Genomic DNA, 57671 nt, shown 5'->3' with positions numbered 1-57671 from the left:
CAGACGCCGTTACAGGGCAAGGTCAAACTGGATGGTATTGACCTGACCCTGATTGATCCTTCAGATGTACGTCGTGATATGGGCTTGCTGAACCAGAATTCGCAGCTATTTTATGGTTCGATTCGTGAAAATCTCAGCTTGGGTGCGCCCTTGGCCACCGATCAGCAAATTCTGGAAGCGCTGCAAATCACGGGTGCATTCGCTTTTGTGCAGGAGAAAAAAGAAGGTCTGGATCATATCATTCTGGAAGGTGGTGTTGGCTTTTCTGGCGGTCAGCGTCAGGCGCTGTTATTAACACGGTTATTGATCCGTCAACCGAAAATTCTACTGCTAGATGAACCTACTGCTGCGATTGATGATGTGTCAGAAAAGCAGTTGATTGATCATCTTAAAAGTTATTTGAGCCATCGTACCATGGTGGTTGCGACGCATCGCCGTGCGGTACTGGAGCTGGTGGATCGTATTATTGTGGTGAATGATGGGAAAATTGTCATGGATGGTCCACGAGATCAGATCCTGAATCAGTCACAGGGTGGTAATAAGCGGGTTGTTGGAGCAAGTGCATGAGTGAACTCAAAGAACTAAAACGTTCAAGCAAAGTCAGCTTTCAGGAACCACCTTTACCTAAATCGAGTGTCATTATCTGGATTGTCGGCATTGGTTTATTGGTATTGCTGATCTGGGCCTGGTTATTTAGCTTGGAAGAAGTCTCTACCGGTACGGGTAAAGTGATTCCATCTTCTAAAGAGCAGGTGGTTCAGTCTTTAGAAGGCGGTATTTTGACCACACTCAATGTTAGAGAAGGTGAAATTGTAGAGCGCGGCCAAGTGTTGGCTCAGCTTGACCCGACCCGTTTTGAATCCAATGTCGGTGAATCTGAATCCTTACTGATTTCATCACGTGCGACCTCAGCTCGCTTACGCGCGGAAGTGAGCGGTACGCCATTGGTATTTCCCGAAGAAGTCTTGAAATACCCAAAACTGGTGAAAGAAGAAACGGCACTGTATCAGTCACGTCGTGCCAATCTGGAGGAATCCGTGGCCGGTCTAGAACAGGCCTTGGTACTGGTACAGCAAGAGCTGGAAATGACAGCACCACTGGTGGCTAAAGGGGCAGCCAGTGAGGTTGAAGTACTGCGCTTAAAACGTGAAGCCAACGACCTGCGTAATCAAATGAATGATATTCGTAATCAATATTATGTGAGCGCGCGGGAAGAGCTGTCCAAAGCCAATACCGATGTGGAAACTCAGCAGCAGGTGGTACGCGGCAAGTCAGATACCTTGAGCCGGACTATTTTTAAATCACCGGTACGCGGTATCGTAAAAGAAATTGATGTGATGACGCTGGGCGGCGTGATTCCACAAAATGGCAAGTTGATGACCATCGTGCCACTCGACGAAAAACTACTGGTTGAAGCGCGGATTTCACCACGTGATATTGCCTTTATTCGTCCAGATCAGGAGGCACTGGTTAAAATTACAGCATATGATTATTCAATCTATGGTGGGTTGAATGGTAAAGTTGCGATGATTTCACCAGACACCATCCGTGATGAAGTCAAGCAGGATCAGTTCTATTACCGGGTCTATATTCGCACGGAGAGTGACAAACTGAATAATAATGCGGGTCAGGAGTTTAATATCACCCCAGGTATGGTGGCCACGGTAGACATTCGCACCGGTTCAAAAACTGTCATGGATTATCTGATCAAGCCATTCAACAAGGCCAAAGAAGCCTTGCGGGAACGCTAATCTTTTCAGGCCATTGAGTCAAACAATCGAGTCAAATCGGGCCTCTCCATGGAGAGGCTTTTTATTTGTTGGAGTAAAGCAGGTATACTGCCAGGGTTCGATTTTAAAGCCTGAAGTTATGCCATATACGCTTGCCAGCCTGGTCAGTTTTGAGGAAGACATCAAAAAAAGCCGATTTCAGGCATTTGCGACCCCTGTGGAAAATGAACAGCAGGTCAAAGATTTTCTGGACGCTTATCGTGATCCAAGTACCACACATCAATGCTGGGCCTGGAAAATTGGCCATCAGGTGCGCTTTAATGATGATGGTGAACCTTCAGGCACCGCGGGGCGCCCGATTCTCGCCACCATTGAAGGTAATGAATTGACTAATGTACTGGTGCTGGTCAATCGCTGGTATGGCGGGATTAAACTCGGCACCGGAGGTTTGGTTCGTGCCTATGGCGGCTGCGCTGGACAATGCTTGCTGCTGGCAGACAAAATTGAACTGATTGAAAAGAAAAAAGTGCAATTTTCCTGTCAATTTAATGAATGGGCCATTTTTCAGTATGAACTGAATCAGCAGCAAATCGATTATCAGGAAGACTATAGTGCCGAAGGCGTTCAGGTTCAGGCACAGTTGCAGAAGCATCAGATTGAAGCTTTTGCTTTAAAAATTCAGGATGTGACTCGTGGCCGTGAACAGCTCAAAATCATAGAAGAAGCGACAGATGACTGAAGCAGATCCATTACTGAAATATCGTGAGCAGCATAAACATCGCCTGAACTATATGCCTTGGCTATACTGGTCCTTAAAGCCGAAAAACCGTGGCTGGGCAGAAGCTTGGCAAAAAGAATATCAGGCTTATCTGATGGAAATGGAAACCGTCGAGATTGGTGAAAACTGTTTTATTTCACCACTGGCACATATTTTTGCGGAACCGGGACGCAAGATCGTCATTGGCGATAATACCTTTATCGCCGCAGATTGCACCCTGCATGGCCCACTGGACATTGGCAATGAAGTGGCGATCAATCATCACTGTATTCTGGATGGTGGCCGGGTGGGGATTAAACTGCATGATCAGGTGCGTATCGCAGCGTATTGTCATCTGTATGCATTTGATCACGGTATGCAGCTAGAACAGCCAATTTATCAGCAAGCGGTACGCTCACAAGGCATCGAAATTGGCCGGGATGTCTGGCTCGGCGCACATGTCGGTATTAAAGATGGCGTTAAAATCGCAGATCAGGCCATTGTCGGAATGGACAGTATGGTCACCAAAGATGTCGAAGCACGGGCTATCGTTGCTGGGAATCCTGCAAGCTTTATTCGATACCGCAAATAAAGCTTTACACTCAGTAGATCTCTTTCATCAATCAAAAAATGATGGTTCTATTGATATTTAAATCCACGAGATATTAAAAGCCCTTTCTCTCTTTCGGATGAGAAGCAGTGCGTCGCAAGGGCATGAGCGGATTTTATAAAGACCTCTTTCTTGTGCAACAGTATTGCTGACTTCCTAACAGCAAGAGGGAATTTCGCTGGTATAAATTAGAAAATGATTTTAAACGCATTTTAATGATCTGAATTTAAGTGTTTGGCCTAATGGCTGAATTATTCTTCTAATTATCGGTCAATCATATAAAAGTTAACATATTTCAATTCAAGCCTTACAGATTTTGCTGCACATTTTATAAAGCTTATGCTAAGTTAAAAATAACAAAGAAATTTTTATCATAAATAGAGAGGCTAAACATGAAACGTGTCATCGCCTGCATCGACTCTTCACCATGTATAAACGCGCTGGCAGACGCGGCTGCATGGATTGCCAAACAGACTGGACGTGAACTGGTTTTGTTACAGGTCTTGGATTATTACCCGGCCAGTTATCATCTGGGCGAAATCAGTGGGGTAATCGGGTTTGAAAGCAATGCCATGTTGCTGAAGGAATTGGCCGAGCTTGAACAAAAACAAAGCGAAATTGCCTTGGATTATAGCAATAATCTGCTGCAACATATTTCCGAGCGGATTTTAGCCGAACATGGTATTCAAACCACACATATTCAGGAAAAAGGGGATTTTTTGGAGCAAAGTTTCCAGATTCTTGAGCCGGATGATATCGCATTAATTGGATTGCTCGGTGAGCGCTCAGCTGAAAAGAATAAACCGATCGGCACCAATGTCGAGAATTTTATTCGTGGTGCCAATTGTACGGTCATGACGGTTGGGGAGCAGTTTAAACCGCCAACACGATTTATTTTTGCCTATGAATATTCTCCGACCTGTATCAAAATGATGAGACGGATTGCGGAAAGTGATCTGCTGCGTTTATTACAATGTCACCTGTTATATATTGGCGATCATGCCGAAATTTTAACTGAGCCGCTGCAATATCTGACTCAAGCGGGTCTAGATGTAGTGCCGCAATATCGCTATGGCGATGTCGCCGAGAATATTTTGACCTATCAACAGGAGATGGGTATTCAACTGATTGTTCTGGGCGCATTTAGTCACAGCAAAATCCATCAGTTTTTCCTCGGTAGTATTGCCACCACAATTTTCCGTAATTCCAAGGTGCCTTTACTGGTTGCAAAGTGAGGATTGCCTAAAAAGCAAACAAAATGAAAATTTCAACGTAAATTGTTACAGCTTGATTTAAAAATGATCAGAGTTATCCTCATATATTGTGGATAACTCTGTGGTTAATGTTTTTAAGTTAATGTTATATATAATAAATATGGCGCTGGGTAATTTTTGTTCTTCTGATTTTATTTGACAATCGCAAGTGCAAAACCATCATGTCCTTTACTGCCTACAGTCTGTAAAGCGGTACAAGACAAGATACGTGGATGATTTTGCAGCGCTTTAAACATGGCACGGATGCCTTCAATACTTGGCTTGTGATTGTCCGGATTGATAATCTCGCCTGCACGGATTACATTGTCCAGAAAAATAAGTGTACCTGAATGCGACAGGTTTAAACTGAGTTCCAGATATTCCGGATAACTCTGTTTGTCTGCATCAATGAAGATAAAATCAAAAGCCTCGGTCTCTGCGGGTAGAGCTTTGAGTACATCTGCTGCACGACCACATTTCAGTTCAACAGTTTGCTTGAGCTGGGCACGGTTAATATTTTCCTGACCCATTGCCGCGTGGGTATCACGTCCTTCAATTGTGAGGATATAGCCATCATCGGGCAAAGCACGTGCCAACCACATGGTGCTGTATGCGGCAAATGTTCCGAGTTCCAGTACACGTTTACATTGATTCATCTGGATCAGCATCTGCAACAACATGCCTTGATTTGCTGCTACAGCCAGATGGTCTGGCAGACCATGCGCAGCAGTATTTTCCAGCGTCTGGTTCAGGATGGGATCTTCAGGAATTAAATGTGACTCAATGTAGTTGTCAATGTCTGTCCACATGTGTTGCATAGTTTTAGCACCATCAATTGCGATGGGTGCATTTTAAACTTTTCGCGGCATAGCGCAATTTATTGTGCTATAGCTGCTGTTTTTTTAGGCTATATAAAGTCTTAAATGAACTTTGTATAGCCGTTGTCATGACTTAGTAATTACACATTGAAGAATTTCGCCCCAGACTTGGCCCCCAGGTACGGTAACCTTGGGTATCGATGTGGATCTGACCAGAAGCATACATGCCGAGTCCCATATTCAGACTTTGACCATGTTGCGCCCAGAACTGGCACAATTTGAACTTGGTATTTTCAATATAACTATAGTCTTGCGCTTGCGGATATTCTGGGCCAATACGAAAATCGATGGCAGAATTATACAGATGGCGTGAAGAATTGGCGCCACCGGCACACTGGTTTAAAGGCAGGTCACGATAGACGGAAGTGACTTCAAAATCAGTCAGGACATTGGCGGCTACTAAATATTTAAATACACGCAAGGTTGGAACCTGATTGGCCCATAATTCACGGCTTGGAATCATGTACTGTGAACGACCACATTTGGCCCAGTCCCGCGCGGTACGCATTAATTCAAAACTGGGAATAATATTGCCTACGCCATTGCGTTCCAGAAACACTTCGTACTCACGTACACGTGATAAATTATCCAGCGCAGAGACCCAGTGGGTATACAGATAAGGTACAGTTTTGGGTTGGACTTTGCGGTCGTATTGAACACGTTCTTGGGGAATATAAATCCGCTTTCCATCGGGCACGGTCTGTCCCGGTGGTTTTGGGGTCGTGGTACAACCCACAAAAACGAGAGGGATTACACACAGACTCAATAATCCCTTTGCAAAATTCTTCATTTATAGAAATCAGATATTTATAAATAGCGCCATTTTAGACTAAATATACGGAGAAATTTGGAGAATATTGCAATAAAATGTGTGGATTGAGTATAAAAAAGATCAGCATGTGCTGATCTTTTTTAACTGAAATTAATTACTTTTCAAGATATTGTAATTTGTCAGCTTTACCATTCCATTCTTCACGATCTGCTGGCTGGTCACCAATTTGTGTGATATTTGGCCATTTTTGCGACAGGTCAGCATTCAATTCAATAAATACTTCTTGGCCTTCTGGTAATTCATCTTCAGAGAAAATTGCATTCGCCGGACATTCAGGTTCGCATAAGGCACAATCGATGCACTCGTCCGGGTTAATCACCAGGAAGTTAGGACCTTCATAGAAACAGTCTACAGGGCAAACTTCAACACAGTCTTGATATTTACATTTAATACAATTTTCAGTGACAACGAAGGTCATGGCGACAGCTACCTAAAAAATATGGTTCTATTTACGAATACTGTATTTTAGGCAAAAACAGGGGGAACTAACAATTCCTTTTATTGATATTTGTTATATATAGGGCTGTTAAATTTGAAAAAAGCCGGAATAGGGCTAAATTCAAGTATAAATCAGTGCTAGACCCCATACGGGATGAGGTCTATGGCTCAGAGAATTACCCCGGCTGTTTGAGTAAATCTTTTAGTGCATATAATTGTGCTAAGGCTTCGCGTGGACTCAGGTTGTCTACATCGATGTCCTCAAGTAATTCGAGAGCTGGAGATTCTTTCTCAATTTCGACAATACGTTCCACTGGCTCTACAATTTCCGGCAGTGCAAATAGATCATGTTGTAGACTCTTTGGTTTGACCAGTTGTTGCTTTTCCAGAATCTTTAAGCGGTTTTGTGCTTCTTTAATGACTGATGCCGGAATACCGGCAAGTTTCGCCACCTGTAAGCCATGACTCTGGCTGGCAGGGCCATGTTGTACCTTATGTAACAAAATCAGATTGCCATTCAGTTCTTTAGCCGTGACATGGTAGTTATCAATGCCGCTTTCTTTATCGAGTTCGGTCAGCTCAAAATAATGGGTTGCGAATAGACACAGGCATTGAATGCGTTTGCTCAGATCCAGCACACAGGCCCAGGCCAGAGACAGGCCATCATAGGTACTGGTGCCACGACCGACTTCATCCATCAGTACCAGCGACTGACTGGTGGCATGATGCAGAATTTGCGAAGTCTCGGTCATTTCCACCATAAAGGTCGATTTGCCAGTTGATAAATCATCGGCAGAACCAATACGGGTGAAAACCCGGTCAATAGGCCCTAAAGTCGCAGCTTGTGCAGGTACATAAGCCCCGCAATACGCCAGCAAGACGATCAATGCGGTCTGGCGCATAAAGGTCGATTTACCGCCCATATTGGGTCCGGTAATAATCGCCATGCGATGGGAAAAGTCCAGTCGCGTATCGTTCGGTGTAAAAGCAGTTTTGCTTAAAGCTTCCACCACCGGATGACGGCCAGCAGTGATACTTACACCGACTTCAGGGCTGAATTTTGGACGTGACCAGTTGCGTAAACGTGCTTGATGGGCAAAGTTTGCCACCAGATCAATCTGGGCAATGGCACTGCTCATCATCTGTAAATTGCCGATATCCTGACGTAATTCATCCAGCAGCATTTCAAACAGCATTTTTTCACGCGCCAGAGCACGGGATTCACTGGATAAAACCTTATCTTCAAAGGCTTTCAGTTCAGGTGTGATATAGCGTTCAGCATTTTTCAGAGTCTGACGGCGGATATAGTGCTCGGGTGCCTGTTCGGCCTGAGCACGTGAGAGTTCAATATAATAACCACTCACTCGGTTATAACCAATTTTCAGTCCCGGAATTCCGCTGGCTTCACGTTCTTTAATTTCCAGATCAATCAGGAACTGGCTGGCGTGATCACGAATCTGACGTAATTCATCCAGTTCACTATCAAAGCCTTCGGCAATCACATTCCCATCACGCAGCAATACCGGCGGATTTTCTACGATGGCAGACATCAAGCGTTGATGCAGGCCATGGAAATCTCCGAGTTCTTCATTTAGCTGGATTAATAGCTCAGACTGTTGTTGACTGACAATCGGCTGTAGGGCATGGCGTAAAAATGGAATTTGCGCACAGGCCTGACGTAGTTGTACCAGATCCCGCGGTCGGGCACTGCCCAAAGCAATTCGGCTCAGGACACGTTCAATATCGCTAATTTCCTTAAGTACCAAACGTACAGGTGCTTCATGGAAACCTTGTAGCAGGGCCTGGATGGCATCTAAACGTTCATCCAGCAAGGCAGTGTCACGCAAAGGCTGCATCAGGGTGCGACTCAGCAAGCGTCCACCCATAGCCGTCTGGCAATCATTAATTAACTGAAACAGTGAAGTACCATGCTCAAATAAAGGCTCAATCAGTTCCAGATTGCGACGTGTCACTGGATCTAGGGCGATAAAGTCGGAACTCTGTTCTAGCTGAATCGAACGAATATGTGGTAAAGCGGTTTTCTGGGTTTCTTTGGCATAGTGAATCAGTGCCGCAGCGGCAGCTTTTGCCAACGGCAAATGATCAATCCCGAAACCGGAAAGTGTGCTGACGGCAAACTGGTCGCACAAGGTCTTTTGCGCATTGTTCAGGTTAAAGTCCACATTGGGACGCTTCGTCACGGAAATATCAAGTTGCTGCTTGAGTTGCTCGGTCAGCATCGGATCAGCGGTATTTTCATCCAGCAAAATTTCGCTTGGCATTAAACGCGCCAGTTCAATCATGAGCTGGTTGAGATCATAATCCTGCTGCTGTACTTTAAACAGGCCGGCGCTGAGATCGAGCAGTGCAATCCCGATCTGATTTTGCTGAATACATAAAGCCACCAGATTAGAGCTTTGATGTGCACCGAGCATGGCATCATCGGTCAGGGTGCCCGGGGTGATAATCCTTACCACGCCGCGCTCCATGGGAGCCTTACCACGAGTACTTGTGCTCTCGCCCTCACCAATCTGTTCACAGATCACCACCGTTTCGCCTTTTTTGACCAGACGGGCCAGATAGCCTTCGGCTGCATGGTAAGGCACACCTGCCATCGGGATCGGCTGACCATTGGCTTTACCGCGATGGGTCAGGGTAATGCCTAAAATTTTGGCTGCCTTGTGTGCATCTTCAAAGAACAGTTCATAAAAATCACCCATACGATAAAACATCAATGAGTGTGGATGCTGCACTTTCACCGACATGTATTGCTGCATCATGGGCGTTAAGGTAGAAAGATCAGCCATAATTTCCGAACTGGTCATTAAAAATAAATCCTTTCAACAAGAGAGAAATGCAAATACTGATAAGCAGCGTATGCACAAAAAATTAAAGCACATCTAAACAGATCTATAAAAATATTTTATCGAGGATCTGCTCAGGAGCATAGTGAATGAGGTCGCTTATCTTAGGGTGCTTTAAATCAAGATTGAAACAAGTCTATCAAATTTAATTTTTAGAAAGAAATGAAATTCCAGATGAATGTTTAAGTCATGCGACAGATCTGTCGGTCTGAGTTTTTATTCAGCATGATTTCCAATTTTAAAAAACAAACCACTGGATGTGAACATGCAGTGGTTGATTTAAATTAAGGGAATTGTTTATTCGGGATCATAAAGACCAAGGTCAGACAGGTGTAATCTGAGAATCCGGCGCAATTCCAATACGGCCTCAGGGGTTTCCTGAATGGAATGGCCACCTTTGATCACTTTACTGGATACTGCACCTTGCAAATAAGCACTTTCGTAGGAAACAATGCCATCACTCATCAGCTGAGGTTCTGTAGTATCTACGGTATTACCGATGATGGAGTGAAATTTGAAGCCGGTATAGGGCTGAATGTTTTTAGTCAGCGCATTGAATTTCGAATTTTCACTCAAATCACTCGGGCCATTTTGAATCAGGTCATGTCCCAGTTCTTTGACAAATTCTTTTAATCCGATTTCGCCTTGTAAAGTATCAGCAAAGGCACCTAAAAATGCACCTGGAACCCGAATAATTTTACGCGCCAGTTTGGTATGCCAGCGATTGGCATATTCTGTGCCACGATGCGGTGTGGCCAAGAAAATCGCCCGACTAAAATTTGGAATCGGCTGCATTTGCAGGCGTGCTTGAAACAGCGGTTTATCCTTAAACTGTTCAATACGGGTATTTTGTACCAGTTTAAAAGCATCTTGGCTGATATCGGCATTGCTGACCATCAAACGGGCAATCACGCCGCCCATACTATGTCCGACCAGTACGGCATCTTTTTTAGCTGCGGCATTGTTCGCGACCTGGGCAAATCCTTGCTGAACCAGTGCATTGATTTGAAAACGGCTTTCCAGAATCGGCATGTTGGTGGAATAAAACACCTGCCAGACCTGAAAGTTTTCTCTTAGAACCGGATCCCCCATAATATCGTTGGTCATACGAATCCAGGCTTCGGGGCTGCTGGCCAGACCATGGACCAATACCAGGATCTTCTTGTTCGGATTATAAGGTTCCAGCATATACAGGTGGGGCATGCTCAGACTATCATCCCGATCAATCAGGGTCAGATACGCCAGACGCCCCAGATTGTTCTCGGCCAGCCATAAACCATAAGGTGCTGAAAAATTGGCTGCCAGAGCATATTCCTTAGAAGCGACCTTAATTTTTTCATATTTATAGGGATCATAGAGTTTCAGATGAAATTCGGAGGTCGATAAAATCTGTTCAGTACTATTGGCTGATTTAGGTACAGCGGTGATCGTGGTGGCCAGATATCGTGCTGCGTGGATATTGGGATTGATACCATTCGGATATTTGTGATTGAGTGGGTCAGTAATATATTTTTTATCTTTTTCGGATGGTTGCTGCTCCGGTAGAACCACTAAAAACTCTGAACCAAAACCGTCACGACGGGTAATTGAACGCAGCCCAGAGAAGTTCATGTTGTAGGTGGACAGTAGTTGCTCAATGGGCTGGTTTTTCAGCTGCGGAAAATTTTCCAGATCAATACTATATACACTGTTACCCACCTGAATCCGTTGGCCGGAACGCTTGGTTTCATAACGTTCAGCATAGCGTTGAATCAGATGAGCAATCGCCAGGTTGTAAAAATCACGAATCTGAACCTGACGGTTGTCGAAAATACGGTCTTGCGGGGCACGCTCGGTTTTAAACAGGTAGGCATAACTATAACGAATGCTTTTATCCAGCATGCTGAGCTGCTGATCCAGACATTTCTGGATATTCTGTTTTTGCAGCTGTTGCTTTTCCTGAGATTGGGTCTTGCTCAAAACACTGGTGTTGCACTCGGCTGACTTGGCATTCTGTAAAGAATTGGCGAGATACAACTCACTTGCTGTAGAAAGTAATTGTTCATCTAAAATCTGGGGGATATTTTTAAGATCCTTTACACATTCTTCGGGCTGGTCAATACAGATCTGGGCTTCACGCCCCGTCATGGACAACACATTCAGACTGGCTTCGCTCAGTTTGTCGCGCGTCAAAATACTGTCACGCTCATTGCTGAGTGTGACATTAAGCGCCTGTTCCTTAACACTGACCACCTGACAGCCGCTCAGCACGCTGGTGATGACTAAAGTGCACAGTATTAATCTTTTATTTATTTTTTCGTGCATAAAACCTTTCACTGAATTTAAGTTGTAAGTTTGGATAATGGTTTGTATTTTACTAATTTTTTCTCATAAAAATAGACCGCCGTAGCAGTCTATTTGTAATCAGAGAAAGAAGATAAATTTTGATTATGGCGTTTTAGGCGTTGCAGCAGCTGGAGCTTGATTTGCGGTTTGCAGAACTTGCCAAACATTCCAGCGACCTTGTTTCTCAATTTCCTGAATCAGACGGTCTGCCACTTCAGCTTCTTGCGGGTATTTCACTTTATAGTTTGCCAAGGTTTGAGCCGCATTTTTTTTCTGTTCCAGCGCAATATAATTATTGGCTGCAGCAAGATAGGCTTCCTGAACGCCAGCTTTCATGGCTTTGTCCAGATAAGGGATCGCTTCACGTTGACCGCCACCTTCAGACAGGCCAAAGCCGAACCAGAAGTTCACTTCAGGATCATCTTGGTTGATCTTAAGAATCCGTTGTGCATAGGTCAGGGATTTGGTGGTATAGACTGAACCCAGATCCAGATTACGTGCCATGACACTGGCTTTAAATGCACGTACCAGAACATCGAAAGAGGCATTTTCACGTGCAGCTAAAGTATCCAGCTGTTGAGTGACTTCACGCAGTTTGGCTTCAAAGCCACGACGTTCCTGACGATCGCTAAAACGTGGTGGATAATGACGTGCTTTACCTTCCACCATTTGCAGGAAATCATCAATCTCTGTGATGTCGATTTCATTGGTATTTGCCAGAGCCGCATAACGCATTGAACGTGTATTGCTGTCTACAATGGGAATAATCAGTTTATTGACATCCAAGGTTAATTGCTTGGATGGATCATTTGGATGAGTCACGACCATTTTGGTCACGGGTTGAGCCGCAGCTTTTTGCAAATGCACCTCAAACGGAGGTGGTTCATTATAATTGAATGGATTTAATGCATAAAATGGCGGACTTAATTCAGGTTCTACAAAAACCACTTGATCCACAGGTTTCTCAGCAGACTTCTGAGAGACGGTCGAACATGCAGTCATTGTGAATGCTAAACAAGCAAGTGCCAAGGGCTTAAAGGTCATAATATTCATCCATTCGTGTTATTTTTTAAAACAGCTAGTACAAAAATCACATGACCGTCAGTCTATGAAAACTCTAACGATCATGCAAGTAAATGCATGTTACAGAATTGAACGCTCTATTCAGGCTTTAGACTGACTGGTTTGAGCTTCACATTCACGGCGCGCTTCTTCCAGAATCTGTAATTCTTTTTTGCTTAAAGGCTGCCCATCTTGTTGCTGTTTATTAAAGGTCGGATCCAGCAAAGAAAGACGGTTGCACAAGTTGTTCATGCGTTTTTCATTTTGCTGAATACGGTCCAGCAGAATGCGCATACCCTCCAGAATTGGATCAGACTGGTCTTCAGTTGCAGCATAGGGCTGGAAGCCGATACTTTCTGCATAATCACGACGACGGGTTTCTGCATCATCCTTCGGTTTATTTTTGGTAATAAAGCGTGCAGGGTTACCCACAGCCGTCGTGTTTTCAGGAACTGCTTTAGTCACGACCGCATTAGAACCGACCTTGGCATTTTTACCGACAGTAAATGGCCCTAAAATCTTGGCACCAGCGCCAACCACCACGCCATCTTCTAAAGTTGGATGGCGTTTGCCTTTATTCCAGGTCGTTCCACCCAAAGTCACCCCATGATAGAGGGTAACATCATTGCCAATTTCTGCAGTTTCCCCAATTACGACACCCATACCGTGATCAATAAAGAAACGCCGGCCTATCTTGGCGCCCGGATGTATTTCAATACCAGTCGCAAAACGGCTAAATGAAGACAATGCACGTGCAGTTCCCTTACAGTCTTTGTTCCATAGCTCATGTGCCATGCGATGCATGATCAGCGCATGGATGCCAGGGTAAGTGGTTAAGACTTCTAAGGTATTGCGTGCTGCAGGATCGCGCGCAAAGACAGCTTGTATATCTTCTTTGAGCTGTTTTAGCATTAGATTTGATCCTCGTCCTGTGATGATGTATTTGAAGATTTTTTCCAGGTGCCATTATTTAAGGCCTGAACGCGGCTGAAAATACCACGAAGTAAATGATATTCCATACGATCTAATTGTATACGTCCAAAAAGACGACGCAAGCGTAAAGGCAATAATCTTGGATTTTTTGGGTCCATAAATTCAATTTCGGCCAGCATTTTTTCCAAATGCGGATAGAACTGTTCCATCTGCGCATGATTCACCAAAGGCTCATCCCATTCCATTTCAATGCCATCAATGACTTGCATGGTTGCTTTAGCATCACGTGGTTGTTCAATCTGGCTCATGGCTGCCATGCGCATTTCATAGCAGATCACCTGAATGGCTTGAGCCACATTCAGTACGCCGTAATCGGTATTGACTGGAATGGTCAGGTGATAGTTGGCCATTGCCAGTTCTTCATTGGTCAGACCGCGGTCTTCACGGCCAAATAGAATTGCAACTTCTTGCTGCTCTTGTACCACGGCGCTCATGGCTTTTGTCGCAGCAGGGCGCACATCTAACAGCGGCCAGGGAATGGTACGGCTACGTGCGCTGGTACCGAATACAATCTGACAGTCTTTAATGGCATCTTCGAGCGTTTCTACAATCTCGATCTGCTCGATCAGGTCAGTTGCGCCTGCGGCCAGTGCATCAATATCCGGATGCGGATAGGTTTTTGGCGCCACCAGAACCAGCTTGGACAGGCCCATGGTTTTCATGGCGCGTAAAGCACTGCCGATGTTGGCAGGTAAAGTGGTATTGACCATGACAATACGCACATGGGAGAGATGTGCTGAAACAGCAGCATTGTCAATTTGACTCATGAGGATTCCAATTTAAAGGTTTTTTAAAGATCAGGATTTATGAATATTGTGGCTGGGATTCAGCCTGATACAGTTCCAGCGCATCGTCCATGCTCATGCCAGCAGGTGGTGGTGGAACATTGACCGGTTTGGCCTGTTCATAAGAAACAGCTTTGGCGGCTTTGGACTTGACCTGATATTCAATATGCAATGCTTCTTTACCAAAATAATCACGCAATTTAGCCAATAGTTCGTCCAGTGGTGCCACTTTCCAGTTGAGACCCAGATGCAGTTCAGTCATGGCATAAGGATAATCCAGGTACAGAATCACCGGAATATGCGCTGACATGTCGATATTGGTATATGGTGTCAAAATCTGTTGCAAGTCACGACTCAGACTTTTACTGAAATGCTCAGTAGTTAAGGTGATTTTAATGCTGTTGGCACGCTTCTGGCGAATTTCATTCAGGCTAAAGGCTTTAGTGAGACGTCCCATTGGGCGGTCAAAACCTTCACGCTCATAAATTTCACCTTCAATCACCACAACTTTATCCAGCTGGATAATCTCTTTAAAGCGGTTAAAACGTTCATGATTGGCTGAAATTTCAATACGCGCCGTACCATCATCCAGAGTCATCATCATCCGGTTCGGGAAGTTGGCAATATCCACCACCAGTCCTGCAAACACGGTGGTCACGCCACGGCGTGTCGGCGTCAGCTCATTGATCTGACAAGGCACAAAAGCTTTCAGTTCATTGCGATAGACATCAATCGGGTGGCCGGTTAAATACAGACCAAGTGTGTCTTTCTCACCTTTCAGGCGAACTTCATCCGCCCATGGCTTGACCGGTTTAGAGGGTTTGCGCTGAACTTCTTCCACTTCACCAAACAGATCCATGATGCCGGTTTCACGGTTGGAGCGCGCCTGTTCCGCAGCTTGCACCGCTTCAGGCAGTTGTGTCATCAGGTCGGCACGATCAATGCCTAAACAATCCAGCGCACCGGAGCGAATCAATGCTTCCAGGGTACGTTTATTGATTTTTTTCAGGTCAATACGATGACAGAAATCAAACAGGTCACGGAAAGGACCTTCTTGTGTACGCGCGTCAATCACTGATTGCATCGCAGCTTCACCGACACCTTTAATCGCACCCAGACCATAGACAATGGTTTGTTCATCCGTGGCATGGAACTGATACAGCGACATATTCACGGAAGGTGGTAAAACTTCCAGGTTATTCTTGCGACAGTCATCAATCAGGAATACCACGTTGTCGGTGTTCTGCATCTCCGAGGTCAACACCGCAGACAGGAATTCCGCCGGATAATGCGCTTTTAGCCATGCAGTCTGATAGGCAACCAAAGCATAGGCCGCAGCATGTGATTTGTTAAAGCCATAGCCGGCAAACTTTTCCATATAGTCGAAAATATGGTTGGCAGTGGCTTCATCAATGTCTTTTTTCGATGCACCTTCAATAAAGATCTGGCGCTGTTTGACCATCTCTTCCGGTTTTTTCTTACCCATGGCACGACGTAACAAGTCCGCGCCACCGAGGGTATAGCCGGCACAGTACTGTGCAGCCTGCATGACCTGTTCCTGATAGACCATAATCCCGTAGGTGGGTTCTAGTACGCCTTCAAGCAAGGGATGCAGATATTCAAAATCGCCTCCATGCATCCGGTGGATAAAGTCAGGAATCAGATCCATCGGGCCCGGACGGTACAGCGACACGAAGGCAATAATTTCTTCAAATTTGCTTGGGCGTGCCTCTTTCAGCATCTTCTTCATGCCCACGGATTCAAACTGGAATACCGCGGTGGTGTTGGCATTGGCAAAGACCAGATACGCGTCTTTATCTTCAAGCGGGATATAGGCAATGTCTAGAGGCTTGTCAGATTTGATGCGTTTATTAATATTTTTAACTGCATCTTCAATTACGGTCAGGTTACGCAGACCCAAGAAGTCAAACTTTACCAGACCAGCAGATTCAACATCATCTTTATCGAACTGTGCCACGCGTGAAGTACCATCAGCCTCACACATGACGGCAGAGAAATCGGTAATTTTGGTTGGTGAGATGACCACACCGCCGGCATGTTTACCGGTATTTCGGGTAATACCTTCCAGTTTTAGTGCCATTTCCCAGATTTCAGCCGCATCATCATTATCTGGGTTGGATGGATTGGTGACGATATCTTTAAGCTGTGGTTCGGCTTCTAGCGACTCAAGCAAGCTTAAACCCAAAGGCTTGGTCGGGATCATTTTCGAGATACGATCGGCCAGACCATAAGATTTACCCAAGACACGCGCCACATCACGAATCGCACCTTTGGCCGCCATGGTACCGAAGGTGGCAATTTGCGAAACTGCATCACGGCCATAAGTACGCGCCACATAGTCAATCACGCGGTCACGACCTGCGATACAGAAATCGACGTCGAAATCGGGCATCGACACACGTTCCGGGTTCAAGAAACGTTCGAACAGCAGTTCATAACGTAGCGGATCAAGATCGGTGATTTTTAAGCTATAAGCCACCAGTGAGCCTGCACCTGAACCACGCCCCGGGCCTACTGGAACGCCGTTACTTTTCGACCACTGAATAAAGTCCATCACGATCAGAAAGTAGCCCGGAAACCCCATCGAGTTAATGATATTAATCTCGTACTCGATTCGCTCATCATAAGGCTTGCGAACTTCTGGCCAGTGTTCATCACGCTGTTCAGGTGGATACAGGAAATTCAGACGTTCTTCCAGACCTTCTTTGGACAAGTGTGCAAAGAAAGTATCAATGGTATGACCTTCAGGAATCGGATAATCCGGCAGAAAGTATTGACCCAATCGCAATGTGACATTACAGCGTTTGGCAATGTGGTAAGTGTTCTCAATCGCAGAGGGAATATCCGAGAACAGCTCTGCCATTTCCTCTGCAGATTTAAAATATTGTTCAGGTGAATAGGTTTTAGGGCGGCGGTTATCCCCCAGTACATAACCATCGGCAATGCAGACTCGGGCTTCGTGGGCTTCATAATCATTGCGGGTCATGAAGTGCACGTCGTTATGTGCCACTACACCGATATTATATTTTTTGGCCAGTTTCACTGCTTCCAGAATAAAGTCATCTTCATCCGGACGGTTGGTGCGGGTCAGGGCGATATAAACGCGATTGCCGAATTTTTCGACCCATTCTTCCAGCAAGGGTTCCGCTTTTTGCGGATTTGAACTCATCAGCATCTTGCCGACATCGGAATGCATGCCGAGCAGGGCAATCATGTCCTCGGACTGGTTTAAAATCCATTGTTTTTGTACGCAGGGAATGTCTAATTGCTGACCACTGATAAAGCCTTCAGACACCAGTTCAGTCAGGTTACGCCAGCCTTTATTGGTCATCGCCAATAAGGTCATACGATGTTCGGCATCATTCAGGCGAATTTCAGAACCGAGGATCGGCTTGATGCCTTTGCCTAAGCATTTGCCATAGAACTTGACTGCGGCATGCAGGTTAGACAGATCCGTCAGCGCGAGGGCAGGCATCTGTTCTTTTTCGGCAGCTTTGACCAAGTCAGGTATCCGTACGATGGATTCAGTAATCGAAAATTCTGTATGAATACCAAGATGAACAAAGTGCATAGATGAGTCCCTGCTAAAACCATTGAATAGTTTAACATGGGATTTATTGTTTCAGTTTGAAAATGAGGGGAAATGGCTAACTTTTAGATTTTAATTTTGAGTGTACTTAGTCAGTATGAATGTTCTTATTAAAGGCTTATTTACCCCAAAATAAGATATGCGTACTGGCGACAAGGGTGTCGCCGTTGGCTTGTGATACAAGGAAGTATCATCAAGCCAACAGAAGATTTTTGTTACCTTGCATAGCAGTGCTATTCATCTTTCAAAAGCAAAAGAAGAATTTTAAATATTAGTAAGTTTATTCATGACATTATTTGAAAAATAGAATTTCGTTATTTTTACTTCAATTTTAACTTTGTAATATTTGTGCCTTACTTTTGACGGGGCAAAAGTAACAAAACCCCTTTATCTGATGGTACATCCCAGTACCACAGATCAACGGGCGACTTCCTGTCGCCGTGGCACGTATCAAATAGTTGCAGGACTTTACTTTGAAATAATGAGAAAGGGTTCGTAAGTATTAAAAACAATAAAACCCTCTTTTAGAGGGCTTTATTCATACATAAAAACTAGCTTAACGAAGTCGGGACAACCAGTCACCCAGACTTTGTACAATCTGTACCAAAATCAATAACACAATCACCGTCATGATCACCACAGAGGTATCAAAACGCTGATAACCGTAAGAAATGGCCAGATCACCGATACCGCCGGCACCGACAGCACCCGCCATTGCGGTTGCACCAATCAAACTGATGGTGGCAGTGGTCAGGTTCAGAATCAGTGAACTACGCGCTTCAGGTAAGACAAACTTGAAGATAATCTGCATTGGGGTTGCACCCATCGCTTGCGCAGATTCAATAATGCCTTCATTCACTTCCAGTAATGAAGTTTCTACTAAACGTCCAATATAAGGGCCGACATAGATGGTCAGTGGTACAATTGCGGCCCAGGTGCCAATTGAAGTGCCGACCAAAAACTTGGTCAGCGGAATAACGGCAATCAGTAGAATAATAAATGGTAGTGAACGTAGCGCATTGACAATCGGATTGAGACCGTGATAAATCACACGATTTTGCAAGATGCCGTTAGGACGCGTCACCACTAAAGTAATTGCCTGAATAAAACCCCAGATACAGCCAAACAGCATTGCGAAGAACACCATATGAAAGGTTTCTTGCAGCGCTGTCACAAATTGATCCATCGACAGCGAGCTTTTCCAGAACGGCGCAGTAATTGTCGTCAGCCACTGTACAATTAAATCTCTCATGCCTGTACTCCTGCTTGATCTACCTGTACGCCGTTATCTTTCAGATATTGCACTGCAGCGCTAATCTCTGCGGAATCACCCAGGAGCTGAATAAACATCTGACCAATCACCGAACCATTAATTTCGGTCATGTTGGCAAACAGGATATTTAAACTGATATCAAACTGTTTAATCACGGCCTGAATCACCGTTTCCTGTGCCGAGCTACCAAGGAATTTTAAACAATAAATACTGTGATGATTCTGGTTTTCCAGATTATTCAGAATATTGACCGGCAAATGTTGCTGAAGCACGGTTTGAATAAAATTTTTGGTGGTCGGGTGTTGCGGCTGACTGAAGATCTGTAGCGTGCTGCCGGTTTCAATCACATCACCTTTTTCCATCACAGCGACATAATCACAGACGGTTTCAATTACATCCATTTCATGAGTGACCATGACAATGGTAATACCTTGCTCTTGATTGATTTTTTTGAGTAATTGCAGAACTGATTTGGTGGTTTGTGGATCGAGTGCCGAAGTCGCTTCATCACAAAGTAAAATCTTGGGATGGTTGGCAAGGGCACGGGCAATCCCGACGCGCTGTTTTTGACCACCAGACAATTCATCCGGAAAAGCCTGCCGTTTATGTTTCAGGTCAATAAAATCTAATAATTCTTCGAGGCGTTTTTCCCGTTCAGCCTTGCTCCAGCCCAGAAGCTTCATAGGCATTTCGATATTGGCCGCCACGGTTTTGGTTTGCATTAAATTAAAATGCTGGAAAATCATGCCGATATTGGCACGTTCTTGACGCAATGTTTTGGCATCGAGTGCGGTAAAATCTGTTCCATTAATGATAATCTGACCTGAGCTTGGACGCTCAAGTAAATTAATCAGACGGATGAGGGTACTTTTACCGGCACCACTATAACCGATGATGCCAAAAATACTGCCGGTTGGAATCGATAGATTAATCTGATTCAAGGCATGCAAGGTTTGACCCTTAAGCTCATACTGTTTTGAAATATCTTTAAATTCAATCATAGTGTCAAAAACTGCATCACGGATAAAAAAACAGGCAAGAAATCGTCCTTGCCTGTTCTAAAAGACTATTATAGTACTATTTTGATTCAGTTAAATACGTCACCGGCTTGTTTACTGCAACTTTAGTGCCACCAAAATTTTCATCGACATACGCTTGAACTGCTGGCGTATGATACAAGGCACCTACTTTTTGCAGTACAGGATCCGTTTGACGATCTGCTGCAACCGCTAATACGTTTACATTCATTTTTGTGCTTTGATCAATTGGCTCATAGTAAACCGCATCTTTTAATACGTTTAAACCGCCTTCCATTGCCAGCGTATTGCCTAGCACAATCGCATCAACTTCATCTTTTACACGGACTGCAGTTGCCATTTGAATGGGTTTGATCACGATTTTTTTTGCATTTTCAGCCACATCAGCTGTTGTGCCTTTTACATTGTCAAAGCCAGCTTTTAATTTGACCAGACCTGCCGATTGTAAAAGTAATAACGCGCGTGATTCATTTGCACCGTCGTTTGGAATGGCAATGGTTGCACCTGTTTTAAACTCATTCAAAGATTTTACTTTGCTTGAGTAAATTCCCATTGGTTCTAAATAGGTGGTAGACAATGGTGCAATTTTTGCTGTATTGGCATCGTTATACGCAACCATATAGGCATATGACTGGAATGCATTGACATCGATTTCTTTATTGGCAACGGCTGTGTTCATTGACACATAGTCAGTGAAATTTTTCACATCAAGTTTAATGCCGGCTGCTTTGGTTTCAGGTAATGTGGCGATATAGCGCCATACATCTGCATCTGAACCGGTCGATGCCATGGTTACGGTTTGAAGGCCATTCGCATCATTGGCTTGTGCTGCATCATTGGCAGGCGCTTCTTGTTTGCCACACCCAGTCAAAGTTAATACAGAGGCACTCAATAAAACGCCAAGTAATTTTTTCATGAAATTTTCCTAATTTTAATCTTGCCTAGAGTATAAGCATTTTTAAATCGTGTTAAATAAGATTTTTATACGATCTAAGTATGTGTCCTGATCGTTGTTGGTACTGGCCTTAAACTAAAAGATCCAAGCCTACAGCAATCGTTCTGGTGAACGCGATCAAGTCAGAAATGCCACAAACCTGATTGTAAATAATCTATTTTGGAGAGAAAAAATAGATAGTTTATAAGCACATGAAGTCGTTTGAGCATTCTGGGATTGTCGATATCATAGCAATAAAACTATATTCGATATACTGGATAGCAAAGCCTTGTTTAGCTCTTTAATTGAATAAAAAACCAAGTTGTTTTATAAAAATATTAATTAAAACAATATTTTATTTATATTAGGGGTATGGTTTTTAGGGAGTTGTTTAAATAGTGAGCTTTATAAGATTTTATCCAATCTAAATCATAAAAATGGATATATATGATTTATTGATGGAATCAAAGTAGCGTTGCGCTGTTCTAGACATCAGGGTGTTATCTCGATTCAGCTTCTTTGGGAAATAGCACATAACTTCATCATCTGTGCACATTTGGATAAATGGGTCGGTGTCGGAGTCTTTCCATTGGCGGAGGATCAGGCTAGGGGGCTGAATACTTATGGATGGCATCGTGGTATTACACTATTATTGACGAATTAATTATAACAGAGATGTATTTGTGAAGAATTATCAGGATAAGGAAACAGGTCAGATTTATGCTTTTGAAGATGATTATGATCCCTTTCTTTCTGATAATCGTAATACTCCTAAGACACTAACTAAAAATATTAAAACAAGACCAACAGAAACATCAGTTTGGTATGATGGTGGTTGGATTGAGAGAACAGATGTGCCAATTGATTATATAGAGCCTACTTCTAGCGTACCATCATACAATCCTGCTTGGATGGTACATTTAAAACCCTATTCAGCAATAGTGAGTGATAAACAACCACAGTTTCAGTTCTCATTAGATCAAATCAATAACAATTCTTATGATGGAATGCAATTATCTAAAGTAATAGGAATACTTTCTTTAGAGGATAATTTAGATGTATTGATCAGCTATGATGGTGGAATAGCAATACCTCAAAGTGAAAAATTTTCAAAGAGAGTTGATGGTATTACTAAGTTAAATGAAATTCTCTGTCGTTTTTTATTAGGTGGAATTCATACAGAAGTATTGCATCCACATGAGTTAACAGTAGGGACTTTACATGAAAAAACGCACTTATTTTGTTATGCACCATCGCTTTATAATCAATTGAGATTCAATTGGGCATCTATTGCAGATAGGTTTCAGCCATTGATGGTTCCAAGAGTTTTACATTTAAATGATTTGCAAAAAGCTTATATGGATGGGCGAGAAATTCTTGAATCTATACCTACTTTCACGCCATTTTTTCTTTTAAATGGTTATACATCGTTAATCAATCAAAATATTAATGATGCTTTAAATAATCTTTGGATTGTTGTTGAACAACTTACAGAAATTTTATGGAAGCAAATTTATATTAGGCATAAAGATAATTATCCAAGACGAGTGCAAAAGTGTCATGCAAATTACAAAGAAAGTAATTATTTAAAGCATATTGCTACAAAACATAAGCTTTTGAGGTTGGCTAAAGTTATCACAAGGCAAAATTATAAAATACTAGAATGCGCTCGAAAATCTCGTAATAATTTAGCACATAGAGGAAGACAGCCAAATCGTGAAGTAGTTATTACGTTATGGGAACAATTGCCCGAACTTCTAGAGTCTGCTACGGATTATAAAAATATAGGTATGAGAGAAATAAAAATTGGACAAGAAATCAATTGGAATAATTCACATAATAATAATTTTGATGAATGGAAAGAATTAGTATCTCTGATGAAATAAATGTATTAAAAAACCCCGCACTCAGCGGGGTTTTTACTTAATCAAATGAATGGTTAAGCATTTTCACGTGCAATCGCACGGTAACCAATATCTTTACGGTATTGAACACCATCAAAAGTCACTTTTTGACAAAGCTCGAGCGCTTTTGCTTGCGCTTCACCAATGGTATTACCGAGTGCAGTCACACAAAGTACACGACCACCAGCCGTTACGATGTCACCATTCTCAAGTGCTTTCGTACCGGCATGGAATACTTTCGCATCTGCCATTTCTGTGTCTAAACCAGAAATTACATCACCATTGCTAGAAGTTTCTGGGTAGCCTTTAGATGCCAGTACGATACCAACAGTTTTACGTTCATCCCATTCAGCTTCCGCAGGTAAGTTACCCGCAATACCAGCTTCAACCAAATCAACTAAAGATGATTTTAAACGCATCATAATTGGCTGAGTTTCAGGGTCGCCAAAACGGCAGTTGAACTCGATCACTTTTGGTTGACCTTGTTCATCAATCATCAAGCCTGCGTATAAGAAACCAGTATAAACGTGTCCGTCTTTTTTCATACCTTCAACGGTAGGACGCATCACTTCATTCATGGTTTTTTCAAATACATCCGCAGTCACAACAGGCGCAGGCGAGTAAGCACCCATACCACCCGTGTTTGGACCTTGGTCGCCTTCAAAGATACGTTTGTGATCTTGTGAAGTCGCCATAGGTAAGATGTTGTCGCCATCAATCATACAAATGAAAGATGCTTCTTCGCCTGCAAGGAATTCTTCAATTACAACGCGAGAACCTGCATCGCCAAATTTGTTGCCTGCAAGCATGTCATCGATCGCATCAAATGCTTCTTGATTGGTCATGGCAACGATCACACCTTTGCCCGCAGCAAGACCGTCGGCCTTAATGACGATCGGCGCACCATTTTTTTCAACAAATGCTTTCGCAGCATCTACTTCTGTAAATACATCGTAAAACGCAGTTGGAATGTTGTGGCGTTTTAAGAAATGTTTCGCGAAAGCTTTAGAGCCTTCAAGCTGCGCAGCAAATTGAGTTGGACCCCAAATTTTTACACCCGCTTCACGGCAAGCATCAACGACACCGTTTACCAATGGAGCTTCTGGGCCGACAATGACAAGCTCAACGGCATTGTTTTTTGCGAAATCGATAATCGCAGCATTGTCTAAAATACTTAAATTTACGTTTTCACATTTATTTTCAGTGGCTGTACCTGCGTTGCCCGGAGCAACAAAGACTTTTGCAACTTTATCGTCTTGTGCGATTTTCCATGCAAGTGCATGTTCACGACCGCCATTACCCAAAACTAAAATATTCATCTAAAAATCCCTCAAAAGAATAGAATCCCACCTTGCGAAGCCATGCTTCTCACCCTGTAAAAAAGAAGGGCTTCACGAATAAAAATGTCCCTTTATTTGTGAAAAGTCCCCCTTTTTACAAAGGGGGATTTAGGGGGATTAATAAATACGACTTTGAATCAATTAGTGACGGAAATGACGCATGCCAGTGAACACCATCGCAATACCTGCTTCGTCAGCAGCTGCAATGGTTTCTTCGTCACGCATAGAACCACCCGGCTGGATAATGCATTTGATACCCGCTTTAGCGGCGTTATCAATACCATCACGGAATGGGAAGAATGCGTCAGACGCCATGACAGCACCCTCAACCACCAAGCCAGCATGTTCAGCTTTAATTGCAGCAATACGAGCAGAGTTAACACGGCTCATTTGACCTGCGCCAACACCAATGGTTTGACGGTTTTTCGCATAAACAATCGCATTAGATTTCACGTATTTTGCGACTTTCCAAGCAAAGATCATGTCATCGATTTCTTGTTCAGTCGGAGCGCGCTTGGTCACCACTTTAAGATCAGCTTTAGTAATCATGCCCAAGTCTTGATCTTGTACTAACAAGCCGCCATTCACGCGTTTGTAATCAAGTTGCGATTGACGTGCATCGATTGCTGGAAGTTCACCGCAAACTAAAACACGTACGTTTTTCTTCGCACCAGTCACTTCAAGTACGCCATCAGCAATACTTGGTGCAATGATCACTTCAACGAATTGACGCTCAACAATCGCTTGTGCAGTTGCAACGTCTAATTCACGGTTGAATGCAATGATGCCGCCAAATGCAGATTCGGGATCTGTTGCATACGCAAGGTCATAAGCCGCTTGAATGCCGTCTAAAGACACTGCAACGCCACATGGGTTTGCGTGCTTAACGATTACACAAGCAGGTTTCGCAAAAGATTTAACACATTCAAGTGCAGCGTCTGTGTCTGCAATGTTGTTATAAGAGAGTTCTTTACCTTGTAGCTGTTTCGCAGTTGAAACTGAGGCTTCTGTCGCTGTGTCTTCAACGTAGAACGCAGCAGACTGGTGCGGGTTTTCACCGTAACGAAGATCTTGAACTTTGTTCAATTGTGTATTGAAGGTACGTGCAAACTTGTCCGCTTCACCTTCTTGTTTGCCTACGCGAGCGCCAAGGTAAGATGCGATCATGCCGTCATATTGTGCAGTATGTTCAAATGCTTTTACTGCAAGGTCGAAACGAGTCGCATGCGATAAAGCGCCTTCAGCTTTAAGCTCAGCTACAACAGTGGCATAGTCAGAAGCATTCACCACGATGCCTACAGATGCATGGTTTTTTGCCGCAGCGCGAACCATGGTAGGGCCACCGATGTCGATGTTTTCAATCGCATCAGCCAGTGAACAGTTTGGTTTTGCTACAGTTGCAGCAAATGGATAAAGGTTTACAACGACTAAATCAATAGCATCAATGTTGTGTTCAGCCATCACAGCTTCGTCTAGACCACGACGAGCCAGAATACCACCATGAATTTTAGGATGTAGCGTTTTTACACGGCCGTCCATCATCTCTGGGAAACCAGTATGCTCTGAAACTTCTACTACAGCGACACTATTGTCTTTCAACAATTTGTAGGTACCACCTGTAGATAAAATTTCTACCCCTAGAGCAGCAAGTTCTTGTGCAAATTCAACAATACCAGTCTTGTCAGACACAGAGATTAAAGCGCGTTTAATAGTCATGATCTTCGTCACAGTTTTTAAGGAACAGAATAAAACAAAATCAGCAATTTACAGGTTAAAAAAAATGCCTGCGGAAGCCGCAAGCATTTTATCATTTATTCACTCATTAAACCGTGAGCTTTTAACTTTTTACGTAAAGTACCACGGTTGAGTCCGAGAATCTCGGCAGCACGTGTTTGGTTACCACGTGTATATTCTAGAACTACAGATAGAAGAGGTTTCTCCATTTCTGCTAGCACCATGTCGTATACCTGAGATGGTTGCTCGCCCTGTAGTTGCGCAAAATAATGGCGAACTGCGCGATCTACGTGGATACGTAAAGCAACATCAGATTGTGCAGTAAAAATAGGAGATTTGCTATTCATGCGAATTAATCCGAAAAACAAATATCGCTTGGGTAAAGCGATATAAAAAGTGGTCTAAAATTGAAATGAACTCCGCTTTAGATCCTAAAACTGGAGTTCTAAAACTTAATCATTGCATTGAGCCAATAGCTTGACACATCTCAACGTTTTGGTCGAAAAATAAGCGTAACAATAGTTAAAGTTTTGTTACTGACCAAAATCAAAACAAAAAAATCTGCACGATACGCAATAAATTTTATAGCGCATTAGGCAAGACTGTATTTGTTGTGAAAAAGTAGCGAGGAGTTGCAGCACATAGCTTTCGTGGCGCGTATCATACCATTGTCTAAGCAAAAGTGAGCAAGAAAACTGCATTTTTTTTAACTTTTTTTAATTTTTTAATGCTTTCTATTCAGATTAAGGGCGAATTATTTCCAAACTATAGCGATCAAAGCTTTTACGATCGACAGGAAGCTCAAATTTGAATTTGAATGGACTGTTTTTCGGGATACGTTCAATATTGACCAGACTTTCAATCAGGTACTCTTTGGCAGACAGGTTATAAGTCGCAACAACTTCACCGCGCTGTTCCAGATTGATTTTTAAAATCGGTAAAGCCAGGCTACGGTCATGGAAGTTGATCAGCTCACCGCTAAATTCAGTTTTCTTGTGACTGGTTGCCTTGATCTTGACTTTATTGACCTGAATCAGCGTGTAGTATTTTTCCAGATTGGAACAATTAAACACCTCGCATACATTGTTAAAGGCCAGACTCATGATATGACTATTTTTGATGTATTGCGGATTAAACCAGAAAAACTGGAACAGCAATACGCCAAATAGCATCAGGTTCAAGATGCTCCAGCCAATATAATACATTGGCCCACGGTATATCTGTTTTTCTGCCTGATCTTCCCAGTTCATGCTCGGCAGTACCGAGATAGGTTCGGTACTGAAATAGTTCAGATTGTTTAAATAGGTTTCCAGATCGATATTTGAATGTTCAACTTTCTGATCGAAAATATATAAAAGACTGTGCGTATTTTGCTGTTGATCGCGACCATATACAGGTGGGTTATATCGAGAATAGGTTTGATCCTGAGACGCTGAGGTAGTGACCGAGTTTTGGGCTTCGGCCACCAGATGCGATAAGGCATTAAATGAAGTGGTACATTTGGGACAGCAAACCATACCCTGCGCAATGGTGAGTTGAGCAACTGTGACCTTGTAGGTGGTGGAACAGGTAGGGCAATGGGTTCGTTTGTCACTCATAAACTATTTGTAGACTCATTCATTCTTATGGCGTTTACCCGAGATACGGCACCAGTGCTCGTCTCGTTTTTCTACGTCTAATATATCAAAATAATTTGAGTAAATGCTAGTAACATCAGCAACTTGCTCTTCGATAACTCCGGCAAGTGCGAACTGTCCCTCAGATTTAATTAAAGTTGCGAACTCAGGAGCCAACATCATTAGTGGCGCAGCCAAAATATTGGCAACAAATACGTCAGCCTTGCTAGTGCCGAGTTCATCTCTAAATTCTTCTGGCAGGCCGACATAAAGTTTGTCCAGTACACCATTCAGTTCAGCATTTTGCTGGGTGGCCAGAACTGCTTGTGGGTCAATATCAGTGGCATATGCTTTTTTAGCACCTAAGAGCAGGGCAGCTACCGCGAGAATGCCTGAACCACAGCCATAATCGATGACGATTTTGTCTTTAACGTCAATTTTGCCGAGCCATTGTAAGCACAAGAATGTAGAGGCGTGGTTCCCTGTACCGAATGCCAGACCCGGATCAAGCTTGATATTGACTGCATCGGCTTCAGGTGCTTGCATCCATTCCGGTACAATCCAGTATTTTTCAGCAATCTGGATTGGCTCATACGCATCCATCCAGGTGCGTTCCCAAGCCTGATCTTCAATGAATTCGTACTTGATCGGCGCTTCTGGCATTTGCGCACCAATAAAGGTTTCTAGTGCAGCAACGTCAATTTCTTCGCCTTCTTCCTGTGCATAAATACCAGTCACAATCACTTTATTCCAGAGTGGTGTTTCGCCTGGAAGTGGTTCCAGCAAATCCTGGTTTTCAGCATCATCCAGGGTCACACTCACTGCGCCTAGTGAGCTGAGTAATGTCTCAGTATAATCGACCTGAGCTTGTTCAACCGTAATATGAATTTGTAACCACTTCACAGAAATAACCTTTATACATTTTTCAAAAAGCTATTGTAACGGAAGTTCAGACACAACGCTGCTATCTTCTTGATGCATACCTAAAATAAAAAGGATGCCGAAGCACCCTATATAAAGCTCTATAAAGACTTATGAAGCCTTAGAGAAAAGAGGTGTTCTGTCTAATGGTGCAAAGCGGTTAAGCAGCAGACCAAAAATGGCAGCAAAAATATACATGAAGATTGAATAAACCGCGGCAGGCATGGCCACAGCAGTGCTGGACATCACGGTCAGGGCAATAGTCATGGCTAATGTGCTGTTGTGAATGCCAATTTCAAAGGCACTGGCCCGTGCCTGAGCGGTATCTATATTCATTAAGCGGGGGACAAAATAGCCGATGGTCAGGCTGAAAATACAGAACAATGCCGTGGCGACACCGACCTGAGTCAGATATTCGGCAATATTGGTGCGTTCACTATAGATGGCCCCGACAATAATCAGAATCAAGAATATGACTGCAAAAATGCGCAGCGGTCTATTCAGTTTTTCAGTCAGGCGTGGTGCATGATGTCGAATCAGCATACCAATCGCGACAGGAATAATAATGATGCCAAACACCTGAAGAATTTTGCCAAGCTGGAGCGTGATCTGCTGGCTGTCCTGCATGAAATGCATAATCGAAAAATTAACGATCAACGGTAAAGTTAAGGCTGCAATCACTGAATTAATTGCAGTCAGGGTGATGTTGAGTGCCAGATCACCTTTGAAAAGATAGCTAAACAGATTGGCCGTACTGCCGCCGGGTGAGGCGGCTAACAGCATCAGACCCACGGCAAGAAGTGGGGGTAGGGCCAAAACTTTACACAGGATAAATGCAATACCGACCAATAAGACCAGTTGACAAAATAATGCGACTAAAACAGCTTTAGGATGTTGGGTGACCCGGGCGAAATCTTTGAGGGTAAGTTCGAGACCTAAACCCACCATAATAATCGCGAGCGCAAGCGGCAGTAAAATCGTAATAATGCCAGAATCCATCTGTCATGCTCCTTGTTAAAAATTATTTTAATACTTTTGCTTTTCTTGGGAAAAGCATACAGCTTTATCGCAGACTCAGCCAAATAAATTACAAATCCGATAAACGATTTTTATGGCGATAAGCGATATATTGGCGACTCATCATCACCCCGAAAATAGTCGCAAAACTATACATGACAATGGTGTAAATGCCGGCCGGAATCGCCATGGTGACATTGCCTAAGACCGAAATCGCAATGGTGATCGCAATCGCCGTATTATGAATGCCGATTTCAAAGGTACAGGCCCGTGCCATTTTTTCTGGAATACCCATCAGTAGCGGAATGCAATAACCAATAAACAGGCTGGAAAAACATAAAATCACAGTGGCTAAACCAATACTGGAAAAATATTCAAAGAGATTAAAACGATCTCTAAAAACGGCAAATATCAAGAGTATGCTTAAAAAACTAATTGAAACGAAGCGCATCGATTTGCTGACGGTAATGGATAAGCGTGGAAATTTGGCTCGAAGCAGCATCCCGATGATCACGGGGATCAGGGTAATTAAAAACACCTGTATCATTTTTTCAACTGGAAATGTCACAGTCGAGTCGTGACTCATAAAATATTGTAATGACAGATTGATAATAAAGGGTAGGGTGAAAATAGAAATGATGGTATTGATGGCAGTCAGGGTGATATTCAGCGCGACGTCGCCTTTATACAGATAGCTAAACAGGTTGGCGGTTGGGCCTCCTGGTGAAGCGGCCAGAAGCATTAAACCTACTGCGAGTAAAGGAGCTAAGTCTAGAATCAGGCAAATAAAGAAAGCAATACTGGTCAACAGCACGAGCTGTGTAAATAGGGCAATAAAAATGACTTTAGGATAGCGGCTTAAGCGCAGGAAATCCTTGATTTTTAATTCGAGTCCCAGCCCCATCATCATGATTGCCAAGGTAATAGGCAAAAAAAAGTTAAAAAACCCCGAATCCATGAAAAACCCTTTTTATTATTGATTTTTAGATAGATTTTAAGTGTAGCCTAGCTGAATAAATAAGCAATATAAAACGGGCAAAATGTATTCACTTTGCCCGTCAAAGCTTTTACTTGAAATGTAAGCTATTTAGAGCTATGACGGCTTACATTCCTGGCTGAGTTTGCATTTGCGCATCAGGCGGAGTCTGCTGGTCATTCATTGGTTGCTGCATTTGCGGCTGGCTCATTTGTGGTTGCATTGGCTGACTGTGCATTTGGGATTGTCCCTGAGGGCGTGGCGGCATAAAGCCTAAAGCACATTTACCTTTGACTTCGGTTCCATTAATGGTGGCGGTGGTCGCGCTACTATTGCCACTACAGGTACTCATGAGTTCAGCTTCATCACCTTTGATTGAAGCATTTTTTGATGAAGCGAAAAACTGTGGCTCACAGGTTCCATTCCAGATAATGCCTCGATGAGCAAAACTGACTTGAGCACCTTGGGTTTTGCCTTTACAAACCTGTTGATACTTTTGCGCATTATAAGTGGTTTCGACCTTATCATTTGCTGAGGCTGCAAATGGCGCAAAACATAAACCACACAGAACAGTTGAGAGAAAAATATTCTTATTCATCAGTTATACCTTTGTTTGTAATGTAAGCAGTATATAGCTTAAAAAATACTCAAAATTAAACAGTGTAAATCGAGTAATTTTCTGAACTTATATGTTTAATTTATATAGTCCCTCTGCAAAGTTAAATTACAGTGCTTGATTCTTGTACAGGATGATTCATTTTTTATCTCAGGATAAATTCGACTGAATCTGTCTACTTTAGAATGAAATTTGCTATAATACTCAGCTATCCTTTTTTATCTCTCAATTACCACTATGCATTATCCTAAAGTATACGATGTCATTGTTATCGGTGGCGGTCACGCCGGTACAGAAGCAGCTCTGGCTGCAGCGCGTATGGGTCGACAGACTTTACTCTTAACTCATAACATTGAGACTTTAGGGCAGATGAGCTGTAACCCGGCCATCGGTGGTATTGGTAAATCGCACTTGGTGCGTGAAATTGATGCCTTGGGCGGTGCAATGGCACTGGCTGCCGACAAAGGCGGTATTCAGTTCCGTATTTTGAACTCGCGTAAAGGTGCAGCAGTTCGTGCAACACGTGCGCAGGCAGACCGTGTCCGTTTTAAAGCGGCAATTCGTGAAACCTTAGAGAATCAGGCGAACTTGGATATTTTCCAGCAAGCGGCTGATGACCTGATTGTTGAAGGCGATACCGTCAAAGGTGTGGTTACCCAAATGGGCATTCGTTTTGATGCCAAAACTGTGGTGTTGACTGCGGGTACATTCTTGGGTGGCGTAATTCACGTTGGTCTGGAAAAATCCAGTGGTGGTCGTGCCGGTGATCCGCCGTCGATTTCATTGGCAGCACGTTTGCGCGAATTGAATTTACCTGTGGGGCGTTTAAAAACCGGTACACCACCGCGTATCGATGCACGTTCGGTCGACTTTTCTGTAATGACACCGCAGCCGGGTGATTTCCCATCTCCAACCATGTCGTTTATGGGCGATGCGTCTATGCATCCGGAACAGGTGAACTGCTATATCACCCATACCAATGAACGTACGCATGAGATTATTCGCGGTGGTCTAGATCGCTCACCGATGTATACCGGTAAAATTGAAGGTGTGGGGCCGCGTTATTGCCCATCAATTGAAGACAAGATTCACCGTTTTGCCGATAAAGACTCGCATCAAGTATTCTTGGAACCGGAAGGTCTGGATACGCATGAGCTTTATCCAAATGGTATTTCAACTTCATTGCCATTTGATGTGCAGTTTGAGTTGGTTCGCTCAATCCGTGGTATGGAAAATGCGCATATTTTGCGTCCGGGTTACGCCATTGAGTACGATTATTTCAACCCGCAAGCGTTGAAATTTACCCTTGAAACCAAAGCGATTAATAACCTGTATTTCGCTGGTCAAATTAATGGAACCACTGGTTATGAAGAAGCAGGTGCACAAGGTTTGCTGGCAGGTTTAAATGCTGCACGTCGTGCCTGGGATCAAGGGCAGTGGACACCAAAACGCGATGAAGCCTATATGGGTGTATTGGTAGATGACCTGATTACGTTAGGCACCAAAGAACCGTACCGTATGTTTACCTCACGTGCTGAATATCGTTTGATGTTACGTGAAGACAATGCCGACCAGCGTTTAACTGCGATCGGTCGTGAATTGGGTCTGGTCGATGATGCACGTTGGGCGGTTTACTGCGAAAAAATGGAAGCAGTTGAAAAAGAAACCGGTCGTTTGCAGCATCTTTGGGCGGCGCCAAACAATCCAATGGGCAAGAAATTCGTTGAGATGACTGGCGCAGATTTATCTAAAGAATGTTCAGCGATCGATCTTTTGAAACGTCCAAATATTTCATTTGCGCAAATTGCCGAGTTAACCGGTTCTGATGTATCTGCGCAGGTCGGTGATCAGATTGAAATCGCAGTGAAATATGCGGGTTATATCAACCGTCAGCATGAAGACGTGGCACAAATGAAACGTCTTGAGGAAACCCGTATTCCAGGCGACTTCGATTATGACATCGTGTCGGGTCTGTCGCGTGAAATCACGTTGAAACTGAAGGATGTACGTCCTGAAACATTGGCGCAAGCCAGCCGTATTCCGGGTGTGACGCCTGCGGCTGTTCAATTGGTGATGATTACGATTCGTAAGAATGCACAAACGAAAAAATCTGCTTAAGAATACAGTGTGAAAAAGCCCGCGCAATGCGGGCTTTTTATCGGCTGATATTTTTGTATAAGTCTCGGCTATCATTCAATTATAAATAACTACTATTTAACTAAATGCCTTATTTATAAAGATAATAAAAATTATTAAGATGTAAAAAGTCTATAAATTTTAACTTTTAGGTCTAATGGAAAGGGTGTTGAGCCAAGTTGATGAACTTAAATCCGACTATTGTCGTGGTATTTCTCTGACCAGATTAGGATAAGAATAGGGGGAATAGGATCGTCAGGCTATCAAACGATTTATAGGTTATTGATGGAGATCAATCATGATACAGCCTTATAGTGAAAAATTACGAAAAATATTGACGATTTTCTTGTGCTTTTGGGTGGTATTTTTTGAGGGTTTCGATCTTCAGGCTCCTGGAATTGCAGCAAAAGGAATTGCGGCAAGCTTTGCTTTAGATCAGGTTCAGATGGGCTATGTGTTTAGTCTGGGCGTCTTTGGAATGCTCTTTGGTGCATTCTTTGGCGGACGTATCGCGGATTATTTGGGACAAAAGAAAGTCCTAATGTTGTCTGTGGCTATTTTTGGTGTGTTCATGTCGCTGACTGCAATTGCACCGAGCATCGAGGTTTTATATGCTGCGCGTTTCTTGACCGGTTTGGGTCTGGGTGCTGCAATGCCGACCATGATTTCCGTGGTTGGAGATGAAGCAACTGAAGCCAATCGCGGTAAGCTCAATAGCTTGATGTATTGTGGCCTGCCTGTTGGTGCTATTTTTGTCGCCGGTTTGGCTATGCTGCTTCCAGATATTCAATGGCAGACTTTATTTTTGATTGGTGGTTTAACGCCTTTAGCGCTTCTCCCTTTTATGGGCTTTATTCTTAAAGATCAACCTAAAGCAGCGGTAGCGCAAAAAAGATCTGGCGAAGCTGTACCGGGCATGGTCGAGGTTTTGTTCAAGCAGCAACAGTATAAAAATACAGTGCCGCTTTGGGTAGGTTTCTTCTTCACCCTGATGATCAACTATATTTTGATTAGCTGGTTGCCTAATTTGCTGATGGAACAAGGCCTGGAAAGACAGCAGGCTTTTCTGGTGATGCTGGTGTTTCAGGTGGGTGCAGTGATTGGAACCTTGGGTTTGGGGTATTTGTTAGATCGTTTAAAACTATGGCAAATGGCTGTCATTATTTATAGTGGTTTATTTGTTGCCTTGGTATTGTTGTTCACCAGTACCTCGATTCCGCTATTAATTTTAGCCGGGGTGATGGGCGGAATCTTTTCTACAGGTGGTCAATCTATTCTGTATGGCATCTCACCGATTTTTTATTCAGGTGCAGGTAAAGTTACAGGCGTGGGCAGCGCCATTTCTTTAGGCCGTTTAGGTGCCATGACCGGTCCGTTATTAACCGGAAAAATTTTGGCATTGGGTTTGGGAACTACAGGTATCCTTATGGCAAGTTTACCTGCGGTGGTTGTATCAGCGGTAGCGGTCACGGCACTGTCACGTTATAAGGCAGCTCATAAATAAGCCAATTTTGTGCTTTTTTCGCTACTAAAAAGGAATCTACGGATTCCTTTGTTATGGCTCATATTTTAATTGAGTAAAATCGGCAGATAAAATTTGCTAAAATAGATGGATAGCAAACAGACTGATTTTTATATGCCTTACCAACTGATCGAACTCGATATTCAGGCCACCGATAATATTGCCTGTCCACATTGCCAGCAGAACATTATTGACTGGACTGAAGAACAATATGTACAGCCATGTGAACATACTTTATTTATTGCCATGGATATTGGCTTTGAATATATGACCGATGAATTTGAGCACAGTATGCCGCGTTCGGTAGATGATCTGCATGCCAATGACGATCAGGTGAATATGTTTGATGAAATTACCGCCAGTACTTATTCAGACTATCTGATCTTAAAGTCAGACTTGGGCGCAGCAGGTTATTCGCGTTATATCGGCTTGACTGTTTAACTCATCTCAGTATAAAAAAGCACCCGAAGGTACTTTTATAGATTAGCTTGGACTTTCGATTTCTTCTTCTACCTCATCATCGGCCGTATCCATACCGAGTTCTTTGAGCTTGCGGGTCAGCGTGTTACGGCCCCAGCCCAAAAGTTCAGCTGCATGACGTTTGCGACCACGGGTTTGTTGTAATGCAGCATTAATCAGGGTGCGCTCAAACATCGGCGTCGCGACATCCAAAAGTTTCATCTCGCCATTTTTGAGTTTTTGCATGGCCCATTGACCTAGTAATTCATCCCAGTGCTGTGGACCCACTTGGTTTAAGTTTGGAATTGGTGAGCCTAAATCCAAATCTTGAATTGGAATTTGTTTCAGTTCAGGTGGTAGGTCTTCTGGATAGACTTCACGACCTGTGATCATCACGGTTAGCCAGCGACAGGTATTTTCAAGCTGGCGTACGTTGCCTTGCCACGGCAGTTTTTGCATATATTCCTGGGTTTCAGGACGCAGAATTTTGGGATTAACGCCGAGTTCTTTACCAGCACGTGCCAGGAAGTGCTGCGCCAGCATCGGAATGTCTTCACTGCGATGTGCCAGTTTTGGAATGTGAATCCGAATCACATTCAGGCGGTGATACAAGTCTTCACGGAAACGGCCGTCATGTACCAGTTTTTCCAGATCCTGATGTGTGGCAGCCACAATCCGCACATCAACCTTAACTGGAATATGACCGCCAACACGGTAGAACTCGCCATCGGCCAAAACACGCAATAAACGGGTTTGGGTTTCAAAAGGCATGTCGCCAATTTCATCCAGAAACAGCGTGCCGCCGTTGGCCTGTTCAAAACGACCTTGACGCTGGGTATTGGCACCGGTAAATGCACCTTTTTCGTGACCAAAAAGTTCGGTTTCGATCAGGTCTTTTGGAATAGCTGCCATATTGAGGGCAATAAAGGGCTTTGCACTACGCGGTGAATGGCGGTGCAAGGCATGTGCCACCAATTCTTTCCCTGTACCGGACTCACCATTAATGAGTACAGTAATATGCGATTGCGCTAAACGGCCGATGGCGCGAAACACTTCCTGCATGGCGGGAGATTCACCGATAATTTCAGTCGATTGAATCGGCGGGGCAACTTTTGCTGATTCTTGTTGTTGCAGCTTGGTAATATGCAAAATCGCACGATTGACCAGTGCCAGCGCTTCATCAATATCAAAAGGCTTTGGTAGATATTCAAAAGCACCAGTTTGATAACTTGATACAGCAGACTCTAGGTCTGAATGCGCCGTCATAATAATCACAGGCAGGTCAGGATAATTGTGTTTGACCTTACCCAAGAAGGTGAGTCCATCAATCCCCGGCATACGGATATCGGTCAGAATCACATCTGGTGCATCAACACTGAGTTGATCTAGTGCGGATTGTGCTTCTTCAAAGCTGGTCACGTCCAAGCCTTCTTCTTTAAAGGTTTTTTCCAGTACCCAGCGCATGGCACGATCGTCATCAATCACCCATATTTTATTTCGCGACATGATTCGACTCCCAAGGTAAATATAAGCTAAACACGGTTTTTCCAGCCACGGACTGACATTCAATCATGCCGTTATGCTGATGAATAATATTTTGAGCAATACTGAGACCCAGTCCGGTACCTTTGGCGCGACTGGTGACCAGTGGATAAAACACAGATTCGATAATGTCTTCGGGGACCCCAGGGCCATTGTCTTCAATATCAATGCGTACCACAGAGCGATGAATTGCCCCGTTAATGGTAAATAGGCGCTGAATCCGGGTTCTTAAAACCAGTTCAGGCTGGTGATCGACAAAGAACTCTTTGTTCTCGGTCATGGCCTGTACTGCATTGGCGCAAATATTCAAGATCACCTGAATCAGTTGATCACGGTCTGCCAGCACTTCAGGTAAGGACAGGTCATAATCCCGAATAATCTTGATTTTCTTTTTGCTTTGATTGGCGATGAGTGAGCGCACCCGCTCAAGTGGCTCATGTACATTTACCAGCTCATAGCTTGGCAGTTGGCGTGAACCGAGCATGGTGTCGGCCAGATTTCGGAGTCGATCGACTTCACTAATAATAATATCGGTAAATTCTTTGTATTGTGGATCATTCAGACTGCGAGCCAGAAGTTGTGTTGCCCCCCGAATTCCGCCGAGTGGATTCTTGATTTCGTGCGCGACACCACGAATCAGCTGGCGAGCCACTTGATGTTGCTGAATCAGGTTTTCTTCACGCGAAATTTTAAGCATGCGGTCACGAGGATTGAGCTCGATTAACAACAGTGGGTGATAGGGCTTACCCAGATTTAGCTGAGAAACGGTGTAATCGACATGAATGTCCTTAAAGTTGACAATCAGTGTGGCTTCTCGGCGTGTATAAGGTTGGCCTGTAGTTAAAGTATTGTTCAGCGCTTCTTCAGTATTAAACTCATCGGTCGGATGTTGCAGAAGACCCAGTGCCGGACTTCCACTGGCGCGAAATAAGCTCACATCAAATAAGGCTTCGCAGGCAGAGTTAAGATAATAAATATTAAGATCGCGGTCTACCAATAAGATACACGTGGTCATATTGTCCACTAAAACACGATAGTCGATCGGAATAAGCTGATCCATTCGCGGTTTTTTTCCTGTATTAAAATGGCGCAATGGCATCTTCATAAAGCAATTTAATCAATTTTAAGTTCTGATTTGATGCAAGATGCACGCCAACTTTTATGACTAAAGCTTATTTATTGCGATGAAATGCAGAAATGTGCCACAGCGACACAATTCATCTTAGGTATAGCGGATTAAATTGAGGCTGTAAATCTAAAATGTTCTATTTTGGTGCGCGCGCAAATATGTTGTATATTTTATGGCGTTATTTTAGTGCATGATGCAAAGAGTCAGGTTTTCAACTATTTTTATGATGCGAAAAGACATACAATACGCGCATTCTAGTAGAGCGAAAATTCATGAAGTCCCCCAAAGTCGGTTTTGTATCTTTAGGTTGTCCTAAGGCATTGGTAGATTCTGAACGTATTTTAACCCAGTTAAAGACTGAAGGTTATGACGTCGCTTCGGATTATGACGGTGCTGATTTAGTTGTAGTAAATACCTGTGGTTTCATTGAATCCGCAGTGCAAGAATCGCTAGACGCGATTGGTGAGGCGATGAGCGCGAATGGTCGCGTCATCGTAACAGGCTGTCTAGGTAAAGACGAAGACAAGATTCGCCAGATGCATCCGAATGTCCTGAAAGTGACAGGTGCAGCGGCATATAAAGATGTTATGGATGCGGTTCATCAATACGTGCCTGAACCGCCAAAACACAATCCATTTATTGATTTAGTTCCAGAGCAAGGTATCCGCCTAACACCTAAACATTATGCCTATTTGAAAATATCGGAAGGCTGCAACCATCGTTGTACTTTCTGTATTATTCCAAGCATGCGTGGTGATTTGGTCTCCCGTCCAGTTGGTTCTGTGCTTGAAGAAGCCGCAGCGCTGAAACGTGCCGGTGTTAAAGAAGTACTCGTTATCTCCCAGGATACTTCTGCTTACGGTCTGGACACCAAATACAAGCTGGATTTCTGGAACGGCCAGCCGGTGAAAACCAAATTCTATGACATGTGTGAAGCACTCGGTCAGTTGGGAATCTGGGTGCGTTTGCACTATGTTTATCCATATCCGCATGTCGATGCCGTGATTGACCTGATGGCTCAAGGCAAAATCCTGCCTTATCTGGATATTCCATTTCAGCATGCGAGTCCAAAAATTCTCAAGCTGATGAAACGTCCTGCGCACAGTGAAAACACACTGGAGCGATTGAATATCTGGCGTGAAAAATGTCCTGATCTGGTTATCCGTTCAACATTTGTGGTGGGCTTCCCGGGTGAAACCGAAGAAGACTTCCAGATGCTGCTCGATTGGCTGAAACAAGCTCAATTGGATCGTGTAGGTTGCTTTACCTATTCACCAGTTGAAGGTGCGACAGCAAACGATTTGCCAGACCACGTTCCTGAAGAAATTAAACAAGAGCGTTATGAGCGTTTCATGCAGGTTCAGCAAGAAATCTCGGCAGCCAAACTCCAAAAACGTATTGGTCAGACCATGACCGTGCTGGTAGATGATCTGGAAGAAGAATTCCCGGTGGCAGTTGCGCGTTCTTATGCAGATGCACCTGAAATTGATGGCAATGTTTTTGTTGAAGATATCGATAAAAGCGTCATTAAGGCAGGGGATTTGCTTGAAGTCGAGATTACCGATGCAGACGAGTACGATCTGTATGCAAAACTCATTTCAGTCAAATCTGCTTAAGATTTTGAATTAAAAAAATTTAAATTGAATACTTTGGAGTTTGATGATGTTGGATTCTAAAAAGCCACGCTTTGGTCGCATTCTGTTAAAGCTTTCTGGTGAAGCGCTGGCAGGCAATAAAGACATGGGAATCGATGCACAAGTGCTCGACCAGATGTCGCTTTCTATTGCGCACCTTGTGGGTTTAGGCGTACAAGTAGGTATCGTGGTCGGTGGTGGTAACCTGTACCGCGGTAGCCAGCTGCAAAAAGACGGTCTGGTTGGCCGGGTCACTGGCGACCAGATGGGTATGCTGGCAACCGTGATGAACGGTCTGGCACTACGCGACGCTTTGGTGCGCCGTAATATTAAAACCCGTTTGATGTCTGCACTGCCAATTGGTGCTGTGGTTGAGTCTTACTCGAGCCGTGATGCGATCCGTCACCTGACTCAGGGTGAAGTGTGTGTATTCGTGGCAGGTACAGGTAATCCATTCTTTACCACAGATACCGCAGCATGTTTGCGTGGTATTGAAATCGAATCAGATTTGATTTTGAAAGCCACTAAAGTCGATGGCGTATATAACAAAGATCCAAGCAAATATGACGATGCGGTTAAATATGACACTTTAACCTTTGATCAGGTGCTGGATGAAAAACTGGGTGTCATGGACTTAACTGCGATCTGTTTATGTCGTGACCACAATGTGCCACTACAAGTATTCGATATGAATAAATCTGGCGCATTACTTTCAGTGGTGATGGGCGAAAAAGAAGGGACTCACGTTACCAATTAATGACGTGAGCACCAAAGCACTTTATACTACGCGCTAATTTAGCAATTAACTTTTTTAGAATTAAGTAAGGAAGATCATATGATTAACGATCTTAAAAAAGACAGCGAAGACCGTATGAACAAAACTCTAGAATCTCTAGAGCATGGTTTTGCAAAAGTTCGTACCGGTCGCGCGCATCCATCTATTTTAAATAATGTGATGGTTTCTTACTATGGTTCAGACGTTCCATTGAACCAGGTGGCAAACGTTGGTGTTGAAGATTCACGTACCCTGTTGGTTCAACCGTTTGAACGTTCAATGGTGGCTGCAATTGATAAAGCGATTCGTGAATCTGACTTGGGTCTTAACCCGATTTCAGCAGATGCGATCCGTGTACCTATGGCAGCACTCACTGAAGAAACACGTCGTGACATGCAGAAAGTTGCCCGTACTGAAGCAGAAAATGCGAAAGTGGCAATTCGTAACATTCGCCGTGATGTATTGGGTGATATCAAAGCTTTATTGAAAGAAAAAGAAATTTCTGAAGATGAAGAACGTCGTGCTGCTGATGAAATCCAGAAAATTACCGACAAATTTGTTGCTGAAGTTGACAAACGCTTGGCTGCGAAAGAAGCTGAATTGATGAAGGTCTAATTCATCGATGACCGCTGCTGAAGAAAACCCCTGTCTTCCGAAACATGTTGCCATCATTATGGATGGCAACAATCGTTTCGCCAAAAAAAATCAGATGCAGAAAGGTGATGGACACCGTGAAGGAAAAACGGTTCTGGATCCGATTGTAGAACACTGTAGAAAAAGAAATATCCAGGCTTTAACTGTTTTTGCCTTTTCCAGTGAAAACTGGAATCGTCCACAGTTTGAAGTCGAATTGCTCATGAAACTCCTGCTTGACACGATTCATGAGCAACTCCCCCGCATGGAAAAATTCAATATTGCCTTACGTTTTATCGGTGATCGCAGCCGTTTGTCCGCTGAATTGCAGGGACTCATGTTGCAAGCCGAACAAAGGACTGCTAATTTCAATAGTATGACACTCACTATTGCAATCAGTTATGGCGGTATGTGGGATATGGCACAAGCTGCAAAGCAAATTGCCAGTGATGTTTTAACAAATAAATTAGATCTTGATGCAATTGATACTGATGTATTTGGTCAATATGTCAGCCTCGGTGACTTACCAGCAGTTGATCTGCTGATTCGTACTGGCGGAGATTTCCGTCTGTCGAATTTTCTGTTATGGCAGGCAGCCTATGCAGAGCTTTATTTCACTGAGACGCTGTGGCCAGAATTTACCGTTGAAGAACTTGATGATGCACTTGCCGTATTTGGTGGGCGTGAACGTCGTTTCGGTAAAACATCAGAGCAGGTTCATCAGGAAAAACTTGAGAATTAATACATGTTTGAGCGGATTATAACCGCATTGGTGTTGGTAGCAGTTGTACTGAGCTGTATGTTTGCTACTGAATCACATTATCCAATGTTTGTATTGATGGTTCTTGCTGCCGGGGTTGCCGGTTATGAGTGGTTTAAACTCATGCCGCGAAAATTTAAGCAGGTCATCAAGCCCGTTGCATGGGGATATGGGGTGCTGACCGCGGCTCTATCAGCATTGGCATTGTATTTTGCTGAAGTCGCTTTGTTGTTATGGGTGGCTTCTATTATTACCTGGTTACTCAGTATTTACTGGGTCAAGTCTTATCCTGAGTATGACGGCTGGTACAACGCAAGCCTAAATGGCATTGGTGTAGTGCTGATTTCTGCTGCTGTCACCGCAATTTTCTCGGTTTGGCAAAGTTCACCGTGGTGGTTGATGTACCTGTTTTTACTGGTATGGGGCGCAGACAGCGGTGCATATTTTGTCGGCCGTAAATTCGGTAGGAAAAAACTTGCACCAAATGTCAGCCCAAACAAATCTGTAGAAGGGCTGTATGGTGGTGTGGTCACCTCAATGCTGATTGTGATTGCAGTTGCTTTGCTTTATCTGGAGATGACCTGGCCAGAACTTATTTTATTCCTGATCTTATCGGTGATCACGGTCTTCAGTTCAGTACTGGGAGATCTGTTTGAATCCATGATCAAACGACGTGCCGGTATTAAAGACTCGGGCCGTATTTTACCGGGTCATGGTGGGGTGCTGGATCGTATTGATTCTTTGCTTGCTGCAGCTCCAATCTTTGCGGCAGGTATTGCTGTTCTAAAACTTATTGGTGTAGATTTATAAATGTCACAAGCGGTTTGTATACTGGGTGCTACAGGTTCTATTGGTCAAAGTACTTTAAAAATCTTGCAGCGACATCCTGAAGCGTACTCGGTTTTTGCTGTAACCGCGCAAAGTCGTATTGATGAGCTGGTCAAGATTTGCCAGCAATACCGCCCTAAAGTGGCGGTGGTGCCTGCGGCAAAAGTGGAGGAGTTTTCAAAACTCCTTCAGCAACATGGTCTGGCTGATATTGAAATTCTGCAAGATGAAGCCGGTTTAATTGCTGTGGCTGAATATGCGGATGTCGATATTGTCATGGCTGCCATTGTCGGTGCTGCCGGATTGTTGCCGACACTGGCTGCAGTAAAAGCAGGCAAGCGCGTACTGTTGGCCAATAAAGAAGCTTTGGTGATGTCCGGTGACATCATGATGCAGGCTGCACGCGATCATGGTGCATTGTTGCTTCCGGTGGATTCCGAACACAATGCGATTTTCCAGTGTTTACCACAGCACTATTTTGAGGCAGAGCGTCATGGCAAGCCCAAGCTGGGTGTCTCGCAAATTTTGTTAACTGCATCTGGTGGGCCGTTTCTTAATCATAGTCTACAACAGCTTGAAGATGTGACGCCTGCACAGGCCTGCAAGCATCCCAACTGGTCAATGGGCCAGAAAATTTCGGTCGATTCAGCGACTTTAATGAATAAAGGTCTGGAATTGATCGAAGCCTGTCATTTGTTTGCAGTTCAAGAACAATTTGTTACAGTCGTGGTGCATCCACAGAGTATTATTCACTCCATGGTTCAATATGTAGATGGTTCAACTTTGGCACAAATGGGTAATCCGGATATGGGCACACCTATTGCACATGCATTGGCATGGCCTGAGCGAATCAGTACGCATGTACCACCCTTAGATCTGTTTATGCACTCGCAGCTTAACTTTCAGGAACCGGATGTGATTCGTTTTCCTGCATTAAAGTTGGCTCGTCAGGCGATGCAGAGCGGCGGAATTGCACCCACGATTTTAAATGCGGCCAATGAAATTGCAGTTGACGCATTTTTACATCAGCAAATTAGGTTTACCCAAATTCCTCAAGTGGTTGAACATGTCCTGAATCAGATGGACAATCAGCCGGCAAATGATCTGGAGGCTATCTTGCAGGCAGATCAAATGGCACGAGGTTTATCACAGCAGTATGTTGTGAATAAAGGAAGTTAAGACATGAACGCCTTGTTTATTATTGCAGCCGCAATCCTGTTACTCGGTCCCTTAATTGCGATTCATGAGTTTGGTCACTATATTGTGGCGCGTAAACTGGGCGTTAAAGTGTTGGTGTATTCGATTGGTTTTGGACCAACGCTGTTAAAGTGGACCTCAAAAAAATCCGGCATTCAATATCAGCTATCCGCCTTACCTTTAGGCGGTTATGTGAAAATGCTGGATGAACGTGAAGGCAATGTTGCTGAAGAAGACTTGCCCAAAGCATTTAACCGTCAGCATCCCTGGAAACGGATTGCCATTGTGGCAGCGGGACCATTGATCAACCTCATTCTTGCGGTGCTGTTATTCTGGGTGCTGTTTTTACCGGCACAAGAGCAGCTGAATACCCGCGTTGGTAAAGTTTTACCAGATACGCCGGCTGCAACAGTACAAATGCAGCCGGGTGACAAAATTGTTGCTGTGGACGGGACTCCAGTCGAAACCTGGGAAAAACTGAGTTATGCGCTGGTGGATCGTGTGGGTGAAACGGGCGTAGTGTCTATTCAGGCAGAACGTGCCGGGGAAAACAAGCTGTTCCAGTTACCGATTCGTGACTATTTAAAAGACCAGAGTCAATCTCCGTTAGACAGTCTGGGCTTCTTGCCTTATCGACCGGAAATTCCGGCTGTGATTAGCAAGCTGACTGAAGATGGTGCAGCAATTCGCCAAGGCCTGAAGCAAGGTGACAAAATTCTGGCCATTGATGGTGTCCAGATGAAAGACTGGTTTGATGTGGTACAAATTGTACAGGCATCACCAGAAAAATTACTGAAGATGGATGTATTGCGCGAAAACCAGGTGGTGCAACTTGAAGTGATGCCACAGGGCAAGCGTGACAATATGGGCAATGTCACGGGTATGCTCGGTGTACAAAGTGATCCGGGTAAAATCTCGATTCCCACAGAATATAAGCAGACCATTCACTACAATCCAGCTGAAGCACTGGTGATGGCATTTGATAAAACTGCGCACTTATCTTCGATGATTCTGAACTCGATTGTCAAAATGGTACGTGGCATGATTGGACTGGATAACTTATCTGGACCGATCACCATTGCCAAAGTCGCAGGACAAAGCGCGGAAATGGGTTGGGAAACTTTTATTTCCTTTATGGCGCTAATGAGTGTAAGTTTAGGAATATTAAATCTACTGCCGATTCCAATGCTTGATGGCGGACATCTGGTTTACTATTTTGTTGAATTAATTCGTGGTAAACCTGTTTCCGAACAAATACAATTGGTTGGACTAAAAATTGGTATGGTACTGCTCGGCAGTATGATGCTTCTGGCATTATTTAATGATTTTATGCGTTTATAACAACGTAGATGGAATAAATTAACAGCGGAAAAGACTGGCATGCAGCACACACATTTATTTATGCCTCTGGCACTCGTTAGTGCAATGGCAGTAGCACAACAAGTATATGCAGCAGATGAATTCATTGTACAAGATATAAAATTTGATGGATTAGTGCGTTTAACTCCTGAGAATGTATATGGCCTCGTGCCAATTAACAGTGGTGATCGGGTCAATGATCCGGTCATTGCCAATGCAATTCGCAGTTTATATGCATCAGGCTTATTTGATGACATCAAAGCTGTTCAGCAAGGCAATACTCTAGTTTTTCAGGTGGTAGAGCGCCCAGTCATTTCGAAAATCGAACTGAAAGGCAATAAGCTGATTCCAAAGGAAGCACTTGAAGATGGCCTGAAAAAAATGGGTCTGGCTGAAGGTGAAGTGCTGAAAAAATCTGCTTTACAGACAGTCGAAACCGAGCTTGAGCAGCAATACATGCAGCAAGGTCGCTATGATGCAGATGTTACAGTCACGACGACAGCAAGACCGAATAACCGGGTTGAATTGCAGATTGATTTTATTGAAGGTAAAGCCGCAAAAGTTTTTGATATCAATATCATTGGCAATACTGTTTTCAAAGAATCAGATATTAAACAGGTATTTGCTGTTAAAGAAAGTAGCTGGAACTCGGTGATTTCACGTAATGACCGTTATGCACGTGAAAAAATGGCTGCAAGCCTTGAAGCATTGCGTGCTATGTATCTGAACCAGGGTTATATTAACTTTAATATTACCAATTCCAGTTTGAACTTGAGTGAAGATAAAAAGAATGTCTTTATTGAAGTGTCTGTAGATGAAGGCGAACAATTTAAATTTGGTCAAACCAAATATTTAGGTGATGCACTTTATCAAACTGAAGAATTGCAAGCCTTACAGCTGTTTAAAGAAGGTGAAACTTATTCGCAAGAAAAAGTAAATGTGGTTAAGCAGCTATTACAGCGTAAATATGGTAATGCTGGTTATTATTATGCAGAAGTGAATATTGTTCCTCAAATTAATAATGAAACCAAACAGGTTGATTTAAATTACTACATTAACCCAGGTCAGCAAGTTACAGTACGACGTATTAATTTTACCGGTAATACCAAAACTGCAGATGAAGTGTTGCGTCGTGAAATGCGCCAGATGGAAGGTGCTTTAGCCAGTAATGAAAAAATTGACTTGTCTAAAGTCCGTCTGGAACGTACCGGTTTCTTTAAAACAGTTGATATTAAGCCTGCACGTATTCCGGGTTCACCGGATCAGGTCGATCTAAATGTCGCAGTAGAAGAACAGCATTCAGGTACCAGTACCTTGGCGGTGGGTTTCTCGCAAAGTGGCGGTGTGACCTTCCAGGCAGGTTTAAGTCAAACCAACTTCCTGGGCACTGGTAATAGTGTATCGATCGACTTGTCGCGTTCTGAAACCCAAGATTATTATAACCTGAGTGTGATGGACCCGTACTTTACCATTGATGGTGTACGTCGCGGTTATAACATGTACTACCGCAAGACCAAGCTAGACGATGACTATAACGTCAACAACTATGTGACGGACAGTTTAGGTGGTGGAATCAACTTCGGTTATCCAATTGATGAAAACCAGAGTGTTAGCTTAGGCCTAAATGTCGACAATACTGAAGTAACGACTGGTAATGGTGTTTCCACCTATGTTCGTGATTACCTATTAGCAAATGACGGTAAGTCAATAGGCCAAAGTCCTTACTGTATCGACAATGCTGATCCTTGTAAAACTGATTTAAAATCAGACCGCTTTCAAGGTGAATTTTTAACATATAACTTAAACTTAGGCTGGTCTTACAATACTTTAAACCGTCCAATGTTTCCGACGACAGGAATGTCACATCGTATCAATGCTGAAATAGCCTTGCCAGGTAGTGATGTTGAATATCAAAAAGTGACTTATGATGCTCAGGCTTTCTTCCCGCTAGGCAAAGATTTTGTGCTGCGCGGTTATGGGAAGTTGGGCTATGGTAATGACTTACCATTCTATAAAAACTTCTATGCTGGCGGTTTTGGTTCAGTGCGTGGTTATGAAAACAGTACTTTAGGTCCAAAATATGACAGTGTCTATGCAGAAAATGCAGGCATTAGTGACTTTGATCTAGAGGAGGTTGGTGGTAATGCATTGGTTCAGTTTGGTACTGAACTGGTACTGCCAGTGCCATTTAAAGGCGATTGGGCACGTCAGGTACGTCCAGTGATTTTTGCCGAAGGTGCACAAGTTTTCGATACAAACTGCGATGTTTCACAATCTGGTGACTTACGTCAATATTGTAAAGATAACTTCGGTTTCGATGCAGGCAATATGCGCTATAGCGTCGGTGCGGGTTTCACCTGGATTACCATGATTGGCCCATTGTCACTGAGCTATGCTTATCCGTTGAATAAGAAAGATGGTGATGAAATTAAAAATATCCAGTTCGAAATTGGCCGTACTTTCTAAGATTATTAGCTAATCCTGAATATAGATTTTGCTCATGAGGTTGCGAGGCTTTATGAGCAAATTTTTTTGAATGAGTAAGAATATGAAAAAAATGATCATGGCGATGAGCCTGGCTTTGGCAAGTGTTGCACCTTTGACTCAAGCAGCTGGTATTGGTGTGATTGACTTGGAGCGTGTAGTCGAAGGCAGTACTTATCTGAAACAGCAAAACACGGCATTTCAACAAAAAATTCAGCCACAAACCAGCAAGATTGAACAACTCAGTAAAGAACTGGAAGCTTTGCAGCAGCGTGCTCAGTCTAATACCAAACTGAGCGATGCTGAAAAGCAGAAGATGTCTACGCAATATCAGGCTAAATTTCAGGAATTGAATCAGTTGCAACAATCTGTGCAGAGTAATGTTCAAAGTTCGATTCAGCAGATTCGGACGGTATTTGATGCACGTGTAAAGCAAATTGCTGAACAATTGCGTAAAGAAAATAACCTGAATGTGGTTTTAAATAAAAATTCAGCACTTGCTTATGACGCTAAATATGATTTAACTGATAAAATGATTCAAAAGGTTAATGCAATTAAGTAATCAATGAATCATCAACAGCTTCAGTTAGCTGACCTTGCTCGCCTGGTTCAAGGCGAGTGCGTAGGTCAGGCAGATTTGCGTTTGAGCGCTTTGGCCAGTCTTGAGCATGCGACATCGCAAGATTTGGCATTCGTCAATGCAGACAAATATGTAGAGCAAGCCAATCAAAGTCAGGCGGCTGCTTTAATTGTCACTGCTGAACTGAAACAACAAATAACGTCACATCAGAACTTTATTGTTGTTGCAAATCCTTATCTGGCTTTTGCGATCCTGACCCATGTATTTGAGAAAAAAAATACCCAGCGTGGTATCGAAAGTACTGCTCAAATTCATCCTTCAGCGATCATCGCCGATGATGCGTATATTGGACACTATGTGGTGATTGGCGAGCATTGTGTTGTGGGCGCCAATACCGTGATTCAGCCTCATGTACATGTCGATAATGATGTGGAAATCGGTCAGGACTGTTTTATTGATGCGCATGTGACGCTGACGGGTGGCGCCAAAATTGGCAATCGCGTTCGTATTCATGCCAATACCGTGATTGGCAGCGAAGGTTTTGGTTTTGCACCTTATCAAGGTAAATGGCATCGTATTGCCCAGCTTGGTTCTGTGCGTATTGCTGATGATGTGCGTATCGGGTCAAACTGTAGTATAGACCGCGGTGCATTGGATGATACGATTTTGCAACAGGGTGTGATTATTGATAATCTTGTGCAAATCGCGCATAACGTCAAGATTGGTGCCAATACCGCACTCGCAGCAAAATGCGGAATCGCCGGAAGCACTACAATTGGCAAAAACTGTGTATTTGCAGGTGCGGTGGGGGTAGTAGGCCACATTAATATCGCAGATAATGTCACAATTACTGGCATGTCAATGGTGACAAAAAATATTTCTGAGGCGGGCAGTTATTCTTCTGGCACACCTATGTTGGAAAGTTTGCACTGGAAACGTGCTGCTGTGCGTTTTAAACAATTAGCAGATGTGCCATTGACCCAGGTGATGAAACGACTAGATCATATGCAATCTCAAATTGAGTCCATTGAATCAACATTTAAGTTGCGTAAATAATTATGATGACAGAGTCGAATTTGCCTACATTCACGAAACCTGAATTGCCAATGAATATTCAAAAGATTCGTGAATATTTGCCCCATCGTTATCCATTTTTATTGGTTGATCGCGTGGTCGAGATTACCGAAAATGGCATTGTTGGTTATAAAAACGTCTCAATTAATGAAGAGTTTTTGCAAGGCCATTTTCCGAATTATCCAATTATGCCGGGTGTGCTGATTGTTGAAGCACTGGCACAAATCTCGGGAATCTTGGGTTTTGTGATGAACAATGAAACACCAAGTGCGGGTTCATTGTTCCTTTTTGCCGGTGCGGAGAAGGTTAGGTTTAAAAAACAGGTGGTTGCAGGCGATCAATTGGTATTAAAAGCTGAATTGGTGATGCAAAAGCGCGGCATTTACAAATATAATTGTATTGCCACTGTAGATGGCGTCGTCGCAACAACCGCGGAAATTATGGTTTCGCATCAAAAAGTCGAGCAGGCATGAGCAATAATCCCCTTATTCATCCAACTGCCATTATTGACGCATCAGCAGTCATCGCTGCTGATGTAGAAATTGGTCCATACTGTATTATTGGGCCAAACGTCACTATTGGTGCGGGTAGCAAACTTCATTCACATGTAGTGGTGGGTGGCTATACGCGTATAGGTGAATATAATGAAATTTTCCAGTTCGCCAGTGTAGGCGAGGTTTGTCAGGATCTTAAGTATGCCGGTGAAGAAACCTGGCTTGAGATTGGCGATCACAACAAGATCCGTGAGCATTGTAGTTTGCATCGTGGTACCGTTCAGGATCAGGGTTTAACCAAGATTGGCAGTCATAATCTTCTAATGGTCAACACCCATATTGCCCATGACTGCATGGTCGGTGATCACAATATCTTTGCCAATAATGTCGGTGTGGCTGGACATGTTCATGTCGGGGATTATGTGGTCATTGGTGGAAACTCAGGGATTCATCAATTCTGCAAGATTGACTCTTATAGCATGATTGGCGGAGCATCACTGATTTTGAAAGATGTGCCGGCCTATGTGATGGTGTCAGGTAATCCTGCGCACGCTTTTGCTATGAATATTGAGGGAATGCGTCGTAAGGGCTGGTCTAAGGCCATAATTGACGGTTTGCGTACTGCCTTTAAACTGATTTATAAATCAGGTTTAACCACTCAGGAAGCAATCGAGCAGATTCGTAAAGATATCTTGCCGGAAGTTGCCGAAGCACAACGTTTGATTGATTCTCTTGAACAATCCAAGCGTGGTATTGTGCGCTAAAATATTTCAAGTAAAAAAAGACACCTTTAAGGTGTCTTTTTTATTGCTGAATTAAGGGTTATCTAGAAGATTATTACTTAAAAAATTTAGCTTCTTCAGATTGCGGGTAATTACTGAGTAATTTGTTCTTGTACTGGGTGGCAATGGCCGGTTTTTGCTCGACGTCCTTGCTAATGTTATGCAGTTGATAAAGCGCACGCGAAGCACGGGTCGACTTTGGATAGCGGTCTGCCACAATGGTGTAATTGCGTTTTGCTTCTTCAAAATTTGGCGGATCGATGGCCAGATTGAATTCTGCTAACCAGAAATAGGCATTGCTGATATACACACTATTCGGATTGTTTTTAATAAAGTTCTGCATGGGTGCAATGGCTTTGGCTGCACCGCCATTTTTATAGGCATCTAAGGCTACTGTATAGGCTGCTTTGTCCAGCTCGGTGGGCTGTTGTCCGCTGCTCGCTGTATTGATCTCATTCGCATTTAAACTGGGAGAACTATCCTGTGGGTTGTCCTCCGTTGGGTTTTCTTCAGCCGGTTCAATTTTTTGCTGTAACAGTTCCAGGCGCTGATCGAGATCGGCATAGCGATTGGTCAGTTCGCTTTTCAGTTGGGCAATTTCATTTTCCTGTTCTTCCATTTTGCCGCGCAAGATCCGCAGATCACTTTCCAGTTGCTGGTTTTTTTGCATAATCTGCCAGCTGGTATTGGTTTGCACAGGTGTCGATACGCCGGCAGAACTCGCAGACTGGGTATTCATTGACGCTTGATTGGCAGTCTGGCTCAAGCCACGCGATTCAATTGGAATATTGGCAAATAGCGGTATGGTAAAGAGTGCTGTCACTGCACACAATACGGTCTTTTTAAACATCATAAAATTTCCATAATTCTTTGTGAGATACGTATCCGCTGCTCATCTTTTAAAGAAGATCATTCATATACATTGCACACATTAAAAACGGCATTTTTAGAAATTGCAACAAGGTTTTACAAAGATCATGCGAATCTGGGTGTTGATGGATTGATTGTGAAGATCGCTTGAAAATCAGCAGAAATATTAATATTGTTTTTAAAATAATCAAACGGATAGCTTGATGGATTATTTTAAGGAACAAAGCTTGCAACTTGATTAAAAATCTCTATACTCTGTTTTTGTAATGGTAGCCCTGCTGGTTACTTCGCAATTGTACTCTATGAACCCCGCCAGGACCGGAAGGTAGCAACGGTAATAGAACTATGATGTGCCGGAGCTTTGCTGGTAGGGTTGCCACCATATTTTTCAATAATAAAAACATTTTATCCCAGCCTATTAATCTCAAAGCTCACTTCTAATATCAGCTAATTTTTAATATTTTATTATCCCGATAATTCGTTCTGCTAGCGAACTGATTTTCTCATTTTAAGATCAATCTGCAAACACTTTTGTAGTAGGTCTATTAATGAATCTGAATACAAATTAATCTTCCACTTTACGGTTAATCGCCTTAATAATCGTATCCATTTCAAAACCACGGTACATCAGAAAACGGATCTGTTTGGCCTTGAGCTTCGGATCTTTAGTAACTTCCGCCCCATATTTTTTGACTTTCAGCTCGTAGGCTTGCTGCACCCAGTCAGTTTCTTTCAGTTCTTCTGCGATTAAAGCTGTATCAACTTTCTTGTTTTTTAATTTCATTTTAATCTGATTGGGGCCTTTGCCTTTACGCTTTTGGCTCGACAGCATGGTTTCTGCGACACGCTGATCACTCTGGTAATTCTCTCGTGATAATTCTTCAACTAATTCCAGTACTTCATCGCGATCCTCTGCATATAGGCATAGCTTCTCGATCAGTTCGGCTTTAGCATATTCTTTGCGGGTCAGTACGGCAAAAGCATACGAACGCAAACGCGAGCCAGTTAAGCCCGGTTTTTTCTTTTCATCAAGGGTATCAAACAGGCGCTCTTCTGAGTCGAAAGTGGGTTTTTGTTTCGATGTGTTTTGCTGGGTCGCTTGATCATCAGCATCGCCAAATTGCTGTTTTAAAGTTTCATAATCGAGCAGTTTGCTGAATTTTGCCTCTGACATCTTTCTCTCGCATTTTATCATCTACCCATCATAACAAAACGCCCCGTAGGGCGCTGTGTCGTGATGTTTAAAGACTAGGCAGATAATAGATTAGGCATCTAAAAGATCTGCTTCTTCTTTATTATCTTCTTCAGTGATCACGGCTTTGGTCAGCAGTTGCTCGCGAATCAGCTTTTCAATGGTTTGCGCCATTTCTTTATGCTCTTCCAAATAACGGATGGTATTGTTCTTACCTTGGCCAATTTTGTCGCCTTGATAAGAATACCACGCACCGGCTTTCTGCACGATTTCTTGCTGTACAGCCAGATCGATCAATTCACCCAGATGGTTCACGCCTTTGCCGTACAGAATCTGGAACAGGGCTTCTCTAAATGGAGGCGCCATTTTGTTTTTCACGACTTTGACTTTGGTTTCAGAACCAACGATCTCGTCACCTTCTTTCACCTGACCAATACGACGGATGTCTAGACGTACAGATGCATAGAACTTCAATGCGTTACCGCCAGTCGTGGTTTCCGGGCTACCGAACATGACACCAATCTTCATACGAATCTGGTTAATGAAGATCACCATACAGTTGGAACGCTTGGCATTACCGGTGATTTTACGCAGTGCCTGGCTCATCAAACGGGCTTGCAGACCCATATGCGAGTCACCCATTTCGCCTTCAATTTCCGCACGTGGCGTTAGAGCAGCTACAGAATCGACCACGATCATGTCAATTGCACCAGAGCGTACCAGCATATCTGCGATTTCAAGCGCCTGTTCACCATGGTCGGGCTGCGATACCAGCAGGTTATCAATATCTACGCCAAGTTTACGCGCATATTGCGGATCAAGTGCATGTTCGGCATCGATAAATGCACATGTACCACCGGCTTTTTGACATTCTGCAATTGCTTGCAGGGTCATCGTGGTTTTACCTGATGATTCAGGACCATAAATCTCGACGATACGGCCCTTCGGTAGGCCACCAATACCGAGTGCGATATCCAGGGTTAAAGAACCTGTAGATACTGCTTCAACAGCCTGAACGGTATTGTCACCAAGACGCATGACTGTATTTTTACCAAACTGTTTTTCAATCTGGCTTAAGGCAGCGTTAAGCGCCTTGTTTTTATTCTCATCCATCTTACAACCTCAATACGATGTCACTCAGTTAGTACTCAAGTGGATGTCTTAAATTAGAGCTTTGTTCCACAGGCGTATAGTGACAGAATTTTCCCTAGTGTTCTATCAATGTCAGCGCATGTACGACACATTCTGACGCTTGAATTTAATCGTCATTATACGACCATGACTGATCAAAACTCTGACTATTTTCATTTTTAAATTTACTGATATCCCGGCGATCTTTCTTGCTTGGACGATGATCGGGACGAGCTAGATTATGCAACTTTCTTTGTGAGGTAATCAATTCCCGTCGAGCAATACTGACTTCGGTTTCTTCATACAGTTTTTGTGCCACAGGTGCAGGGCCGCGAACATCAGAAAGTTCTTTAACCAGGACAGTTTTCTTGTCGATGCCTTGCTGAATCGTCAGTTCCATACCGACACGGACTTCGCGTGATACTTTGACACGTTCACCATTGTGGTGGACTTTACCACCTTCAATTGCATGTTTGGCAATGGAACGGGTCTTGAAAAACCGTGCTGCCCAAAGCCATTTGTCTATACGCATGCCTACCGCATCTTCGGGTAAAGACGATTTACGCATATTTTTTCTCTACCTCAGCCTGATTTAAATAAGTGATTAAATCTGTTAATTGGTGCAGCATCGGATAATTGCAAGTCTCGCGTGCGACTTTGGCCGAAGAGGGTTGCTGGATACTGAGCAGGTTTTCAATCCCGTAGGCTTTGGCACCATTCAGGACTTTTTCGGTATCATCAATAAAATAAGCATGTTGCGGATCGAAGGGATGCATGGCATTCAAGCCTTGCCAGAATTCAACAAATTCTTTGGCGTGCCCAATCGTTTCTGAACTGACAATCACATCAAAATAATGGCTTAAATTTAAGTGATCCAGTTTAAAGGCCAGTCCGGCACAATCGGCATTGGTGGCCAGCCAGATCGGGTAGCCATTCGTTTTAAGATAATCCAGTAATTCGAGACAATACGGGCGTAAGGCGACTTTGTCTTTATGTTCAATCTGCATCGCCAGAACATCAACTTCGACTTTAGCCGTCCAGAAGCGTGAGGAGTACCAGTTTAGGGTATGATTATGTTCCTGATAGAATGCGGAGAGGGTCGCCTGACTGTGTTCCATGCTACAGCCATGTGTGGCAGCATAACGCACAGGCAGCAACTCATTCCAGATGAAATCATCGTAGGCAAGATCAAGTAAAGTTCCATCCATATCGAAAATTATGGTAGGTTTTTCAGAGCATTTTGACATATTTAGGTTTTCTATGTTTAAAGCAATAGCAGCACCACAAGATCCGATGATTTTGCAGTTTGTGCCCATTTTGACACAAGCCTGTGAAATTTTGCGAGAAGAATATCAGCGTTATTGTTCTGGTGCGGCTTTTGATGTCATCCAAAAAAATGATAATTCTCCGGTAACTCAGGCAGACTTGAGGGTCAATACTTTTCTAACTCAGGCTTTGGCAGATATTTCAGACTTGCCTTTATTGTCAGAAGAAGGAAAAGAACATGAGCGTCGTTCATGGCCAGAATTCTGGTTATTAGATCCGCTAGACGGCACCAAGGAGTTTTTGCATCAGCGGCCTGAATTCACCATCAATTTGAGTTTGGTTCGTGGAAGTTTGACGACTTTTGCCATATTGGCAGTACCAGAACAGCAAATGATTTATTTCTGTGCAGAGCAGGGGCTACCTTATAAATATGACCTTCAGCGAGATACGTGGTTTGGCTATGAAGCAGCGCCAACAGACCAAAGAATTGCGATCGGTCTGAGTCAAAGTAGCCAGCAGAAACCGAAATATGTCGACTATTTACAGCATCTGGCCAAACTTACCGAATATACAGAGTTCAAAGCGGGCAGCGCCTACAAGTTTTGTATGATGCTGGAAGATCAGGTGGATATCTATCCACGTTTTCATCCGACTTCGGAATGGGACACTAGTGCTGGTCAATGTATGCTGGAACGGATTGGTGGTGGTTTGGTCGATTTAAAAGGACGGCCATTTATTTATAATCATCGCGATACCTTGCTCAATGGCGGATTTATTGCCTATAAAAATAATAATATGAAAAATATTGCATTACAGGCGGTGGCTGACATGCAGGCCGAGCATTGAGCAAAATCCTGAGCATGGTATAGTGATGATTAACTCATTACCAATCCAGTTGGCTGTCACGTGTCCCTGAAACTGCTTCCACCGAGTATGTTAAGTGCAATTGATTTATTGCCTGATGTACAGACGCCTGTCACCTTATTCACACGCCATTCGGTTCGTGAAGATGTTCCGGGTCAAGGTCTGGCAGGTTATGACCTGCAATTGACTGGTCAGGGGCGGGATCTGGCACAGGAATGGGGCGCTTATCTGGCTGATCAGACAGATCGTGTAATTCATCACTGTATTTCGAGCCCGATCCAGCGCTGTATTGATACTGCTGCGCTCATGATTGAAGGTGCGGATGCGGTTACCCCTGAGCAGAATACCCATCGTATTGAAATTATCGAACAGGGATTGCTGGTCGAGCCGGGCAGTTTTGTGCTGGATATTCAAAAAGCCGGTCCTTATTTTGCCAAGCAGGGCGCTCTCGGTTTTGTGAACAGTTTTGTGAATAATGCCTTGCCGGGGATGAAACAGCCGATTCATGGTGTGGTGGATGTGCTGGAACTGATTTATAACACCCATCCGCAAAATAAGTATGGGCTGAGTCTGGCAGTCAGTCATGACACGATTCTGGCAGCGATGATTGCCGTAATGTCCGGGCGTCAGGACATCAGCCGAGAAGACTGGCCCAAAATGATGGAAGGTCTGTTTGTCTGGTTCGAGGGCGATGTTTTTCTGGAATCAAAACTGAAATGGATCTGGCGTGGTCAGGTACATGAGCTAGATATTGCTGATTTTAAGCGTTCCCAGTAATTTTAATTTAATAGGTCATTCATTTATCATATAAAAAGCCCAATCGCAGATATGATTGGGCTTTTTACATATAGGTCTGTTTTTTCTAAATGTTGGCTTTTAAGCGCTGAGGATAGGCATTGAGATCAAGCAGGTCACCTGTATCATTCAGCGGCCAAAGAGGACTATTGACTGGAACCTGTTGCTGATGAATGCGACTATATTTGTCGGCGGCGATCAGTGTTGCGATGTCATGTTCCGGAAGGCTGTAAGCTGCAACGACTTGTTGGGGATAGCGGGTGCGTATATAAAAATCTACTTCATTTTCACCCTTATATCGGGCAAAGATATATTCTACTGCGGGCAAATACACACCATAGCCTAACCAGGCATCTACGCCTTGAGATGCCTGAAGTTCAGCAGTGCCTTTCATATTGGAAATCACCCGGCCTAAAATGTCTTTTTCACCTTGGGTCTTAAAGTATTCAATATATTGCTGTTCGATTGCTAGGTGTTTAGTCCCGGCATTTGATGGATCGGATCAATCTTAAAAAGTTCAGGTTCATCTGTCCACTGTTTGCAGATGAATTCGTAGGGAGTCAGGCCCCTGAGTGTTTTGAGTCTGCGGCCGAAGTTGTATGCAGCAATAAAATCAGCAAGGTGAATGCATAGCTGAGTGTGATCGTCGTAATGGAACCG

At 43.5% G+C, this 57671-nt stretch carries 50 protein-coding genes, 1 other RNA gene and 2 pseudogenes (1 of these 53 running past the window's edge); 24 read left to right on the top strand and 29 right to left on the bottom strand.

Annotated features, from left to right (window positions below; translation table 11 throughout):
• The 5 genes and pseudogenes from FTU90_RS11120 to FTU90_RS11100 form a co-directional block, all read left to right on the top strand.
• Positions 1–567, top strand: a pseudogene (locus FTU90_RS11120) (type I secretion system permease/ATPase); it begins 1573 nt to the left of the window's first position.
• Positions 564–1751, top strand: a complete 1188-nt coding sequence (locus FTU90_RS11115; RefSeq protein WP_005096673.1) for an HlyD family efflux transporter periplasmic adaptor subunit — start codon at positions 564–566, stop codon at positions 1749–1751. Before FTU90_RS11120 ends, FTU90_RS11115 begins: the two are co-directional and overlap by 4 nt.
• A gap of 118 nt (positions 1752–1869) precedes the next feature.
• Positions 1870–2469 (top strand): YigZ family protein, encoded by a 600-nt coding sequence (locus tag FTU90_RS11110; RefSeq protein ID WP_159138179.1) that lies wholly within the window; start codon positions 1870–1872, stop codon positions 2467–2469.
• The gene (locus tag FTU90_RS11105; protein WP_005171277.1) at positions 2462–3079 is read left to right on the top strand and encodes an acyltransferase; all 618 of its coding nucleotides are present in this window, start codon (positions 2462–2464) and stop codon (positions 3077–3079) included. Before FTU90_RS11110 ends, FTU90_RS11105 begins: the two co-directional genes overlap by 8 nt.
• A gap of 410 nt (positions 3080–3489) precedes the next feature.
• The gene (locus tag FTU90_RS11100) at positions 3490–4332 is read left to right on the top strand and encodes a universal stress protein (protein WP_005171275.1); all 843 of its coding nucleotides are present in this window, start codon (positions 3490–3492) and stop codon (positions 4330–4332) included.
• A gap of 170 nt (positions 4333–4502) precedes the next feature.
• Here the strand turns inward: FTU90_RS11100 and FTU90_RS11095 are convergent, their stop codons facing one another.
• The 12 genes from FTU90_RS11095 to FTU90_RS11040 form a co-directional block, all read right to left on the bottom strand.
• Positions 4503–5168 carry an O-methyltransferase gene (locus FTU90_RS11095; RefSeq protein ID WP_180039820.1) on the bottom strand — a complete coding sequence of 222 codons (666 nt, stop codon included), beginning with the start codon at positions 5166–5168 and terminating at the stop codon, positions 4503–4505.
• Positions 5169–5301: 133 nt separating this feature from the next.
• Positions 5302–6018 (bottom strand): D-Ala-D-Ala carboxypeptidase family metallohydrolase, encoded by a 717-nt coding sequence (locus tag FTU90_RS11090; RefSeq protein ID WP_005096679.1) that lies wholly within the window; start codon positions 6016–6018, stop codon positions 5302–5304.
• A 136-nt stretch (positions 6019–6154) separates the two neighbouring features.
• Entirely contained in the window at positions 6155–6478 is a 324-nt protein-coding gene (gene fdxA, locus FTU90_RS11085) for a ferredoxin FdxA (RefSeq protein ID WP_004279936.1), read from the bottom strand.
• A 196-nt stretch (positions 6479–6674) separates the two neighbouring features.
• Positions 6675–9323: a DNA mismatch repair protein MutS gene (gene mutS / locus FTU90_RS11080; protein WP_159138178.1), complete on the bottom strand. Its 2649-nt coding sequence runs from the start codon at positions 9321–9323 to the stop codon at positions 6675–6677.
• Positions 9324–9659: 336 nt separating this feature from the next.
• Positions 9660–11666 (bottom strand): triacylglycerol lipase, encoded by a 2007-nt coding sequence (locus tag FTU90_RS11075; protein ID WP_159138177.1) that lies wholly within the window; start codon positions 11664–11666, stop codon positions 9660–9662.
• Between the two features lie 123 nt (positions 11667–11789).
• Positions 11790–12731: an ABUW_2363 family tetratricopeptide repeat lipoprotein gene (locus FTU90_RS11070; protein WP_005171266.1), complete on the bottom strand. Its 942-nt coding sequence runs from the start codon at positions 12729–12731 to the stop codon at positions 11790–11792.
• A gap of 120 nt (positions 12732–12851) precedes the next feature.
• Positions 12852–13661 (bottom strand): serine O-acetyltransferase, encoded by an 810-nt coding sequence (cysE, locus tag FTU90_RS11065; protein ID WP_159138176.1) that lies wholly within the window; start codon positions 13659–13661, stop codon positions 12852–12854.
• The gene (locus tag FTU90_RS11060; RefSeq protein ID WP_074382874.1) at positions 13661–14509 is read right to left on the bottom strand and encodes an RNA methyltransferase; all 849 of its coding nucleotides are present in this window, start codon (positions 14507–14509) and stop codon (positions 13661–13663) included. The genes cysE and FTU90_RS11060 overlap by 1 nt, the downstream gene beginning before the upstream one ends.
• 37 nt (positions 14510–14546) lie before the next feature.
• The gene (gene dnaE / locus FTU90_RS11055; RefSeq protein ID WP_180072679.1) at positions 14547–18119 is read right to left on the bottom strand and encodes a DNA polymerase III subunit alpha; all 3573 of its coding nucleotides are present in this window, start codon (positions 18117–18119) and stop codon (positions 14547–14549) included.
• A 574-nt stretch (positions 18120–18693) separates the two neighbouring features.
• Entirely contained in the window at positions 18694–19389 is a 696-nt protein-coding gene (locus FTU90_RS11050; RefSeq protein ID WP_005096687.1) for a methionine ABC transporter permease, read from the bottom strand.
• A complete protein-coding gene (locus tag FTU90_RS11045; protein WP_005171261.1) occupies positions 19386–20411 on the bottom strand; it encodes a methionine ABC transporter ATP-binding protein in 1026 nt (341 codons plus the stop codon). Before FTU90_RS11045 ends, FTU90_RS11050 begins: the two co-directional genes overlap by 4 nt.
• A 76-nt stretch (positions 20412–20487) precedes the next feature.
• Positions 20488–21363, bottom strand: a complete 876-nt coding sequence (locus FTU90_RS11040; RefSeq protein ID WP_100357114.1) for a MetQ/NlpA family ABC transporter substrate-binding protein — start codon at positions 21361–21363, stop codon at positions 20488–20490.
• Positions 21364–22064: 701 nt separating this feature from the next.
• On the opposite strand from FTU90_RS11040, the gene FTU90_RS11035 reads away from it, so the two are divergent.
• Entirely contained in the window at positions 22065–23267 is a 1203-nt protein-coding gene (locus FTU90_RS11035; RefSeq protein ID WP_159138173.1) for a hypothetical protein, read from the top strand.
• A gap of 53 nt (positions 23268–23320) precedes the next feature.
• Here FTU90_RS11035 and purD read toward each other — a convergent pair whose 3' ends face one another.
• From purD to FTU90_RS10995, 8 genes are all read right to left on the bottom strand, one after another.
• Positions 23321–24604, bottom strand: a complete 1284-nt coding sequence (gene purD / locus FTU90_RS11030) for a phosphoribosylamine--glycine ligase (RefSeq protein WP_100357115.1) — start codon at positions 24602–24604, stop codon at positions 23321–23323.
• Between the two features lie 162 nt (positions 24605–24766).
• Positions 24767–26341, bottom strand: coding sequence for a bifunctional phosphoribosylaminoimidazolecarboxamide formyltransferase/IMP cyclohydrolase (purH, locus tag FTU90_RS11025; RefSeq protein WP_005096691.1), 1575 nt, complete (start codon positions 26339–26341; stop codon positions 24767–24769).
• A gap of 95 nt (positions 26342–26436) precedes the next feature.
• On the bottom strand, positions 26437–26706 hold the full coding sequence (gene fis, locus FTU90_RS11020) for a DNA-binding transcriptional regulator Fis (protein WP_001086304.1): 270 nt from the start codon (positions 26704–26706) through the stop codon (positions 26437–26439).
• Positions 26707–27102: 396 nt separating this feature from the next.
• Positions 27103–27957, bottom strand: coding sequence for a DUF3426 domain-containing protein (locus FTU90_RS11015; RefSeq protein WP_005171257.1), 855 nt, complete (start codon positions 27955–27957; stop codon positions 27103–27105).
• A gap of 15 nt (positions 27958–27972) precedes the next feature.
• A complete protein-coding gene (gene prmA / locus FTU90_RS11010; protein WP_100357118.1) occupies positions 27973–28878 on the bottom strand; it encodes a 50S ribosomal protein L11 methyltransferase in 906 nt (301 codons plus the stop codon).
• Between the two features lie 129 nt (positions 28879–29007).
• Positions 29008–29895 (bottom strand): bile acid:sodium symporter family protein, encoded by an 888-nt coding sequence (locus FTU90_RS11005; RefSeq protein WP_180000889.1) that lies wholly within the window; start codon positions 29893–29895, stop codon positions 29008–29010.
• Between the two features lie 88 nt (positions 29896–29983).
• Entirely contained in the window at positions 29984–30871 is an 888-nt protein-coding gene (locus tag FTU90_RS11000) for a bile acid:sodium symporter family protein (protein ID WP_005096695.1), read from the bottom strand.
• A gap of 145 nt (positions 30872–31016) precedes the next feature.
• Positions 31017–31487, bottom strand: coding sequence for a hypothetical protein (locus tag FTU90_RS10995; protein WP_005171252.1), 471 nt, complete (start codon positions 31485–31487; stop codon positions 31017–31019).
• A 255-nt stretch (positions 31488–31742) separates the two neighbouring features.
• Here FTU90_RS10995 and mnmG point away from each other — a divergent pair, with 255 nt between their 5' ends.
• The 3 genes from mnmG (at position 31743) to FTU90_RS10980 (ending at position 35604) form a co-directional block, all read left to right on the top strand.
• Positions 31743–33623: a tRNA uridine-5-carboxymethylaminomethyl(34) synthesis enzyme MnmG gene (mnmG, locus tag FTU90_RS10990; protein ID WP_005171251.1), complete on the top strand. Its 1881-nt coding sequence runs from the start codon at positions 31743–31745 to the stop codon at positions 33621–33623.
• A gap of 316 nt (positions 33624–33939) precedes the next feature.
• The gene (mhpT, locus tag FTU90_RS10985) at positions 33940–35145 is read left to right on the top strand and encodes a 3-(3-hydroxy-phenyl)propionate transporter MhpT (protein ID WP_180072677.1); all 1206 of its coding nucleotides are present in this window, start codon (positions 33940–33942) and stop codon (positions 35143–35145) included.
• Positions 35146–35277: 132 nt separating this feature from the next.
• The gene (locus FTU90_RS10980) at positions 35278–35604 is read left to right on the top strand and encodes a hypothetical protein (protein WP_035337926.1); all 327 of its coding nucleotides are present in this window, start codon (positions 35278–35280) and stop codon (positions 35602–35604) included.
• Positions 35605–35646: 42 nt separating this feature from the next.
• Here FTU90_RS10980 and glnG read toward each other — a convergent pair whose 3' ends face one another.
• Positions 35647–37128 (bottom strand): nitrogen regulation protein NR(I), encoded by a 1482-nt coding sequence (gene glnG, locus FTU90_RS10975; RefSeq protein WP_005096701.1) that lies wholly within the window; start codon positions 37126–37128, stop codon positions 35647–35649.
• Positions 37115–38224, bottom strand: a complete 1110-nt coding sequence (glnL, locus tag FTU90_RS10970; RefSeq protein WP_005096702.1) for a nitrogen regulation protein NR(II) — start codon at positions 38222–38224, stop codon at positions 37115–37117. The genes glnG and glnL overlap by 14 nt, the downstream gene beginning before the upstream one ends.
• 341 nt (positions 38225–38565) lie before the next feature.
• Between glnL and rimO the strand changes: the two genes are divergently transcribed.
• The 12 genes from rimO (at position 38566) to lpxA (ending at position 50875) form a co-directional block, all read left to right on the top strand.
• Positions 38566–39909 carry a 30S ribosomal protein S12 methylthiotransferase RimO gene (gene rimO, locus FTU90_RS10965; RefSeq protein ID WP_005096703.1) on the top strand — a complete coding sequence of 448 codons (1344 nt, stop codon included), beginning with the start codon at positions 38566–38568 and terminating at the stop codon, positions 39907–39909.
• A gap of 46 nt (positions 39910–39955) precedes the next feature.
• Positions 39956–40684, top strand: a complete 729-nt coding sequence (gene pyrH, locus FTU90_RS10960; RefSeq protein ID WP_004279886.1) for a UMP kinase — start codon at positions 39956–39958, stop codon at positions 40682–40684.
• Between the two features lie 78 nt (positions 40685–40762).
• Entirely contained in the window at positions 40763–41317 is a 555-nt protein-coding gene (frr, locus tag FTU90_RS10955; RefSeq protein WP_005096705.1) for a ribosome recycling factor, read from the top strand.
• 7 nt (positions 41318–41324) lie between these two features.
• Positions 41325–42077 (top strand): polyprenyl diphosphate synthase, encoded by a 753-nt coding sequence (uppS, locus tag FTU90_RS10950; RefSeq protein ID WP_005096706.1) that lies wholly within the window; start codon positions 41325–41327, stop codon positions 42075–42077.
• A 3-nt stretch (positions 42078–42080) separates the two neighbouring features.
• Positions 42081–42905, top strand: a complete 825-nt coding sequence (locus FTU90_RS10945; RefSeq protein WP_180072675.1) for a phosphatidate cytidylyltransferase — start codon at positions 42081–42083, stop codon at positions 42903–42905.
• Positions 42906–44102 carry a 1-deoxy-D-xylulose-5-phosphate reductoisomerase gene (ispC, locus tag FTU90_RS10940; RefSeq protein WP_180072673.1) on the top strand — a complete coding sequence of 399 codons (1197 nt, stop codon included), beginning with the start codon at positions 42906–42908 and terminating at the stop codon, positions 44100–44102.
• Between the two features lie 3 nt (positions 44103–44105).
• Complete coding sequence (rseP, locus tag FTU90_RS10935) at positions 44106–45461, top strand: RIP metalloprotease RseP (protein WP_180050281.1); 1356 nt, start codon at positions 44106–44108, stop codon at positions 45459–45461.
• A gap of 39 nt (positions 45462–45500) precedes the next feature.
• Positions 45501–47945 carry an outer membrane protein assembly factor BamA gene (gene bamA, locus FTU90_RS10930; protein ID WP_180072671.1) on the top strand — a complete coding sequence of 815 codons (2445 nt, stop codon included), beginning with the start codon at positions 45501–45503 and terminating at the stop codon, positions 47943–47945.
• 82 nt (positions 47946–48027) lie between these two features.
• Positions 48028–48525: an OmpH family outer membrane protein gene (locus FTU90_RS10925; RefSeq protein WP_180050287.1), complete on the top strand. Its 498-nt coding sequence runs from the start codon at positions 48028–48030 to the stop codon at positions 48523–48525.
• A gap of 3 nt (positions 48526–48528) precedes the next feature.
• Positions 48529–49599: a UDP-3-O-(3-hydroxymyristoyl)glucosamine N-acyltransferase gene (gene lpxD / locus FTU90_RS10920; protein ID WP_005096712.1), complete on the top strand. Its 1071-nt coding sequence runs from the start codon at positions 48529–48531 to the stop codon at positions 49597–49599.
• Between the two features lie 5 nt (positions 49600–49604).
• On the top strand, positions 49605–50090 hold the full coding sequence (gene fabZ / locus FTU90_RS10915) for a 3-hydroxyacyl-ACP dehydratase FabZ (protein WP_171063349.1): 486 nt from the start codon (positions 49605–49607) through the stop codon (positions 50088–50090).
• Entirely contained in the window at positions 50087–50875 is a 789-nt protein-coding gene (gene lpxA / locus FTU90_RS10910) for an acyl-ACP--UDP-N-acetylglucosamine O-acyltransferase (protein ID WP_074382858.1), read from the top strand. The genes fabZ and lpxA overlap by 4 nt, the downstream gene beginning before the upstream one ends.
• A 73-nt stretch (positions 50876–50948) precedes the next feature.
• Here the strand turns inward: lpxA and FTU90_RS10905 are convergent, their stop codons facing one another.
• Positions 50949–51746: a YbgF trimerization domain-containing protein gene (locus tag FTU90_RS10905; protein ID WP_180050290.1), complete on the bottom strand. Its 798-nt coding sequence runs from the start codon at positions 51744–51746 to the stop codon at positions 50949–50951.
• 293 nt (positions 51747–52039) lie between these two features.
• On the opposite strand from FTU90_RS10905, the gene ffs reads away from it, so the two are divergent.
• Positions 52040–52136, top strand: an RNA gene (gene ffs / locus FTU90_RS10900) — signal recognition particle sRNA small type.
• A gap of 192 nt (positions 52137–52328) precedes the next feature.
• Here the strand turns inward: ffs and FTU90_RS10895 are convergent.
• From FTU90_RS10895 to FTU90_RS10880, 4 genes are all read right to left on the bottom strand, one after another.
• The gene (locus tag FTU90_RS10895; RefSeq protein WP_100357125.1) at positions 52329–52937 is read right to left on the bottom strand and encodes a regulatory protein RecX; all 609 of its coding nucleotides are present in this window, start codon (positions 52935–52937) and stop codon (positions 52329–52331) included.
• 90 nt (positions 52938–53027) lie between these two features.
• Complete coding sequence (gene recA, locus FTU90_RS10890; protein ID WP_005096717.1) at positions 53028–54068, bottom strand: recombinase RecA; 1041 nt, start codon at positions 54066–54068, stop codon at positions 53028–53030.
• Positions 54069–54213: 145 nt separating this feature from the next.
• Positions 54214–54654: an RNA-binding S4 domain-containing protein gene (locus tag FTU90_RS10885; RefSeq protein ID WP_005096718.1), complete on the bottom strand. Its 441-nt coding sequence runs from the start codon at positions 54652–54654 to the stop codon at positions 54214–54216.
• A complete protein-coding gene (locus FTU90_RS10880) occupies positions 54647–55333 on the bottom strand; it encodes an HAD-IA family hydrolase (RefSeq protein ID WP_035337664.1) in 687 nt (228 codons plus the stop codon). The genes FTU90_RS10885 and FTU90_RS10880 overlap by 8 nt, the downstream gene beginning before the upstream one ends.
• 13 nt (positions 55334–55346) lie before the next feature.
• Here FTU90_RS10880 and FTU90_RS10875 point away from each other — a divergent pair, with 13 nt between their 5' ends.
• Both FTU90_RS10875 and FTU90_RS10870 read left to right on the top strand, forming a co-directional pair.
• Positions 55347–56198 carry a 3'(2'),5'-bisphosphate nucleotidase CysQ gene (locus tag FTU90_RS10875; RefSeq protein WP_100355033.1) on the top strand — a complete coding sequence of 284 codons (852 nt, stop codon included), beginning with the start codon at positions 55347–55349 and terminating at the stop codon, positions 56196–56198.
• 60 nt (positions 56199–56258) lie between these two features.
• Positions 56259–56993, top strand: a complete 735-nt coding sequence (locus FTU90_RS10870) for a phosphoglycerate mutase family protein (RefSeq protein WP_034608526.1) — start codon at positions 56259–56261, stop codon at positions 56991–56993.
• A gap of 85 nt (positions 56994–57078) precedes the next feature.
• Here FTU90_RS10870 and FTU90_RS10865 read toward each other — a convergent pair whose 3' ends face one another.
• Together FTU90_RS10865 and FTU90_RS10860 are read right to left on the bottom strand one after the other, a co-directional pair.
• Positions 57079–57405, bottom strand: coding sequence for a hypothetical protein (locus tag FTU90_RS10865; RefSeq protein ID WP_257222417.1), 327 nt, complete (start codon positions 57403–57405; stop codon positions 57079–57081).
• Positions 57406–57479: 74 nt separating this feature from the next.
• A pseudogene (locus FTU90_RS10860) lies at positions 57480–57671 on the bottom strand (IS481 family transposase); the annotation flags it as partial.

Source organism: Acinetobacter sp. YH12200 (assembly GCF_013418175.1).
Classification (GTDB): Bacteria; Pseudomonadota; Gammaproteobacteria; order Pseudomonadales; family Moraxellaceae; genus Acinetobacter; species Acinetobacter pseudolwoffii.
Note: the sequence above shows the minus strand (reverse complement) of the source record. Positions and strands in the feature narration are given on the sequence as shown.

Excerpts from the sequence above, each read along its gene's own strand:
- FTU90_RS11090 (WP_005096679.1), bottom strand. The coding sequence starts at position 6,018 with ATGAAGAATTTTGCAAAGGGATTATTGAGTCTGTGTGTAATCCCTCTC.
- FTU90_RS11105 (WP_005171277.1), top strand. The coding sequence starts at position 2,462 with ATGACTGAAGCAGATCCATTACTGAAATATCGTGAGCAGCATAAACAT.
- lpxD (WP_005096712.1), top strand. The coding sequence starts at position 48,529 with ATGAATCATCAACAGCTTCAGTTAGCTGACCTTGCTCGCCTGGTTCAA.
- recA (WP_005096717.1), bottom strand. The coding sequence starts at position 54,068 with ATGGATGAGAATAAAAACAAGGCGCTTAACGCTGCCTTAAGCCAGATT.
- FTU90_RS10995 (WP_005171252.1), bottom strand. The coding sequence starts at position 31,487 with ATGAATAAGAATATTTTTCTCTCAACTGTTCTGTGTGGTTTATGTTTT.
- fdxA (WP_004279936.1), bottom strand. The coding sequence starts at position 6,478 with ATGACCTTCGTTGTCACTGAAAATTGTATTAAATGTAAATATCAAGAC.
- FTU90_RS10885 (WP_005096718.1), bottom strand. The coding sequence starts at position 54,654 with ATGCGTAAATCGTCTTTACCCGAAGATGCGGTAGGCATGCGTATAGAC.
- FTU90_RS11095 (WP_180039820.1), bottom strand. The coding sequence starts at position 5,168 with ATGCAACACATGTGGACAGACATTGACAACTACATTGAGTCACATTTA.
- FTU90_RS11115 (WP_005096673.1), top strand. The coding sequence starts at position 564 with ATGAGTGAACTCAAAGAACTAAAACGTTCAAGCAAAGTCAGCTTTCAG.
- glnG (WP_005096701.1), bottom strand. The coding sequence starts at position 37,128 with ATGTCGCGAAATAAAATATGGGTGATTGATGACGATCGTGCCATGCGC.
- FTU90_RS10980 (WP_035337926.1), top strand. The coding sequence starts at position 35,278 with ATGCCTTACCAACTGATCGAACTCGATATTCAGGCCACCGATAATATT.
- FTU90_RS11000 (WP_005096695.1), bottom strand. The coding sequence starts at position 30,871 with ATGGATTCGGGGTTTTTTAACTTTTTTTTGCCTATTACCTTGGCAATC.
- FTU90_RS10880 (WP_035337664.1), bottom strand. The coding sequence starts at position 55,333 with ATGTCAAAATGCTCTGAAAAACCTACCATAATTTTCGATATGGATGGA.
- glnL (WP_005096702.1), bottom strand. The coding sequence starts at position 38,224 with ATGGATCAGCTTATTCCGATCGACTATCGTGTTTTAGTGGACAATATG.
- FTU90_RS11045 (WP_005171261.1), bottom strand. The coding sequence starts at position 20,411 with ATGATTGAATTTAAAGATATTTCAAAACAGTATGAGCTTAAGGGTCAA.
- rseP (WP_180050281.1), top strand. The coding sequence starts at position 44,106 with ATGAACGCCTTGTTTATTATTGCAGCCGCAATCCTGTTACTCGGTCCC.
- purD (WP_100357115.1), bottom strand. The coding sequence starts at position 24,604 with ATGAATATTTTAGTTTTGGGTAATGGCGGTCGTGAACATGCACTTGCA.
- dnaE (WP_180072679.1), bottom strand. The coding sequence starts at position 18,119 with ATGCACTTTGTTCATCTTGGTATTCATACAGAATTTTCGATTACTGAA.
- pyrH (WP_004279886.1), top strand. The coding sequence starts at position 39,956 with ATGTTGGATTCTAAAAAGCCACGCTTTGGTCGCATTCTGTTAAAGCTT.
- FTU90_RS11100 (WP_005171275.1), top strand. The coding sequence starts at position 3,490 with ATGAAACGTGTCATCGCCTGCATCGACTCTTCACCATGTATAAACGCG.
- bamA (WP_180072671.1), top strand. The coding sequence starts at position 45,501 with ATGCAGCACACACATTTATTTATGCCTCTGGCACTCGTTAGTGCAATG.
- mutS (WP_159138178.1), bottom strand. The coding sequence starts at position 9,323 with ATGACCAGTTCGGAAATTATGGCTGATCTTTCTACCTTAACGCCCATG.
- fabZ (WP_171063349.1), top strand. The coding sequence starts at position 49,605 with ATGACAGAGTCGAATTTGCCTACATTCACGAAACCTGAATTGCCAATG.
- FTU90_RS11040 (WP_100357114.1), bottom strand. The coding sequence starts at position 21,363 with ATGAAAAAATTACTTGGCGTTTTATTGAGTGCCTCTGTATTAACTTTG.
- rimO (WP_005096703.1), top strand. The coding sequence starts at position 38,566 with ATGAAGTCCCCCAAAGTCGGTTTTGTATCTTTAGGTTGTCCTAAGGCA.
- mnmG (WP_005171251.1), top strand. The coding sequence starts at position 31,743 with ATGCATTATCCTAAAGTATACGATGTCATTGTTATCGGTGGCGGTCAC.
- frr (WP_005096705.1), top strand. The coding sequence starts at position 40,763 with ATGATTAACGATCTTAAAAAAGACAGCGAAGACCGTATGAACAAAACT.
- FTU90_RS10905 (WP_180050290.1), bottom strand. The coding sequence starts at position 51,746 with ATGATGTTTAAAAAGACCGTATTGTGTGCAGTGACAGCACTCTTTACC.
- FTU90_RS11060 (WP_074382874.1), bottom strand. The coding sequence starts at position 14,509 with ATGAGTCAAATTGACAATGCTGCTGTTTCAGCACATCTCTCCCATGTG.
- FTU90_RS10875 (WP_100355033.1), top strand. The coding sequence starts at position 55,347 with ATGTTTAAAGCAATAGCAGCACCACAAGATCCGATGATTTTGCAGTTT.
- FTU90_RS11110 (WP_159138179.1), top strand. The coding sequence starts at position 1,870 with ATGCCATATACGCTTGCCAGCCTGGTCAGTTTTGAGGAAGACATCAAA.
- FTU90_RS10945 (WP_180072675.1), top strand. The coding sequence starts at position 42,081 with ATGTTTGAGCGGATTATAACCGCATTGGTGTTGGTAGCAGTTGTACTG.
- FTU90_RS10865 (WP_257222417.1), bottom strand. The coding sequence starts at position 57,405 with ATGAAAGGCACTGCTGAACTTCAGGCATCTCAAGGCGTAGATGCCTGG.
- uppS (WP_005096706.1), top strand. The coding sequence starts at position 41,325 with ATGACCGCTGCTGAAGAAAACCCCTGTCTTCCGAAACATGTTGCCATC.
- FTU90_RS11050 (WP_005096687.1), bottom strand. The coding sequence starts at position 19,389 with ATGAGAGATTTAATTGTACAGTGGCTGACGACAATTACTGCGCCGTTC.
- mhpT (WP_180072677.1), top strand. The coding sequence starts at position 33,940 with ATGATACAGCCTTATAGTGAAAAATTACGAAAAATATTGACGATTTTC.
- FTU90_RS10895 (WP_100357125.1), bottom strand. The coding sequence starts at position 52,937 with ATGTCAGAGGCAAAATTCAGCAAACTGCTCGATTATGAAACTTTAAAA.
- FTU90_RS11005 (WP_180000889.1), bottom strand. The coding sequence starts at position 29,895 with ATGGATTCTGGCATTATTACGATTTTACTGCCGCTTGCGCTCGCGATT.
- FTU90_RS11070 (WP_005171266.1), bottom strand. The coding sequence starts at position 12,731 with ATGACCTTTAAGCCCTTGGCACTTGCTTGTTTAGCATTCACAATGACT.
- FTU90_RS11015 (WP_005171257.1), bottom strand. The coding sequence starts at position 27,957 with ATGAGTGACAAACGAACCCATTGCCCTACCTGTTCCACCACCTACAAG.
- FTU90_RS10925 (WP_180050287.1), top strand. The coding sequence starts at position 48,028 with ATGAAAAAAATGATCATGGCGATGAGCCTGGCTTTGGCAAGTGTTGCA.
- fis (WP_001086304.1), bottom strand. The coding sequence starts at position 26,706 with ATGAATAGCAAATCTCCTATTTTTACTGCACAATCTGATGTTGCTTTA.
- lpxA (WP_074382858.1), top strand. The coding sequence starts at position 50,087 with ATGAGCAATAATCCCCTTATTCATCCAACTGCCATTATTGACGCATCA.
- ispC (WP_180072673.1), top strand. The coding sequence starts at position 42,906 with ATGTCACAAGCGGTTTGTATACTGGGTGCTACAGGTTCTATTGGTCAA.
- FTU90_RS11075 (WP_159138177.1), bottom strand. The coding sequence starts at position 11,666 with ATGCACGAAAAAATAAATAAAAGATTAATACTGTGCACTTTAGTCATC.
- cysE (WP_159138176.1), bottom strand. The coding sequence starts at position 13,661 with ATGCTAAAACAGCTCAAAGAAGATATACAAGCTGTCTTTGCGCGCGAT.
- purH (WP_005096691.1), bottom strand. The coding sequence starts at position 26,341 with ATGACTATTAAACGCGCTTTAATCTCTGTGTCTGACAAGACTGGTATT.